The sequence below is a fragment of the Burkholderia sp. BCC0419 genome, from assembly GCF_902830285.1.
Lineage (GTDB): Bacteria > Pseudomonadota > Gammaproteobacteria > Burkholderiales > Burkholderiaceae > Burkholderia.
Genome location: NZ_CADESR010000011.1, coordinates 1 through 56,819, shown reverse-complemented (window position 1 = coordinate 56,819; position 56,819 = coordinate 1). Strand labels below are relative to the sequence as shown.

The 56,819-nt window shown below is 66.1% G+C and carries 52 protein-coding genes (1 of these 52 running past the window's edge); 26 read left to right on the top strand and 26 right to left on the bottom strand.

All coding sequences use genetic code 11. The features are described 5' to 3' along the window. The 3 genes from HWW87_RS32075 to HWW87_RS32065 form a co-directional block, all read right to left on the bottom strand. On the bottom strand, positions 1-233 hold the 5' portion of the coding sequence (locus HWW87_RS32075; protein WP_175823670.1) for a multidrug efflux SMR transporter. The gene continues 106 nt to the left of window position 1, outside the view; the window shows 233 of its 339 coding nt (coding positions 1-233); the start codon lies at positions 231-233; its stop codon lies beyond the left edge, outside the window. A gap of 100 nt (positions 234-333) precedes the next feature. Further along, on the bottom strand, positions 334-630 hold the full coding sequence (locus tag HWW87_RS32070) for a hypothetical protein (protein ID WP_175823669.1): 297 nt from the start codon (positions 628-630) through the stop codon (positions 334-336). Positions 631-754: 124 nt separating this feature from the next. After that, the gene (locus HWW87_RS32065; RefSeq protein WP_175823668.1) at positions 755-1,153 is read right to left on the bottom strand and encodes a nuclear transport factor 2 family protein; all 399 of its coding nucleotides are present in this window, start codon (positions 1,151-1,153) and stop codon (positions 755-757) included. Positions 1,154-1,235: 82 nt separating this feature from the next. Between HWW87_RS32065 and HWW87_RS32060 the strand changes: the two genes are divergently transcribed. Continuing rightward, the gene (locus HWW87_RS32060) at positions 1,236-2,177 is read left to right on the top strand and encodes a LysR substrate-binding domain-containing protein (RefSeq protein WP_175823667.1); all 942 of its coding nucleotides are present in this window, start codon (positions 1,236-1,238) and stop codon (positions 2,175-2,177) included. Between the two features lie 80 nt (positions 2,178-2,257). Here the strand turns inward: HWW87_RS32060 and HWW87_RS32055 are convergent, their stop codons facing one another. The 3 genes from HWW87_RS32055 to glcC form a co-directional block, all read right to left on the bottom strand. Further along, on the bottom strand, positions 2,258-2,641 hold the full coding sequence (locus HWW87_RS32055; protein WP_175823666.1) for an ATP-dependent protease: 384 nt from the start codon (positions 2,639-2,641) through the stop codon (positions 2,258-2,260). Between the two features lie 172 nt (positions 2,642-2,813). Continuing rightward, the gene (locus HWW87_RS32050; protein WP_175823665.1) at positions 2,814-4,268 is read right to left on the bottom strand and encodes a DEAD/DEAH box helicase; all 1,455 of its coding nucleotides are present in this window, start codon (positions 4,266-4,268) and stop codon (positions 2,814-2,816) included. 61 nt (positions 4,269-4,329) lie between these two features. Then, the gene (glcC, locus tag HWW87_RS32045; protein WP_174432547.1) at positions 4,330-5,100 is read right to left on the bottom strand and encodes a transcriptional regulator GlcC; all 771 of its coding nucleotides are present in this window, start codon (positions 5,098-5,100) and stop codon (positions 4,330-4,332) included. A gap of 223 nt (positions 5,101-5,323) precedes the next feature. Between glcC and glcD the strand changes: the two genes are divergently transcribed. The 10 genes from glcD (at position 5,324) to HWW87_RS31995 (ending at position 17,491) form a co-directional block, all read left to right on the top strand. Continuing rightward, positions 5,324-6,823: a glycolate oxidase subunit GlcD gene (gene glcD, locus HWW87_RS32040; RefSeq protein ID WP_175823664.1), complete on the top strand. Its 1,500-nt coding sequence runs from the start codon at positions 5,324-5,326 to the stop codon at positions 6,821-6,823. Further along, positions 6,823-7,899 carry a glycolate oxidase subunit GlcE gene (glcE, locus tag HWW87_RS32035; RefSeq protein WP_175823663.1) on the top strand — a complete coding sequence of 359 codons (1,077 nt, stop codon included), beginning with the start codon at positions 6,823-6,825 and terminating at the stop codon, positions 7,897-7,899. Before glcD ends, glcE begins: the two co-directional genes overlap by 1 nt. 30 nt (positions 7,900-7,929) lie before the next feature. Beyond that, positions 7,930-9,150 carry a glycolate oxidase subunit GlcF gene (glcF, locus tag HWW87_RS32030; protein ID WP_175823662.1) on the top strand — a complete coding sequence of 407 codons (1,221 nt, stop codon included), beginning with the start codon at positions 7,930-7,932 and terminating at the stop codon, positions 9,148-9,150. Positions 9,151-9,172: 22 nt separating this feature from the next. Further along, positions 9,173-9,577, top strand: coding sequence for a heme-binding protein (locus tag HWW87_RS32025; protein WP_175823661.1), 405 nt, complete (start codon positions 9,173-9,175; stop codon positions 9,575-9,577). 44 nt (positions 9,578-9,621) lie between these two features. After that, a complete protein-coding gene (locus HWW87_RS32020) occupies positions 9,622-11,796 on the top strand; it encodes a malate synthase G (RefSeq protein ID WP_175823660.1) in 2,175 nt (724 codons plus the stop codon). A 541-nt stretch (positions 11,797-12,337) separates the two neighbouring features. Further along, positions 12,338-13,903 (top strand): sensor domain-containing diguanylate cyclase, encoded by a 1,566-nt coding sequence (locus HWW87_RS32015; RefSeq protein WP_175823659.1) that lies wholly within the window; start codon positions 12,338-12,340, stop codon positions 13,901-13,903. Between the two features lie 170 nt (positions 13,904-14,073). After that, on the top strand, positions 14,074-15,456 hold the full coding sequence (locus HWW87_RS32010; protein WP_175823658.1) for a cache domain-containing protein: 1,383 nt from the start codon (positions 14,074-14,076) through the stop codon (positions 15,454-15,456). A gap of 31 nt (positions 15,457-15,487) precedes the next feature. Further along, the gene (locus tag HWW87_RS32005) at positions 15,488-16,132 is read left to right on the top strand and encodes a response regulator transcription factor (RefSeq protein WP_006485936.1); all 645 of its coding nucleotides are present in this window, start codon (positions 15,488-15,490) and stop codon (positions 16,130-16,132) included. Positions 16,133-16,334: 202 nt separating this feature from the next. Beyond that, on the top strand, positions 16,335-16,898 hold the full coding sequence (locus HWW87_RS32000) for a PAAR domain-containing protein (RefSeq protein WP_175823657.1): 564 nt from the start codon (positions 16,335-16,337) through the stop codon (positions 16,896-16,898). Next, positions 16,898-17,491, top strand: coding sequence for a type VI secretion system amidase effector protein Tae4 (locus tag HWW87_RS31995; protein WP_175823656.1), 594 nt, complete (start codon positions 16,898-16,900; stop codon positions 17,489-17,491). The genes HWW87_RS32000 and HWW87_RS31995 overlap by 1 nt, the downstream gene beginning before the upstream one ends. 691 nt (positions 17,492-18,182) lie before the next feature. On the opposite strand, the gene HWW87_RS31990 is transcribed toward HWW87_RS31995, so the two are convergent. Then, entirely contained in the window at positions 18,183-18,779 is a 597-nt protein-coding gene (locus HWW87_RS31990; protein ID WP_175823655.1) for an ABC transporter substrate-binding protein, read from the bottom strand. Between the two features lie 326 nt (positions 18,780-19,105). Between HWW87_RS31990 and HWW87_RS31985 the strand changes: the two genes are divergently transcribed. Together HWW87_RS31985 and HWW87_RS31980 are read left to right on the top strand one after the other, a co-directional pair. Beyond that, positions 19,106-21,739 (top strand): MMPL family transporter, encoded by a 2,634-nt coding sequence (locus HWW87_RS31985; protein WP_175823654.1) that lies wholly within the window; start codon positions 19,106-19,108, stop codon positions 21,737-21,739. Beyond that, entirely contained in the window at positions 21,732-22,760 is a 1,029-nt protein-coding gene (locus HWW87_RS31980; RefSeq protein WP_175823653.1) for a VacJ family lipoprotein, read from the top strand. Before HWW87_RS31985 ends, HWW87_RS31980 begins: the two co-directional genes overlap by 8 nt. A gap of 114 nt (positions 22,761-22,874) precedes the next feature. Here the strand turns inward: HWW87_RS31980 and HWW87_RS31975 are convergent, their stop codons facing one another. The 5 genes from HWW87_RS31975 to HWW87_RS31955 form a co-directional block, all read right to left on the bottom strand. Further along, positions 22,875-23,531, bottom strand: coding sequence for a phosphorylase (locus HWW87_RS31975; protein ID WP_244107382.1), 657 nt, complete (start codon positions 23,529-23,531; stop codon positions 22,875-22,877). A gap of 54 nt (positions 23,532-23,585) precedes the next feature. Then, positions 23,586-25,559, bottom strand: coding sequence for a squalene--hopene cyclase (gene shc / locus HWW87_RS31970; protein ID WP_175823651.1), 1,974 nt, complete (start codon positions 25,557-25,559; stop codon positions 23,586-23,588). Between the two features lie 12 nt (positions 25,560-25,571). Continuing rightward, the gene (hpnE, locus tag HWW87_RS31965) at positions 25,572-26,825 is read right to left on the bottom strand and encodes a hydroxysqualene dehydroxylase HpnE (RefSeq protein ID WP_175823650.1); all 1,254 of its coding nucleotides are present in this window, start codon (positions 26,823-26,825) and stop codon (positions 25,572-25,574) included. Between the two features lie 13 nt (positions 26,826-26,838). Continuing rightward, a complete protein-coding gene (gene hpnD / locus HWW87_RS31960) occupies positions 26,839-27,687 on the bottom strand; it encodes a presqualene diphosphate synthase HpnD (protein ID WP_174432532.1) in 849 nt (282 codons plus the stop codon). 256 nt (positions 27,688-27,943) lie between these two features. Further along, positions 27,944-28,276, bottom strand: a complete 333-nt coding sequence (locus tag HWW87_RS31955; RefSeq protein ID WP_069619675.1) for a hypothetical protein — start codon at positions 28,274-28,276, stop codon at positions 27,944-27,946. Positions 28,277-28,467: 191 nt separating this feature from the next. On the opposite strand from HWW87_RS31955, the gene HWW87_RS31950 reads away from it, so the two are divergent. Then, a complete protein-coding gene (locus HWW87_RS31950) occupies positions 28,468-29,352 on the top strand; it encodes an alpha/beta fold hydrolase (RefSeq protein WP_174387325.1) in 885 nt (294 codons plus the stop codon). 15 nt (positions 29,353-29,367) lie between these two features. Here HWW87_RS31950 and HWW87_RS31945 read toward each other — a convergent pair whose 3' ends face one another. Genes HWW87_RS31945 through HWW87_RS31935 form a run of 3 tightly spaced genes read right to left on the bottom strand, consistent with a single transcriptional unit; the run spans position 29,368 to position 31,296 of the window. After that, the gene (locus HWW87_RS31945) at positions 29,368-30,312 is read right to left on the bottom strand and encodes a diguanylate cyclase (protein WP_174387324.1); all 945 of its coding nucleotides are present in this window, start codon (positions 30,310-30,312) and stop codon (positions 29,368-29,370) included. After that, the gene (locus tag HWW87_RS31940) at positions 30,309-30,935 is read right to left on the bottom strand and encodes a chemotaxis protein CheC (RefSeq protein ID WP_174432530.1); all 627 of its coding nucleotides are present in this window, start codon (positions 30,933-30,935) and stop codon (positions 30,309-30,311) included. The genes HWW87_RS31945 and HWW87_RS31940 overlap by 4 nt, the downstream gene beginning before the upstream one ends. Then, positions 30,928-31,296, bottom strand: coding sequence for a response regulator (locus tag HWW87_RS31935; RefSeq protein ID WP_011548759.1), 369 nt, complete (start codon positions 31,294-31,296; stop codon positions 30,928-30,930). Before HWW87_RS31935 ends, HWW87_RS31940 begins: the two co-directional genes overlap by 8 nt. A 471-nt stretch (positions 31,297-31,767) precedes the next feature. On the opposite strand from HWW87_RS31935, the gene HWW87_RS31930 reads away from it, so the two are divergent. Further along, a complete protein-coding gene (locus HWW87_RS31930; RefSeq protein ID WP_175823649.1) occupies positions 31,768-34,017 on the top strand; it encodes a hybrid sensor histidine kinase/response regulator in 2,250 nt (749 codons plus the stop codon). A 65-nt stretch (positions 34,018-34,082) separates the two neighbouring features. Here the strand turns inward: HWW87_RS31930 and HWW87_RS31925 are convergent, their stop codons facing one another. Further along, complete coding sequence (locus HWW87_RS31925) at positions 34,083-34,637, bottom strand: NAD(P)H-dependent oxidoreductase (protein ID WP_175823648.1); 555 nt, start codon at positions 34,635-34,637, stop codon at positions 34,083-34,085. Positions 34,638-35,005: 368 nt separating this feature from the next. Between HWW87_RS31925 and HWW87_RS31920 the strand changes: the two genes are divergently transcribed. Next, entirely contained in the window at positions 35,006-35,605 is a 600-nt protein-coding gene (locus HWW87_RS31920) for an RNA polymerase factor sigma-70 (protein ID WP_175823647.1), read from the top strand. Next, positions 35,583-35,798, top strand: coding sequence for a zf-HC2 domain-containing protein (locus tag HWW87_RS31915; protein WP_175823646.1), 216 nt, complete (start codon positions 35,583-35,585; stop codon positions 35,796-35,798). The genes HWW87_RS31920 and HWW87_RS31915 overlap by 23 nt, the downstream gene beginning before the upstream one ends. Before the next feature lie 131 nt (positions 35,799-35,929). Here the strand turns inward: HWW87_RS31915 and arsC are convergent, their stop codons facing one another. Continuing rightward, complete coding sequence (gene arsC / locus HWW87_RS31910; protein WP_175823645.1) at positions 35,930-36,286, bottom strand: arsenate reductase (glutaredoxin); 357 nt, start codon at positions 36,284-36,286, stop codon at positions 35,930-35,932. A 1,050-nt stretch (positions 36,287-37,336) separates the two neighbouring features. Here arsC and parA point away from each other — a divergent pair. After that, a complete protein-coding gene (parA, locus tag HWW87_RS31905) occupies positions 37,337-37,999 on the top strand; it encodes a ParA family partition ATPase (protein WP_175823644.1) in 663 nt (220 codons plus the stop codon). Positions 38,000-38,022: 23 nt separating this feature from the next. After that, positions 38,023-39,084, top strand: a complete 1,062-nt coding sequence (locus tag HWW87_RS31900; protein WP_175823643.1) for a ParB/RepB/Spo0J family partition protein — start codon at positions 38,023-38,025, stop codon at positions 39,082-39,084. 93 nt (positions 39,085-39,177) lie between these two features. Here HWW87_RS31900 and HWW87_RS31895 read toward each other — a convergent pair whose 3' ends face one another. Further along, on the bottom strand, positions 39,178-40,545 hold the full coding sequence (locus HWW87_RS31895; protein ID WP_175823642.1) for a replication initiation protein: 1,368 nt from the start codon (positions 40,543-40,545) through the stop codon (positions 39,178-39,180). Between the two features lie 1,822 nt (positions 40,546-42,367). On the opposite strand from HWW87_RS31895, the gene HWW87_RS31890 reads away from it, so the two are divergent. Further along, complete coding sequence (locus tag HWW87_RS31890; protein ID WP_175823641.1) at positions 42,368-43,549, top strand: DNA-binding protein; 1,182 nt, start codon at positions 42,368-42,370, stop codon at positions 43,547-43,549. Positions 43,550-43,685: 136 nt separating this feature from the next. Here HWW87_RS31890 and HWW87_RS31885 read toward each other — a convergent pair whose 3' ends face one another. The 3 genes from HWW87_RS31885 to HWW87_RS31875 all read right to left on the bottom strand — a co-directional run bounded on the left by HWW87_RS31885 (position 43,686) and on the right by HWW87_RS31875 (position 45,944). After that, on the bottom strand, positions 43,686-44,711 hold the full coding sequence (locus tag HWW87_RS31885) for a tyrosine-type recombinase/integrase (RefSeq protein ID WP_175823640.1): 1,026 nt from the start codon (positions 44,709-44,711) through the stop codon (positions 43,686-43,688). Positions 44,712-44,813: 102 nt separating this feature from the next. Beyond that, a complete protein-coding gene (locus tag HWW87_RS31880; RefSeq protein ID WP_174387314.1) occupies positions 44,814-45,191 on the bottom strand; it encodes a DUF2471 family protein in 378 nt (125 codons plus the stop codon). Between the two features lie 141 nt (positions 45,192-45,332). Then, the gene (locus tag HWW87_RS31875) at positions 45,333-45,944 is read right to left on the bottom strand and encodes an XRE family transcriptional regulator (RefSeq protein WP_034205807.1); all 612 of its coding nucleotides are present in this window, start codon (positions 45,942-45,944) and stop codon (positions 45,333-45,335) included. Positions 45,945-46,102: 158 nt separating this feature from the next. Between HWW87_RS31875 and HWW87_RS31870 the strand changes: the two genes are divergently transcribed. The 4 genes from HWW87_RS31870 (at position 46,103) to HWW87_RS31855 (ending at position 50,021) form a co-directional block, all read left to right on the top strand. Continuing rightward, entirely contained in the window at positions 46,103-47,302 is a 1,200-nt protein-coding gene (locus HWW87_RS31870; RefSeq protein ID WP_174434836.1) for a glycine C-acetyltransferase, read from the top strand. 13 nt (positions 47,303-47,315) lie between these two features. Continuing rightward, a complete protein-coding gene (gene tdh, locus HWW87_RS31865) occupies positions 47,316-48,344 on the top strand; it encodes an L-threonine 3-dehydrogenase (RefSeq protein ID WP_175823639.1) in 1,029 nt (342 codons plus the stop codon). Positions 48,345-48,871: 527 nt separating this feature from the next. After that, positions 48,872-49,477 (top strand): TetR/AcrR family transcriptional regulator, encoded by a 606-nt coding sequence (locus HWW87_RS31860; RefSeq protein ID WP_174433612.1) that lies wholly within the window; start codon positions 48,872-48,874, stop codon positions 49,475-49,477. A gap of 64 nt (positions 49,478-49,541) precedes the next feature. After that, positions 49,542-50,021 carry a nuclear transport factor 2 family protein gene (locus tag HWW87_RS31855; RefSeq protein WP_175823638.1) on the top strand — a complete coding sequence of 160 codons (480 nt, stop codon included), beginning with the start codon at positions 49,542-49,544 and terminating at the stop codon, positions 50,019-50,021. 473 nt (positions 50,022-50,494) lie between these two features. Here the strand turns inward: HWW87_RS31855 and HWW87_RS31850 are convergent, their stop codons facing one another. Beyond that, the gene (locus HWW87_RS31850; protein ID WP_175823637.1) at positions 50,495-51,580 is read right to left on the bottom strand and encodes a tartrate dehydrogenase; all 1,086 of its coding nucleotides are present in this window, start codon (positions 51,578-51,580) and stop codon (positions 50,495-50,497) included. Positions 51,581-51,695: 115 nt separating this feature from the next. Here HWW87_RS31850 and HWW87_RS31845 point away from each other — a divergent pair, with 115 nt between their 5' ends. Next, a complete protein-coding gene (locus HWW87_RS31845; RefSeq protein ID WP_175823636.1) occupies positions 51,696-52,619 on the top strand; it encodes a LysR substrate-binding domain-containing protein in 924 nt (307 codons plus the stop codon). A gap of 64 nt (positions 52,620-52,683) precedes the next feature. On the opposite strand, the gene argC is transcribed toward HWW87_RS31845, so the two are convergent. Continuing rightward, positions 52,684-53,625, bottom strand: a complete 942-nt coding sequence (argC, locus tag HWW87_RS31840) for an N-acetyl-gamma-glutamyl-phosphate reductase (protein ID WP_175823635.1) — start codon at positions 53,623-53,625, stop codon at positions 52,684-52,686. 121 nt (positions 53,626-53,746) lie between these two features. Between argC and HWW87_RS31835 the strand changes: the two genes are divergently transcribed. Then, positions 53,747-54,631 carry a LysR family transcriptional regulator gene (locus HWW87_RS31835; protein WP_175823634.1) on the top strand — a complete coding sequence of 295 codons (885 nt, stop codon included), beginning with the start codon at positions 53,747-53,749 and terminating at the stop codon, positions 54,629-54,631. A 46-nt stretch (positions 54,632-54,677) separates the two neighbouring features. Here HWW87_RS31835 and HWW87_RS31830 read toward each other — a convergent pair whose 3' ends face one another. The 3 genes from HWW87_RS31830 to HWW87_RS31820 form a co-directional block, all read right to left on the bottom strand. Then, positions 54,678-55,142, bottom strand: coding sequence for a hypothetical protein (locus HWW87_RS31830; RefSeq protein WP_175823633.1), 465 nt, complete (start codon positions 55,140-55,142; stop codon positions 54,678-54,680). 60 nt (positions 55,143-55,202) lie between these two features. Further along, complete coding sequence (locus tag HWW87_RS31825) at positions 55,203-56,420, bottom strand: patatin-like phospholipase family protein (RefSeq protein ID WP_175823632.1); 1,218 nt, start codon at positions 56,418-56,420, stop codon at positions 55,203-55,205. 125 nt (positions 56,421-56,545) lie between these two features. Further along, positions 56,546-56,819 (bottom strand): SDR family oxidoreductase (locus tag HWW87_RS31820; protein WP_143281031.1); only part of this gene is annotated, 274 nt, incomplete at its 5' end.

The window sequence follows — 56,819 nt, the reverse complement described above, 5'->3', positions numbered from 1 at the left end:
AGTCCGGCGGTGATGGCTGTACTGGCGCCAGCCCACGCGGCGTAGGCAAGACCCACCTCGACGTTTAATGTCGTAATGGACATGAGCCAAACGGCACCAGCGTAGCAAACGACGGTGAAGACTGAAGAGGAAAGGTTGGTGAATCCAGACGAGAACTTGAGACCAATGGTGCCGAATACTTCGGCAATCACACTCAGTCCGAGGACAAACCAGGCAAATCGGCTCGAAGTCACGACACACCTCGCCATCTGCGTCGCTTATACCGAACGATGCAGGGGAGGGGTGGATTCAGCGGTACCCGGTAGACGCCAGATTAATACAAGCCTCGATGGTCTACAAGAGGCGGGCAGCCGCCTGAATGAATTGATTGTTTCTATCGATAGCGTCGGCGTAAAAAAGACGACCCATGATTAGAAAGGGTTTTGAAAAACCAGATAACGCCGCCAACGACCGCTGACAGGCAACTTCCGCCACCTGCCATATTGCCTTCACATGTGGACCTGGATCGTCGAGAATGCGGACCGCTTCCGAGAAGCGAGGCAGAATTTCGATAGACAGCACCGCGACACAGACTCGTAGCTTGCCGGGGTCTCGACGCGCTTGGCACTTGCGCGCGACTTTGATTGACATCGCTCGTCGAGATATATTTCGATATACTGAAAAATCATCAGAAGCAGCATCCGCCGCAGTTTTACGTCATGCGGAGCAGCCCTGCGCAAACGCCAGCCTTCGGTATCGAGCGACATCGATTCAGTTACGCGTACTTGTCGCCGACCGTACTGCGAATCGGATGGGTGTCGTAGACGATGATCATCCGTTCGATGAGCCCCGCAATGTCGAACTCGAACACGTCGACGCACTCGAAGCGCGCCACCGAACCGTCTTTCAAGGCCCAGTCGTAGATGAAGTAGCCTGTCGCACGTCGAGCCCCACTCGTGCTGACGCAGATATCGATCGGTGTAATCCTGCTTTCTCCCGACGCGGCAGCGACCTTCGAAAAGAACGGCTCAGGGTGCATCCAGCCGAGAAATGGCGAGAAAATCTGCGCGTCCGGCGTAAATAGCGCGCAGATGGCGCCGACATCGCCTCGCTCCAGTTCCCGAAGGTAAGCGCGAACCTGTTGCGTATATAGTGATCCCGACGTTGAGTCCAAAATTATCCTCCGATCATTCGTTGACCACCCCGTTCATTCGCAAGAACAGGGCATCCGGTAGACGCACGATAGCGACGCACCGATGACCGAACAATCGAAAAATTTGCAACCCGGGTATGCGGCGCATGCATATCCGCTGGCTGACCTGACGCGGCCCCTTCCACCGTTGGCGGCGATTCAGTCATTCGTCGCTGCGGCGCAGCTCGGCAGCGTCAGCAAGGCTGCGGATCATCTATGCCGTACGCAAGGCGCGGTGAGCCGCCAGATACAGCAGTTGGAAACGCATTATCGATGCGCCCTCTTTGTGCGCCATGTATCGGGCCTGACGTTGACAGCAGAAGGAAATGCACTGCTGACGGTCGCGATCAACGTGCTCACGCAATTGGTTCAGCACGCGGACCTCCATGCACGGGCAACCTCGGTTCTCACGTTGAAATTGCCGTCCACGTTCGCCATTCGCTGGTTGCTCCCGCGGCTGCCGGACATTCATCGCGCCATGAGCGGCACGGAGCTTCGTATCTCGACATCCGCGGACGATACGCCGGATTTCACGACGTCCGACGTCGATGCCATCGTCGTGCGAGGCACCGGACAGTGGACCGGTATGGAAGCGGTACCGCTCTTTTCCGAGAGGCTCGCGCCGATGTGCGCGCCCGCACTGGCGACATCACTGCGATCCGTAGCCGACCTTGCGCAAGTCGATTTGCTCCATCCCGGGCCCAGTCACGCGGAGTGGAGATGCTGGCTTGAGCATGTCGGGGCACGCCAGATCGACGCGGAACGTGGACTCGTATTCGATACCCTCGAATTGACGCTCGCGGCATCGATGGAAGGACACGGCATTGCAATCGGCGACCCGCGAATGGCGAGAGACCGACTCCAAGCCGGATCGCTGGTGACACCGTTCGAGAGTGTGGCTCAAGACGGCCTTTCCTACTTCCTCGTCTATCCGCCCCAACGTGCGGCACAACCGAAAATTCGAGCCCTCGCCGATATCTTGCTACGCCTTGCGCGAGAAGATTGATGGATAGGCGAGCGTCCGGTCCGTGGGTGGGGCCGACCTTCAAATGGCGCGCCCACCGTACCGGCGAATGACAGGCCCGGTCAGAGATCTCCGCGCACTTCACCGGTTCCCAGCGCATTCCGCTGCCGGTTGACTTCCGCCCAGAGCGCATCGCTGTCGTCGTCGCGCAGCACGACCATCCAGTCCAGTTGATCGTCGGTCACGCCGAAGTACTCCAGAATTTCCCGCCGAACCGCATCGACGAACTGCGCGTATTCCGGGGTTGCCTGGGCCCGCGCGTGCAAGGCGTCGTATTCTGCATCGTCCGCGCCGCCGCCGTGCTCGTCGATATAGCGCGAGATCCACTGGTCTCGTTCGTGGTCGTAATCGGCCTCGGCGCGCATTGCTTGCACGGCCGTGTAGAAATCCAGTTGGGCAAACGCGGCGATCGCCGCCGTTGTCGCCTCGTCGAATGTCGTCGTCATTCCATCTCTCACTTCAGTCATTGCACATCATCGGTCACGCCGCGAAGCCCCTATCGCGGGCGGTTTCAGGTCGTTAGCGAGAAAACCGGCGGTCCTGTTCCGAACCACCCGTATTCGTTCACTGCATCGGACGGGTCAATCGTATCGGGCACGTTGAAAGGGAAGGATTCAGCTACCTGGACGGTTTGCCAGGCTTGCCACGACCACCAGCAGATTTGCCAGCAGCCTTCCCCGCAGCCGGCTTGCCGGCCGGTTTGCTGCGCGGCTTCTGCGCGCTGAATGGGCTACCGATGGTGTAGTCCGGGCCTTTACCGGCACCCGTGGCCGCCGCATGCTGCGCCCCAGGCTTGCGCTTGCCTTCGCCACCTTGCGTATGCGGCTTCTTGCCCGGCGCCTGCTTGCCGACCGGCGCAGCTTGCGGCACCTTCGGCTTCTTCGGCTTTTTCGGTTTCTTGATGATCTGTCCCGTCGCGCTGGTTTCCGGCACGCGGTGTTCGGCTTCGAAACCCGGCTCTTCTTCACGCCGCAGCGTCTGCCGGATCAGCGCTTCGATCGCGGCCAGTTGCGGCGCTTCATCGGCGCACACGAGGGACACCGCCACACCGCTGGCGCCCGCGCGGCCGGTACGGCCGATACGGTGCACGTAGTCTTGCGCGACGATCGGCAGATCGACGTTGATCACCAGCGGCAGATCGTCGATATCCAGCCCGCGCGCCGCGACGTCGGTGGCGACCAGCATCTGTACTTCACCCGTCTTGAAGCGCTCCAGCGCACGCAGGCGCGCGGGTTGCGGCTTGTCGCCGTGGATCGTATCGACCGCATAGCCGGCTTTCTCCAGCATGACCGCCAGATAATCGACGCCATTGCGGGTCTTGACGAATACCAGCGCGTGCTCCCACTTGTTTTGGGCCACCAGGTGCATGAAGAGGTCGGGCTTGTTCCGCTTGTCGACCGGCACCACCCATTGCTTGATCTTGCTCGCCGTGGCGTTGGGTGGGCTGACGCTGATATCGACCGGGCTGCGCAGAATGCCGGCCGCCATCGTGCGGATTTCGTCGGAGAACGTGGCCGAGAACAGCAGCGTCTGGCGCTTGGCGGGCAACGCGGCAAAGACCGCGTCGAGTTCGCGCGCGAAGCCGAGATCGAGCATGCGGTCGGCTTCATCCAGCACCAGCGTCTGGACCTGATCGAACTGCACGGCGTTCTGGCGATTGAGGTCGAGCAAGCGGCCCGGCGTGGCAACGAGCACGTCGACGCCCTTGCGCAACTTCATCATCTGAGGATTGATGCTCACCCCGCCGTAGGCGGCCAGAAATCGCAGATCGAGGCCTTTGCCGTATTCGACGAAGCTTTGCAGCACCTGTTCGGCCAGTTCGCGCGTGGGCACCAGCACCAGTACGCGCGCACGGTTGCTGGACACCGCCGGGCCGTGCTGCACGAGCCGTTGCAACAGCGGCAGCGCAAAGCCGGCCGTCTTGCCGGTGCCGGTCTGTGCGGCGGCCATGACGTCCTTGCCGCCGAGCACGACGGGAATCGCCTTGGCCTGCACCGGCGTGGGGGTCTGGTAATTGAGGCCCTGCAGATTACGCAGCAACGGCTCGATCAGGCCAAGCGAGGCAAAAGACATGGATGTATTCCGGGCGAAAACCGCAATTCTAGCGGTTACTGCGCCGGCCAAGCCCGCCCGCTCACGTCCACCCTTCGAGCCGCAACGTCGAACGCACGAGCCGCTGTTCCTCCTGCTCGATCTCGCGCAGATAGTCTACGCACTGACGGATATGTTCGCTCGCGGCCTTGCGCGCCTGATCGGGCAGTCGTCCCGTGACCGCGTTGTAGAGCCGCGCATGCTGGCGATCGATCTGCTTCTTCAGCGGTTCGCGGTGATAGAGGTTGTTCACCGACGCGAACACCGAACTGAGCAGCAGGTCGGTCAGCGACTGCAGCGTATTGACGAGCACGGGGTTGTGCGACGCCTCGCAGATCGCGAGATGAAACGCGTGGTCGAGCTTCGCGCGCGCGGCGGGGTCGAGATCCTGCGCGTCGGCCGCCGTCATTTCCTCATAGCGGCGCCGGATCAGGATGAAATCGGCCGGCGTGCCGCGCAGCGCCGCGAGCCGGGCGGCCTCGGCCTCGAGCATCCCGCGCACCTCGAACAGGTCGTACAGCGTGCGCGGCTGCGAGCCGAGCAGATGCATCATCGGCGTGATTGCGCGCTGCGGGGTCAGGCTCGCGACGAACGACCCCTTGCCGTGCGCGGTGTCGATGATCCCGCGCGCGTGCAGCAGCTTCATGCCTTCGCGCACGGCCGTGCGCGACACGCCGAGCTTCTCGGTCAGCCGCCGTTCCGACGGCAGCGCCTGCCCGGCCTTCAGCACGCCGTCGACGATCAACTGCTCGATCCGCTCGGCGACGACGTCGGCCACGCGCCGCGCCGGCCTTTCTCGATCCTGCATTTCCATACTGGTATGACCACTTTGGACGGATGACGTCGATTTTCGCACAAAGGCTTGTTGCTATTGGGTTTTATCGATCTGCAAAGAAAGCAGTATCAATGGCGTCACAAAAACTGGTATGACCACCTTCGACACGTCTGGACAGGCCCGCACGACCCGCCAAGAATGCCTTCCATCCGGCGTGCCGCGCGTCGCGCGGCCGCCCGCATGGTGGAGACGGAGACACACAATGAGTTTCACCTACGACGAACGGATCGACGGCCCGCTGGCGACCGTCGACCGCGCCACACTCGTCGCCGCGCTGCGTGCGGCGGCGCCCGGCCTCGACGTGCTGCACGAACGCGAGGCGCTCAAGCCGTTCGAATGCGACGGGCTGGCCGCGTACCGCACGGTGCCGCTCGCGGTCGTGCTGCCCAACACGGTCGACCAGGTGCGCGCGGTGCTTCGGGTCGCGGCCGCGCACGGCGTGCCGGTCGTCGCGCGCGGCGCGGGCACCGGGCTGTCGGGCGGCGCGATGCCGCTCGAAAAAGGCATCCTGCTGGTAATGGCGAAGTTCAACCGGATTCTCGATATCGACCCCGATGCCGGCATCGCGCGCGTGCAGCCCGGCGTGCGCAACCTCGCGATCTCGCAGGCCGCCGCACCGCACGGCCTCTACTACGCGCCCGATCCGTCGTCGCAGATCGCGTGCTCGATCGGCGGCAACGTCGCCGAGAACGCGGGCGGCGTGCACTGCCTGAAATACGGGCTCACGGTGCACAACATCCTGAAGGTCGAGATCCTGACGATCGACGGCGACACGCTCACGCTCGGCGCCGATGCGCTCGATGCACCGGGCTTCGACCTGCTCGCGCTGTTCACCGGCTCCGAAGGCATGCTCGGCATCGTCACCGAAGTGACCGTGAAGCTGCTGCCGAAGCCGCCGTGCGTGAAGGTGTTGATGGCAAGCTTCGACGACGTCGCCGAGGCCGGCGTCGCGGTCGCGCGGATCATCGGCGCGGGCGTGATTCCCGGCGGCCTCGAGATGATGGACAACCTCGCGATCCGCGCGGCCGAGGACTTCATCCACGCGGGCTATCCGGTCGACGCGCAGGCGATCCTGCTGTGCGAGCTCGACGGCGCGGCCAGCGACGTCGACGAGGACGCCGAACGCGTCGCCGCGCTGCTGCGCGACGCGGGCGCAAGCGAGATTCGCGTCGCGCGCGATGAGGCCGAGCGCCAGCGCTTCTGGGCCGGCCGCAAGAACGCGTTCCCGGCGGTCGGCCGCATGTCGCCCGACTACTACTGCATGGACGGCACGATCCCGCGCCGCGAACTGCCGCGCGTGCTCGAAGGGATCGCCGCGCTGTCCGCCGAATACGGGCTGCCGGTCGCGAACGTGTTCCACGCGGGCGACGGCAACATGCATCCGCTGATCCTGTTCGATGCGAACCGGCCCGGCGAGCTCGACCGCGCGGAGGCGCTCGGCGGCAAGATCCTCGAGCTGTGCGTCGCGGCGGGCGGCAGCATCACCGGCGAGCACGGCGTCGGGCGCGAGAAGATCAACCAGATGTGCGTGCAGTTCAACGCCGACGAAATCACGTTCTTCCACGCGGTGAAGGCCGCGTTCGATCCGCAGCGCCTGCTCAATCCCGGCAAGAACATCCCGACGCTGCACCGCTGCGCCGAATTCGGCGCGATGCACGTCCATCACGGCAAGCTGCCGTTTCCCGAACTGGAGCGCTTCTGATGCGACGCGACATCGAATCGATCGACGACAGCGCGGCGCTCGTCGCGCAGGTCGACGCGGCGATCCGCGATCGCCAGCCGCTGCACATCCGCGGCGCCGGCACGAAGGCGTTCGTCGGCCGCCCGGTCGAAGGCCGCACGCTCGACGTGCGCACGCATCGCGGCGTCGTGTCGTACGACCCGACCGAACTCGTGATCACCGCGCGCGCGGGCACGCCGCTCGCCGATCTCGACGCGATGCTCGACGCGGCCGGCCAGATGCTGCCGTGCGAGCCGCCGTCGTTCGGCGGCGCGGCGACGGTCGGCGGCATGGTCGCGGCCGCGCTGTCGGGGCCGCGCCGCCCATGGGCCGGCGCGGTGCGCGACTTCGTGCTCGGCTGCCGCGTGATCACCGGCCACGCGAAACACCTGCGCTTCGGCGGCGAGGTGATGAAGAACGTCGCGGGCTACGACGTGTCGCGGCTGCTCGCGGGCAGTTTCGGGTGCCTCGGCATCGTGACCGAGGTGTCGCTGAAGGTGCTGCCGAAGCCGCGCGCGACCGGCGAGCTCGCGTTGACGCTGACGGCAAGCGAAGCCGTGCAGCGCGTCGCCGCGTGGCGTCGCGCGGGGCTGCCGCTCGCGGGCGCGTGCCACGCGGACGGCGTGCTGCGCGTGCGGATCGAAGGCGGCGAAGGCTCGGTGAAGGCTGCGCGCGACACGATCGGCGGCGACCGGATGGACGACCGCGACGATGGCTTCTGGACGCGGCTGCGCGACCTCGCGCTGCCGTTCTTCGACGATCTGCGCCCGCTGTGGCGCGTGTCGGTGCCGGCCGCCGCGCCGCTCGACGCACTCGCGGGCGCGCAGCTCGTCGACTGGGGCGGCGCGCAGCGCTGGCTGAAGACCGACGCCGCGCCGGCCGACGTGCAGCGCTTCGCCGCGCAGTGCGGCGGCCACGCGACCTGCTTCACGCCCGGTACGACGCCCGAGCCGTTCCAGCCGCTGCCGCCCGCGCTGCTGCGCGTGCATCGACAGCTCAAGGCACAGCTCGACCCGCACGCGATTTTCAATCCCGGCCGGCTCTACGCCGACTTCTGACGCGAACCCGAACCCGATCCCGATCCGCCGATGCAAACCAATCTCAGCGAAGCAAGCAAGGCCCTCGCCCGGGCCGACGAAGCGGAAGCGATCCTGCGCGCGTGCGTGCATTGCGGCTTCTGCAATGCGACCTGCCCGACCTATCAGGTGCTCGGCAACGAGCTCGACGGGCCGCGCGGCCGTATCTACCTGATCAAGCAACTGCTCGAAGGCGAACCGTGCGGCGGACGCACGCAGCAACATCTCGACCGCTGCCTGACGTGCCGCAACTGCGAGACGACCTGCCCGTCCGGCGTGCGCTATCACACGCTGCTCGACATCGGCCGCGCGGAAGCCGAGAAGCGCGTGCGACGGCCGGCGCGCGAGCGCCTGCTGCGTGCGGGGTTGCGTCATGTGGTGCCGCGCCCGGCGACGTTCGCCGCGCTGCTGAAGGCCGGCCGCGCGCTGCGCCCGCTGCTGCCCGGCACGCTGCAGGACAAGATCCCGGCCGCCGTTCCCGCGGCCGCGCCGCGCCCGGCGGTTCGCCATGCGCGGCGCGTGCTGATGCTCGAGGGCTGCGTACAGCCGTCGCTGTCGCCGAACACCAATGCGGCCGCCGCGCGCGTGCTCGACCGGCTCGGCATCAGCGTGACCCCGGCGCGCGAAGCCGGCTGCTGCGGCGCGACCGAATATCACCTGAACGCGCAGGAAGCAGGCCTCGGCCGCGCACGCCGCAACATCGACGCGTGGTGGCCCGCGATCGAGGCCGGCGCGGAAGCGATCGTGCTGACCGCGAGCGGCTGCGGCGCGTTCGTGAAGGAATACGGCGACCTGTTGCGCTCCGACCCCGTCTATGCGGAGAAGGCGCGGCGCGTCAGCGCGCTCGCGCGCGATCTGGCCGAAGTGATCGCGGCCGAGCCGCTCGACGCGCTCGCCGATGCGACGCCACGGCGCGTCGCGGTCCATTGCCCGTGCACGCTGCAGCACGCGCAGCGCCTCGGCGGCGCGGTCGAAAGCATCCTGACGCGGCTCGGCTTCGATCTGACGAATGTCGCCGACGGCCATCTGTGCTGCGGCTCGGCCGGCACCTACTCGCTGACGCAGCCCGAACTCGCGACGACATTACGCGACAACAAGCTCGATGCGCTGGAAGCCGCGCAGCCGGACCTGATTGTCACCGCCAACGTCGGCTGCCAGACTCATCTGAACGGCGCGGGTCGCACGCCCGTGCGTCACTGGATCGAGCTCGTCGACAACCGGCTGGTCAACTGACCGCCGCTTCCGGAGGAAAGCCATGCAAACGAAACCCGAACTCGAACTGGCCGATGCCGAGCGCATGCTCGCCGCGGCCCGCGCGGAAGCGGAACGCCACGGCTGGGCCGTGTCGATCGCCGTCGTCGACGATGGCGGCCACCTGCTCGCGTTCGCGCGGCTGGACGGCGCATCGCCGGCCAGCAACTACATTGCGCAGGACAAGGCGCGCGCGGCGGCGCTCGGCCGTCGCGAGACGAAGGCCTATGAGGATATGATCAACGGTGGCCGCACCGCATTTCTGAGCGCGCCGCTGACGGGGTTGCTCGAAGGCGGCGTGCCGGTCACGGTCGGCGGCCGGATCGCAGGCGCGATCGGCGTGTCTGGCGTAAAGTCCGAACAGGACGCGCAGATCGCCCGCGCTGGTACACAAAGCGTCGCGGAATAACCAGCCAAGCCGCGCGCGTTTTTTATTCCCCGGGAGGATTCACGATGATCGACCAAGCAGGACTGCAAGTCGCGCCAGCGCTGAGCCAGTTCATTGAAAACGAAGCGCTGCCGGGCACCGGCATCGACAAGGCCGCGTTCTGGAGCGGTTTCTCGGCTCTGGTGCACGACCTCGCGCCGCGCAACCGCGAGCTGCTCGCCGAACGCGACCGCCTGCAGCTGGAGCTCGACGCGTGGCATCGCGCGCACCCCGGCCCGGTACGCGACCACGCCGCGTATCGCGCATTCCTCGAACAAATCGGCTACCTCGTGCCGGTCCCGTCGAACGTCACGGCAGCCACCGCGAACGTCGACAGCGAGATCGCCACGCAGGCCGGCCCGCAGCTCGTCGTGCCGCTGTCGAACGCCCGCTATGCGCTGAACGCCGCAAACGCGCGCTGGGGCAGCCTGTACGACGCGCTGTACGGCACCGATGCGCTGCCGGAAGACGGCGGCGCCGAACGTACCGCGGCCTACAACCCGACGCGCGGCCAGCGCGTGATCGACTACGCGCGCAACGTGCTCGACAACGCGGCGCCGCTCGCGAGCGGCTCGCACCGCGATGCGCTGCGCTACCGTGTGGAGAACGGCCAGCTCGCCGTCGAAACCGGCAAGGGCGTCACGCAGCTCGCGCAGCCGGCGCAGTTCGTCGGCTACCAGGGCGCGGCCGGCGCACCGTCCGCGATCCTGCTGAAGCACAACGGCCTGCACCTCGAGATCCAGATCGATGCGTCGACGCCGATCGGCCGCGCCGATCTCGCGAACGTGAAGGACGTCGTGCTCGAAGCCGCGGTCAGCACGATCATCGACTGCGAGGATTCGGTCGCGGCGGTCGACGCCGACGACAAGGTCCAGCTCTACCGCAACTGGCTCGGCCTGATGCAGGGCACGCTGGTCGAGGAAGTCGCGAAGGGCGGCAAGAGCTTCACGCGCCGCCTGAACGCCGATCGCGAATACACGACGCCGGCCGGCGGCACGCTGTCGCTGCACGGCCGCTCGCTGCTGTTCGTGCGCAACGTCGGCCACCTGATGACCAACGGCGCGGTACTCGACCGCGACGGCAACGAGATTCCGGAAGGGATCCTCGACGGCGTCGTCACGACGCTGTGCGCGCTGCACGACCTGAAGGCCAAGCGCAATTCGCGCACGGGCTCGATCTACATCGTGAAGCCAAAGATGCACGGCCCGGTCGAAGTCGCGTTCGCCGACACGCTGTTCGCACGCATCGAGGATCTGTACAACCTGCCGCGCAACACGCTGAAGATGGGCATCATGGACGAGGAGCGCCGCACCAGCGTGAACCTCGCCTCCTGTATCGCGGCCGCCGCCGCGCGCGTCGCGTTCATCAACACTGGCTTCCTCGACCGCACCGGCGACGAGATGCACACCGCGATGGAAGCGGGCCCGATGATCCGCAAGGGCGACATGAAATCGTCCGCGTGGATCCAGTCGTACGAGCGCAACAACGTGCTCGCGGGCCTGTCGGCCGGCCTGCGCGGCCGCGCACAGATCGGCAAGGGCATGTGGGCGATGCCGGACCTGATGCACGCGATGCTCGAGCAGAAGATCGCGCATCCGCGCGCCGGCGCGAACACCGCATGGGTGCCGTCGCCGACCGCCGCGACGCTGCACGCGCTGCACTACCACCTCGTCGACGTGCAGGCCGTCCAGCAGGAACTCGAGAAGACGCCGTACGCGAGCGAGCGCGACGCGCTGCTCGAAGGGCTGCTGACCGTGCCGGTCGTCGAGCGCGCCGCGTGGAGCGAGGCCGAGATCCTGAGCGAGGTCGAGAACAACGCGCAGGGCATCCTCGGCTACGTCGTGCGCTGGGTCGAACAGGGCGTCGGCTGCTCGAAGGTGCCGGACATCCACGACGTCGGCCTGATGGAAGATCGCGCGACGCTGCGCATTTCGAGCCAGCACATCGCGAACTGGCTGCGCCACGGCGTGATCACCGAGGCGTTCGTGCTCGACGTGTTCAAGCGGATGGCCCGCGTCGTCGACCAGCAGAACGCCGGCGATCCGAACTATCGCCCGATGGCGCCCGACTACGACCAGTCGACCGCGTTCAAGGCCGCGTGCGCGCTCACGCTGCAAGGCACGTCGCAGCCGAGCGGCTATACCGAGCCGCTGCTGCATCGGTTCCGGCTCGCGTTCAAGGCGCAACAGCACGGCGCATAGACCTGCGCATGCGGGGCCCCCGCATGCCGTGAAACGGGCAGCCCTCGCGGCTGCCCGTTTTCATATGCACGTTGATCCAGCCGTTGAAACCGATAATCGGTGCATATCGCGCGCTTTCGTGTGCGACGCCCGCCCACCGTTAATCCCGGCGGCATCCGCGGCCGTACGCCGCGCAACCTTTCCCACCGCACCGCAAAGCCTTGCGCCGCAACGCTCTGCCCGATATTCGCAAGCCCGGGATGACGCCATAATTTGATCCCGATCAACGGGACGCAACATTTTCCGCGCACGCAAACACGCGCGTTATACTCCGTTGAATTCACGTCGCGATTCATCAGATGGTCGAATTGCAGCAGACATTTACCTGTGAATACAGGATTTATCGGTTTATCTGGCCGCGATTGTCGATAATCGTTGCCCGTTTTGCCCGCTGAACGGAAGGCAGGCACGGGAAGGGCTGCGCACCGGTCGCCACCGGTAGTCATACGAACAATCGCATCGGCCCGCCGCCCGGCGACGATGCCCCCCCGATCCACGGACCATGGCAGAAACCGACTACGCAATGCCCAGCGAATCCGGCCTGACGAGCCGTGTCGCCGCTCATCTGCGCCGGTTCCTGCTGCCGCACCTGATCTTCTATACGGGGCTGCTGATCGCGCTGATCCTGCTGCTCCTGTGCGGGATCGTGCTGTACGAAGGCCGCATCGACGCGCGCGACCGCTCGCGCAGCATGCAGCAGAACCTCGCACTGATGGCGTCGTGGGACATCGAGCGCAACATCGAGATCTATTCGCTGTCGCTGCAGGCGGTCGTCGAAGGCGAGAACGACCCCGAGGTGACCCGGCTGCCGATGCCGCTGCGCCGCCAGGTGCTGTTCGACCGCGCGACGACGGCCAAGTACCTCGGCGGCATCTACGTGCTCGACGCGAAGGGCGACATCTCGGTCGACGGCAAGAGCGACGCGCCGCGCAAGGCCAACTTCGGCAACGAACCGTACTTCACCGTGCACCGCGACCGCCCCGACGTCGGCCTGTACGTCAGCCCCCCGTATCATTCACGGCTGCGCGGCGGCTCGCCGAGCATCGCGCTCAGCCGGCGGATCACGCGGCCCGACGGGTCGTTCGGCGGCGTCGCGGTGATGTCGATCCGGCTCGAATATTTCCAGGACCTGTTCTCGCGCCTGTCGCTCGGCGATCGCGGCTCGATCGCGCTGATCAACACGGACGGCAGGATGGTCGCGCGCGAGCCGTACGACCCCAAGATCGTCGGCCGCGACATCAGCCGCGCGAGCACGTTCCGGCAATTCATGACCGCCAGCGAAGGCAGCTTCGCCGATACCGCATCGATCGACGGTGTGCGGCGCCTGTACGTGTTCCGGCACCTCGACGGCCTGCCGCTCATCGTCATGGTCGCGCGGTCGGAAGCGGACACCTACGCCGCGTGGTACGACCGCGCGATCCCGATCGGCTCCGCGATGGCCGTGCTCGCGATCGGCTTCGTCGGCCTGTCGCTGCTGCTCGACGTGCAACTGCGCAAGCGCCATCGCGCGGAAACCGAGCTGCAGGCGCTCGCGCGCACCGACGGCCTGACGGGCCTCGACAACCGCCGGATGCTCGACGTCACGCTCGCGCGCGAATGGCGCCGCGCCTCGCGCTCGCAACATGCGCTGTCGCTGCTGTTCATCGACGTCGACGACTTCAAGCGCTACAACGACACGCAGGGCCACCAGGCCGGCGACGACGCGCTCGCCGCGGTCGGCCGCTGCATCGCCGGCTGCCTGCGCCGCCCGGCCGACTATGCGGCGCGCTACGGCGGCGAGGAATTCGTCGTGGTGCTGCCGGACATCGACACGGACGGCGCGGTGACGATCGCCGAAACGATCCGCGCGGGCATCCTCGATCTCGGCATCCGGCACGACGCCGGCTCGGTCGGCCGCCTGACGGTGAGCATCGGCGTGACGACCAGCTATCCCGAGCGCGACGACAACATCCAGGCCGCGCTGAAGCGGGCCGACGATGCGCTGTATCGGGCGAAGGAAGGCGGGCGCAACTGCGTCGTCGTGCAGGCGGCCGCGTCGCCCGACGATCTCGAATCGCGGCGGGCCTGAGCGTACGGGCAGCGGCGGGGCGGCCACCGGGTCGCCGCCGTCCGCATGCAAAATCACCGACAATATCGGCTCGATACGCCGCCGCGCGGCCGATGCGCCCGACCGGTCCGCGCCCGACCGGTCCGCGCCTGGCCGGCCGCGCCTGGCCGGCCGCGCCGCTTCGCACCACCATGAGACTCAAGGCAAAGATCTTCCTTCTGGCCATCGTGCCGTTCCTGCTCGCGATCGCCGGCATCGGCTTCGGCGTGCGCCAGCAGGCGACGTCGCTCGCGCGCACGCAGCACGCGACGATCCAGGCCGCGTACCTGTCGAGCAAGGAAGTCGAGCTGAAACACTACGTCGAGCTCGCGACGAGCGCGATCATGCCGCTCTACGACGCGAGCGGCCGCAATGCGCGCGACGACGCGCTGCTGCGCACGCAGGCGCTCGCGATGCTGCAGAAGATGGATTTCGGCCCCGACGGCTATTTCTTCGTCTACGACCTGCACGGCAATTCGCTGATGCATCCGCGCGAGCCCGAGCGCGTCGGCCACAACTTCTGGTCGATGCGCGATCCGCAAGGCGCGCTGACGATCCAGAAGCTGATCGGCGCGGCGTCGCAGGGCGGCGGCTACGTGCGCTACGCATGGCAGCGGCCGTCGACGGGCCGCGTCGCGCCGAAGCTCGGCTACGTCGTCGCGCTCGAGCGCTGGGGCTGGATGGTCGGCACCGGCATCTATCTCGACGACGTCGACACCGTGCTGCAGCGCATCGACGCGCGCGCGTCCGCGAACATCGAGCGCACGATGAGCTGGCTCACCGCGATCGCGCTCACCGGCGCGGCGGCGATCGCCGTGTGCGCGCTGGTGCTGAACGTCAGCGAGTCGCGCAGCGCCGACGCGAAGCTCAAGCTGCTCGCGCAGCGCGTCGTCGAATCGCAGGAGCAGGAGCGCGCGCGGCTGTCGCGCGAACTGCACGACGGGATCAGCCAGATGATGGTGTCCGCGAAGCTGATGCTCGAATCCGCGCTCGCGCGCTTCGAGCGCGGCACGTCGCGCGTGCCCGAAGCCGAGCAGGCACTCGCGTCCGGCGTCGGGCGGCTCGGCGACACGCTGCGCGAAGTCCGGCGCATCTCGCATGCGCTGCGGCCGTCGATGCTCGACGATCTCGGCCTCGCGGCCGCGCTCGAGCAACTCGTGCGCGAGCTCGGCGCCGAAAGCGGCATCGACATCGGCTATACGCAGGTTGCGCACAGCGGCACGCGGCCGCTGCCCGAAGCCGTCAACACCGCGCTGTTCCGGATCGCGCAGGAAGCGCTGAGCAACATCGTGCATCATGCGCGGGCGTCGCGCGCGGCCGTCACGCTCGACGTCGGCGCGCAATCCGTCACGCTGACGATCGCCGACAACGGCTGCGGCTTCGACGCCGAACGCTCGCAGGCCGACGCACGCCGCGGCATCGGCCTGCGCAACATGCGCGAGCGCCTCGACGCGCTCGGCGGCACGCTGTCGATCGCGTCGCAGGTCGGCCACACGATCGTCGCCGCGAGCGTGCCGCTGCCCAGCGCGGCGTGACGACGCGCCCCATCACAGGAGACTTTCACGCATGAGCGCCCCCGATACCGCCCGGCCCGCCGCCCGACTGCTGCTCGTCGACGATCACCCGCTCGTGCGCGACGGCTTGCGGATGCGGCTCGAAGCGGCCGACCTGTCGGTGGTCGGCGAGGCCGGCAACGCGGACGAGGCGCTCGCGCTCGCCGCCTCGCTCGAACCCGATCTCGCGCTGATGGACGTCGGCATGAACGGAATGAACGGCATCACGCTCGCCGGCGTGTTCCACGAGCGGTTTCCGGGCATCCGCGTGCTGATGCTGTCGATGCACGACAACATCGAATACGTGACGCAGGCGGTGCGCGCCGGCGCGAGCGGCTACCTGCTGAAGGATTCGCCCGCGAGCGAGATCGTCCGCGCGATCGGCGCGGTGCTGGCCGGGCAGACGTTCTTCAGCGAAGGGCTGGCCGCGCGGATGATCCAGGCCAGCGCGACCGCGTCGCCGCTGGACCGGTTGACGCCGCGCGAACGCGACATCCTCGATGCGCTGGCCGAAGGGCTGTCGAGCAAGCAGATCGCGCAACAGACGGGGCTGTCGGTGCGCACGGTCGAGACGCACCGGCTCAACCTGAAGCGCAAGCTGGAGATCGAGGGGCAGGCCGAGCTGATCAAGTTCGCGGTCGAGCATCGGCGGCGGTAGGTCGGTACGTCAACGGCGTCCCTCTCACGATTCGCCGTCCAATTTCATACTCGTCCAATCGACCGCTCCCCGGGTCGATGGAATCCTTTCGCTTGCCGGAGGGGCGATGCCCTCACGAGCCGCGCCTTCGAGTGCGCGACGTCGTCACGCGGCACACGGCATCGCCGACATGGGTTGGCGACCGGAATCGGGGAGAGAAATCATGATGCGCCGTATCGCGGTTGTCGGCGACGCGCTGGAGACCGGGGGAAGCATTCTCGCCTATGCGGGACCGGCATTCAAATTCGGCCGTTCCGGCCACCAGGTCGCGCTGATCGGCGGGCTCGCATTCTGCGATGCATGTCAAAGCACTGGGCCGATAGCCAAGGCTGGCGGGCCACGGCGCCTCAAATTCATGGGTGAAACGGCCGCCGACGGAGACATCGTCTTGTGCGGCTGCCCGACGCCGCCAAGCATCAAGGCAACGCTCGCTGGCGAATCATGGTGTGACGACATGGCGGAAACAGCCGGCGTAGTTGCCTCCGGAAAAAATCGGGAAGGGGGCGTTGTGTCCGTAATCGCAGGCACTTACGACGAATCCGTTCACGCGGTTGGGAGTGGCGCGTCGGCGGGCTATCCGTACGTTATCGAAACGTCGGATGGCCGCATCCATCCGGGTCAACTGGACGACAGCGGGTATCTGCCTCGCATTCACACCGCAGACGAGGATGAATATGTTGTCTACTGGGGCGACGAAGCCCTCGCAAGATTGAGCGGGGACGCGTAATGCCGAACGGAAAGACAACCGTCAAGACGACCGCCGTGCCGAAATCGCACAAGGAAGTCGAGTTGGAGTCCGTGACTTTTTCCGAGCTCTGGAACAACTACGCGCACGGAAACCCGTACGACGATCCGAACGGACTGTACAGGAACCAGTGTGCGATCCGGATGAGCGTGACGCTGCACAAGGTCGGCATTGCAATGAAGTCGTTTTCGCAGAAGCGGGTTCGGCCGATGCCGGGCAAACCGACGCTGGGCCGCCTTCTGATCGACGGCAAGCCGACCGCGACTCGCGCATACGAGTTCGCGGAGTGGTTGAAGCTGCGGCCAATCGCGGGAGTACTGGCTCCCGAGAACATCACGGGACCGAATTGGGCAAGTAAGGTATCCGGTCGGACCGGAATCATATTCTTCGACGGCTATTGGCTGCAGGATGGCGACTCACCAGACAACTTGAGTGGCGGTCACGTCGACCTCTGGAACGGGAGCAAACTCACCAGCTTCGGATCAGGCGTGCGGATTTCATGGAATATAGTCCTACCGGGCATCTGGTCGGATTTCCGAAATTCGAAAACCATCTTGTTTTTTCCCGTCAAATGAAACTCGTGAATGTGGTAGCAGGCGCACTTGTCGGTGGAGCGCTCGCGACAATGATCTGCTGGGGAACGCTCTACCTTTACGGGGCATTCGTCCTGCGTGGCAAGGGAAGTCTCTTCGACACGAACCCCGAGATCGCGAATCTATTTTTCGTCACATGGGGCGGATTGATTTTAATTTTCGCAATAGCCGGTGCAATTGTCGTGACTCGCAGGAAATCCCGTTAACCATCCTACCGACGGGCAACGCAACATGAGACGCGTCGGATACTCGCTTCTGTACTGGATCGCCGGCCTGATCACTACTTGGCTCGCATGCTGGATCGGAAGCCGGATCAACTGGCGAATTCATATCGGCTTGCGACTGCCTTCGGGCCGGGACGGTTGCCATGAGATCGACCTGTGCTCACCGCCGTGGCCGCTTGTCGCTCTACTTGTCGGGTTTCTGATTGGGCCATCGCTTGGGTTTGCCTTCGCGGGCTGGAGAGTAGGGAGGCGACGGGCGACACCGCAAAAGGTACTGTGCTCCTTGGCCACATTGATTCCCCCTAGGATGCTGTTTTTTCTCGCTTCGTATGTGATTCGCTGAGTCAGCATCGCACAGTAGTCGTCCCCTCTCTACCGCTCGACTGACCTACGAATAGAAAAGGCGCCCGAAGGCGCCTTCCATGCATCCGAACTACGCGCAGCGGCGCTCAGTTCGTCCGCGAATTATGTTTCTGCAGATACGCGATCAGCCCGTCGATCCCACCCGTCGCGAGCTGGCTCTTGAATTGACCCTGGTAGACCTGGATCAGCCACGCACCCGACATGTCGATGTCGTAGATCTTCCAGTCGTTGCCGACCTTGCCGAGACGATAGCCGACCGACTGGCTGTCGCCCGGCGTCGTCACCGTCGACTGCACGAGCGCGTCGGCGCCCGATGCGCCGCCGGGCTTGAACGAGAACTTCGCGTCCTGGTTGCCGAGCTGCGCGAGCGACGCGGCGTAGGTGCGCGTCATCAGCAAGCGGAACTGCTTGTACAACTCCTGCTGCTGTTGCGGCGTGGCCTGCTTCCACGCGTCGCCGACCGCGATGCGGGTGGTGCGCTCGAAATTGGTCACGGGCAGGAAGCGCTGCTCGACGACCTGCGTGATCTTCGCCATGTCGCCGCCGCGCGCGGCCGGATCGGCCTTCATCGCATTGACGGTACCCTCGACCGCCGTGCGGACGATATCGACCGGCGCGCTCTGCGCGAAAGCGGAAATCGACACGGCGGCCGCCGCGACGAAAGCAAACAGATGACGTTTCATACGAATTTCGCACTCGATGGGAAAAAACGGCCGGCTCTTTGCATCGGCCGGTGGAGCAAAGTATACCGGGCCTGACGCCGCGTTGCCGCCCGGTGACCGACTGTTACCTTTCAGTCGCGTTTGTCACAGGCGCGCATCGGCGTGTCGACGCAGCGCCGCGCCGATTATGTAAATATCCCCATACAAATGAACCGGCCGCGCGATCCGATTGCAACGCCGGGAGCAAATATCCTTCCCGCCCCGAATCTCCCCACCGTCACGACCGTCGCCGCGCCGCGCCGGTATACTTGGCTACTTTGCCCTAGCCAGCCGCTCCCCACCGCCACATGGTGACTTCTCTCATCGTCCGACTCGTTGCGTGGTCGGTGCGCCGCCCCGTCTGGGTCGTCGTCCTGTCGCTCGCCATCGCCGCCTTCAGCGGCGTCTACGTCGCGCAGCATTTCAAGATCAACACCGACATCAGCAAGCTCGTCGATGCGGAACCGCAATGGGCCGCGCTCGGCCAGGCCGTCGACAAGGCGTTCCCGCAACGCAACGGCACGATCCTCGCGGTCGTCGAGGCGCCCGCGCCCGAATTCGCGACGGCCGCCGCGCACGCGCTGACCGAAGCCCTGCAGAAGGACGCCGACGCCGGTCGCATCGGCCCGGTTGCCGAACCGGGCGGCGGGCCGTTCTTCGAGCACAACGGGCTGCTGTTCCTGTCGCCGCAGGACGTCTCCGATACGACCGCGCAGCTCGCGAGCGCGCGCCCGCTCGTCAACGAACTCGCGAAGAACCCGAGCCTCACCGGGCTCGCCACCACGCTGTCCACCACGCTCGGCCAGCCGCTCCTGACCGGCCAGGTGAAGCTGCCCGCGATGGCGAAGCTGCTCGCGCGTAGCGCGGCGACGGTCGACGACGTGCTGGCCGGCAAGCCGGCCGCGTTCTCGTGGCGCGCGCTGGTCGACAACGATGCCGCGCGGCAGCCCGCGCGCGCGTTCGTCACCGTGCAGCCGGTGGTCAACTACGGCGCGCTGAAGGCCGGCGCGGCGACGAGCCAGGTGATCCGCGACGCGGCCCGTTCGCTCGATCTCGACAAGCGCTACGGCGCGGCCGTGCGCCTGACCGGCGAACAGCCGCTCGCCGACGACGAATTCGCGTCGGTCGAAGACGGCGCCGCGCTCAACGGCGCACTCACGCTGCTCGCCGTACTCGTGATCCTGTGGCTGGCGCTGCGCTCGAAGCGGATGATCGGCTCGGTGCTCGTCACGCTGTTCGTCGGCCTCGTCGTGACGGCCGCGCTCGGCCTCGCGATGGTCGGCTCGCTGAACATGATCTCGGTCGCGTTCATGGTGCTGTTCGTCGGCCTCGGCGTCGACTTCTCGATCCAGTACGGCGTGAAGTACCGCGAGGAACGCTTCCGCGATGAGCGCATCGATCACGCGCTGATCGGTGCCGCGCACTCGATGGGCATGCCGCTCGCGCTCGCCACCGCGGCCGTCGCGGCGAGCTTCTTCTCGTTCATCCCCACCGCGTATCGCGGCGTATCCGAGCTCGGCCTGATCGCGGGCGTCGGGATGTTCGTCGCACTGCTGACCACGCTCACGCTGCTGCCCGCGCTGCTGCGCCTGTTCGCGCCGCCGGGCGAATCGAAGACGCCGGGCTTTCCGTGGCTCGCGCCGGTCGACGATTACCTCGATCGCCATCGCAAGCCGATCCTGATCGGCACGCTCGCGGTCGTGATCGGCGCGCTGCCGCTGCTCGCGTTCCTGCATTTCGACTTCAACCCGCTGCACCTGAAGGACCCGAACAGCGAATCGATGGCGACGCTGCTCGCGCTGAAGGATTCGCCGGAAGCCGCCGTCAACGACGTCACGCTGCTCGCGCCGTCGCTCGCGCAAGCCGATGCGGCCGCGAAGCGCCTCGACGCGCTGCCCGAAGTCGGCCGCACGACCACGCTGTCGACCTTCATCCCCGCCGACCAGCCGGCCAAGCGCGCGGCGATCGCCGCGGCCGCGAGCGAGCTGCTGCCCGCGCTGACGCAGCCGGCCGCGCCGCCCGCGACCGACGCGCAACGCGTGGCCGCGCTCAAGCGCGTGTCGGATCTCCTGAGCTATGCGGCCGAAGATCACCCGGGCCCGGGCGCAGCGGCCGCGCAGCACCTGTCCGCGTCGCTCGCGAAGCTCGCCGCCGCCGACAGCGCGACGCGCGACCGTGCCGAACGTGCGTTCTCCGATACGCTGCGCATCGCGCTCAACCAGCTCGCCTCGCTGCTGCAGCCGCAGGACATCACGCGCGAATCGCTGCCGCCGCAGGTGGTGCGCGACTGGGTCGCGCCGGACGGCCACGCGCTCGTGCAGATCTCGCCGAAAGTGCCGAAGGGCGTCGACCCGAACGACGACACGATGCTGCGCCGTTTCGCCAAGGCCGTGAAGGCCGCGGAACCGGGCGCGACCGGCGGGCCGATCTCGATCCTGCATTCGGCCGACACGATCATCAACGCGTTCCTGCATGCGGGGCTGTGGTCGATCATCTCGATCACGATCCTGCTGTGGGTCACGCTGCGCCGCTTCGGCGACGTACTGCGGACGCTGGTGCCGCTGCTCGTGTCGGGCATCGTGACGCTCGAGATGTGCGTCGTGCTCGGCATGTCGCTGAACTTCGCGAACATCATCGCGCTGCCGCTGATGCTCGGCGTCGGCGTCGCGTTCAAGGTGTATTTCGTGATGGCGTGGCGCGCGGGGCAGACGGGGCTGCTGCATTCGAGCCTCACGCACGCCGTGCTGTTCAGCGCCGCGACGACGGCGACCGCATTCGGCAGCCTGTGGCTATCGCACCATCCGGGCACGTCGAGCATGGGCAAGCTGCTCGCGCTGGCCCTGACCTGTACGCTGATCGGCGCCGTGGTGTTCCAGCCCGTCCTGATGGGCAAACCGCGCGTCAACCGCGCCAAGAACCAATCGCAAGGAATCAATGAATAAGGTGCGAATCATTGCGGCGACCGTCGCCGCCAGCGCGATGCTGACCGGCTGCGCGACGGGACCGAACCGCAATCCCAACGACCCGCTCGAGCCGATGAACCGGGCGATGTACAAGTTCAACGACACGGTCGACACGAACATCGCCCAGCCGATCGCGAAGGGCTACCAGAAAGTCACGCCGACCCCGGTGCGCACCGCGATCAGCAACTTCTTCTCGAACCTCGGCGATCTCGGCAACATGGCGAACAACCTGCTGCAGTTGCGCATCACCGATGCGACGCAGGATCTGATGCGCGTGGCGATGAACTCGGTGTTCGGCGTCGCCGGCCTGATCGACATCGCGACGCCGGCCGGGCTGCCGAAGCATCACCAGGATTTCGGGCTGACGATGGCGCGCTGGGGCATGCCGTCCGGCCCGTACCTCGTGCTGCCCGTGTTCGGGCCGAGCACGATCCGCGACGGCGTCGGCCGCGCGGTGGACGTGCGCTTCAACCTGCTGAACTATATCGAGCCGGCCGCGCGCAATCCGATGTACATCGCGCAGTTCATCAGCGCGCGTTCGGACCTGCTCGGCGCGACCGACCTGCTGAAGCAGGCCGCGCTCGATCCGTATTCGTTCGTGCGCGATGCGTATCTGCAACAGCGCAAGTCGCTGACGTACCGGAGCCAGTCGTCGTCGGCCGCGCTGCCGAGCTACAACGAACCGGGTGAAGCGGGCGCCGTGCCGGCCGCGACACCCGCCATGCCGGGGCTGCCGAACTACGAGGATCCGGGCGACGCGGGTGGCGCATCGGGCGCGGCGCCGAACAACGCACCGGCCGCGCCGGGATTGCCGCAGTACGACGACCCGGGTGCGGACAATGCGATGCCGGCGAGTGCGCCTGCTGCTGCGCCGGTCGCTGCGTCGGCGGCTGCACCGGCGGCCGCTTCGGCTGGTGCGACGACAGTGCCGGCCGCCAATGGCGCGCCGATCGCGCCGGCGATGCCGACGCTGCCCGCGAGCGGTCCGGCCGTGCAGTAACGTCGCAACGGCGGCCGCGCAAAAGCAAAGAGCGCTGCATGATGCAGCGCTCTTTTTTTGTCCGCGCGAAACGGCAAACCGGAAAGCGGGGAAGAGGGCAGCGGCGCGTGCCGCTCAGACGATCCGCATCGCGCCCGCCCGCTCGAACGCGTGCCGCGCCTGGATCAGCGTCGTACGCGCCGCGCGCGCGTCGCTGGCGACCTGCAGCAGCGGGCCGAGCTGCGACGGCTGCTTCAGCAGTTCGCGCAGGATCGGCAGGATCGCCGTGCTGCCGTCGTCGCGCAGGCCTGCCGTTGCCGCACGCGGCAGCGTGCGCCACGCCGGATCGACGATCGCGCGGCACACCGCGAACGGCACGCCGCGCGCGGCCGCGAAGGCCGCGGCGATGTGCGACTCCATGTCGACGGCCAGCGCGCCCTTCGCGTGATGCAGCGACGCCTTGTCCTGTTCGCTGACGACCGGCGCGCCGACGGCCGCGATCGTGCCGCGCGTGACGCGCGCCCACACCGGCGTGTCGTGCAGCGCGGCGACGAGCCGCGTGCTCCAGCCCGCATCGGTCTCCACGCGGCCGAACGGCCCGTCGATCGCGTTCGCGATCACGAGCGCGCCGGGCGCCAGATCCGGCGCGAGGCCGCCCGCCGTGCCGAAGCTGACGATGCCCGCGCAACCGCGCGCGGTCGCATCGGTCAGCGCGCGTTCGAGCCGGTCGGCCCGCGCGGCGAACACGGCCTCGACGCCGTCGCCGCGCGCGATGCGCGCCTCGAACGCCATCCCCGTGACCGCGATGACGGGCAATGCGCCGTTGTGCCGTGACACGCCCACGCGTTACATCCCCACCGTGACGCGGGTCGCGTTGTCGCGCTTCAGGTTGCGGTAGCGCGCCAGCGCCCACAGCGGGAAGAACTTGCGATAGCCGTGGTAGCGCAGGTAGAACACGCGCGGGAAGCCGGTCGCCGTGAAGCGCGTCTCGTCCCACAGGCCTTCTTCGTTCTGCTGGGCGACCAGGTAGTCGACGCCGCGCGCCACGGCCGGGTTGTTCACTTCGCCGGCCGCCATCAGGCCGAGCAGCGCCCAGGCCGTCTGCGACGCCGTGCTCGGCGCCTGCTCGAAACCGCGGTAGTTCAGCTTGTAGCTGTCGCCGTCCTCGCCCCAGCCGCCGTCCTTGTTCTGGATCGACAGCAGCCACTGCGCACCGCGCTTCATGCGCGGATCGTCCGGCGTCAGGCCGGCCGCGTTCAGCGAGCACAGCGCGGTCCACGTGCCGTACACGTAGTTCATCCCCCAGCGGCCGTACCAGCTGCCGTCCGGCTCCTGTTCCCTCAGCATGTAGTCGAGCGCGCGGCGGGCCGGCTCGCTGTTCAGCGGCGTCTCGCCGAGCTGCGACAGCATCGACAGGCAGCGGCCCGACACGTCGGCCGTCGGCGGATCGAGCAGCGCGCCGTGATCGGAGAACGGGATGTTGTTCAGGTAGTACTGCGTGTTTTCCGGTTCGAACGCGCCCCAGCCGCCGTCGCTGCTCTGCATGCCGACGACCCATTCGCGCGCACGCGCCATCGATTCGCGATACGTATCCGACTGCTCGAGCTTCTGCGCGCGATCCATCGCAATCACGACCACGGCCGTATCGTCGACGTCCGGGTAGTGCGCGTTCGCGTACTGGAACGCCCAGCCGCCGGGCCGCACGTTCGGGCGGCGCGAGATCCAGTCGCCGCGCACGTCGAGAATCTGCAGCGGGCGCAGCCATTCGAGGCCGCGCAGCACGGCTGCCTGCGCGCGCGCATCGCCGGTTTCCAGCAGCGCATGCGCGACGAGCGACGTATCCCACACGGGCGACAGGCACGGCTGGCAATACGCTTCGTCCTCCTGCACGACGAGCAGCTTCTCGAGCGCCTTGCGCGCGATCGCGCGGTTCGGATGATCTTCCGCGTAGCCGAGCACGTCGTACATCATCACCGCGTTGGCCATCGCCGGATAGATCGCGCCGAGGCCGTCCTCGCCGTTCAGGCGCTCGTCGACGAACGACACGGCCTGACGGATCGCGCGTTCGCGCGTATAGCTCGGGAACAGGCCGTCGACCGCGCGCAGCGCATGGTCGACCACGCGGAAGAACGCGAACCAGCCGGCGCTCTGATGGCCCTGGCGCGGCAGCAGCCCGGCGTTGACGGGCGGATCGATGAACAGCTCGTCGATGCGCACGCCGCGCGGGTTCTTCGCGAGCGGACGCTTCGCGTTCAGCACCAGCAGCGGCACGATCACGGTGCGCGCCCAGTACGACACCTTCGACAGGTGGAACGGGAACCACTGCGGCAGCAGCATGATCTCGACCGGCATCATCGGCACCGCGCGCCACGGAATCGCACCGTACAGCGCGAGCTGGATGCGCGTGAACACGTTCGACATCTCGGCGCCGCCCATCGCGTGGATCGCGCGGCGCGCACGCTGCATGTGCTCGGCGTTCTCGTCGTCGCCGATCACCTTCAGCGCGAAGTACGCCTTCACGCTCGCACTGATGTTCGGCGCGCCGTCGGTAAACAGCGGCCAGCCGCCGTCGGCCTGCTGGATGCGGCGCAGATACTTGCCGATCTTCTGTTCGAGCTCGAGGTTCGGCGTCTCGCCCAGATAGTGAACGAGCAGCACGTATTCGGCGGGAATCGTCGAATCGGCTTCGAGTTCGTAGACCCAGTGTCCGTCCGGTTGCTGCGCGGCCAGCAGTGCGTCGGTCGCACGCGCGACAGCCGCGTCGACGTCGGCCGGCACGGCGCCGGCGGACAAGCTAGCCATTTCGGTGAGATCGTTCATCGGTCCCTCTCTTTATTGCGTCTGGAGCACGTCCGCGGCCAACTGGCCGGAACGGATCGCGCCCTCGATCGTGGCGGGCAAGCCGGTGGCAATCCAGTCGCCCGCGAGTACAAGATTGGTCCAGCGCGTACGCACGGCCGGACGTTTCATTTCCTGCGACGGCACCGCCGCAAAGCCCGCGCGCGGCTCGACGACGAGCTGCCACGCAGGGATGGTTTCCGGGTTCGCGCCGGTCACGCGCGCGACGTCTTCCCAGATGCGCCGCGCGAGCGTGTCGCGCGGCATGTCGAGCCAGCGGCCCGCATCGCGGATCGTCGCCGCGAGCTGGCCGTCGCCGGTCCGCACCGCATCGACGACACCGTTGACGACGGTCGTCTGCAGCGGATTGCCGGCCGGCTTGTCGACCGCGAAATACGCGGTCACGACCGCGCTGAACGTGTCGGGCGCGGTGAGTTCGGGCACGAGCGGCTGCGCAACCTCGGGCGGCACGGCCAGCACGACCGCGTCGCCGGGCGCGAGATCGATGCGCTCGCCGCCGACCGACACCGCATCGACCGCATTGCCGTGCGCGCCGAATTCGAACGCGTCGAGCCGCGAATTCAGGCGGATCTGTGCGCCGCCGTACTGCAGCATCCGCAGCGCCGGTTCGACGAACGCGCTGCCGAGCCCGCGGCGCGCGACGAGCGGACGGCAGCCGAGGCCGCCCGCGGCAAACGTGCTGCGCAGCGCGGCGCGCGCGAGCTCGGCGCTCGCGTGGCGCGGCTCGATATTCAGCACCCCGAGGAAAAACGGTCGCAGCCAGCGATCCCACAGCACGCCGTCGCATCGCATCGTCTGCGCGAGCGAGCGGCCCGTGCGCGCGAACGCGAGCGGGGCCAGCGCGAGGTAGTCGAGCGGCGTCGTGCCCGGCGCGCGCGACGCGGCATCGAACAGCCACGACGGCCAGCGGCCGTTGCCGAAACGCAGCGTCCAGCGCTGCTGCGAAGCGATGTCCATGACCGGGAATTCAGCCAGCGCGGGCCCCGCGAGCTGATCGGCCGCGCCGATCGCGCGCAGGTAGCGCTGCGTCGCGGGCTGTCCCGCGAAAACCGTATGCAGCCCGCTGTCGAGCGTCGTGTTCAGCGTCCCGTCGAACCACGAGCGGCAACGGCCGCCCGCGTGTGCGTGCGCGTCGTGCAGCACGATGCGCCGCCCGCGGCGTTGCAACTCGACCGCGGCCGACAGGCCCGCGAGTCCTGCGCCGATCACGTGGACGGTTCTGGGCATCGCGTCGGTCGACTCAGAACAGCGCGTAGCGCGCGGCGATCATCAGCATGCGCGCCTTCGGCTTGCGCAGCGGCGCGCGCGGCGCGGCAAAGCCGCGTGCGATCGCGGCCTCGAGAATGCAGCGATACGCGCCCGACATGATGCGCGGCGCCTTCACCTGCGCACGCGGGCAGGTGTCCATCACCGCGTCGGCCTGGCGGAAGTGCTCGAGCGCGCGCTCGACGAGCGTCGCGCACACGCGCGGCAGCGCCGGATCGCGCACGATCGTCGCCGGATCGGTGATCGCGATGCCTTCGCGCGCGAGCAGCTCGCGCGGCAGGTAGCACCGGTTGATCGCCGCGTCGTCGTCGATGTCGCGCAGGATGTTCGTCAGTTGCAGCGCGCGGCCGAGGTGGTGCGACAGCGTGATCCCTTCGGCTTCCGGCATCCCGAAGATCCTCACCGACAGCCGGCCGGCCGCGCTCGCCACGCGATCGCAGAAGAGGTCGAGCGTCGGCTCGTCGGGCGCGCAGATGTCTTCCACCGCGTCCATCGCCATCCCGTCGATCATCGCGTGGAAATCGTCGCGCTGCAGGTTGAACGCGCGGATCTCGCGATCGAGCGCGGCCAGGTGGCGCGGCGGGCGGCCGGCGAAGCATGCGTCGATGTCCGCGCGCCAGCGATCGAGGCCCGCGTTGCGCTCGGCGCGCGGCAGGTCGCTGTCGGCGATGTCGTCGACCGCGCGGCAAAACGCGTAGACCTGGAACATCGCATCGCGCTGCACGGCCGGCAGGATGCGCATCGCCAGATAGAAGGAGCTGCCCGATGTGACGGCAGCGGCGTCGGTTTCTTGTTCGTCCACGACGGAATGGGAAACGGCCAAGACGAGCTCCACGGAGACACCCACGCGGGGCGATTGAAGAAGCCATGCCCGGCTGGGATGGTCAGGACGTCAATGCGTGCGAGATATGCGAACGATCGACGCAGACAGGCACAAATTACCGGCCGGAAGCCGGAATTGGCCGAAAGTATAGCAATCTTTGAAGTTCGATGGCGGACACGCGCCATGTGTGGCGGGGCATCGAGCGCCACCGGCAGGCCTCTGCGGCCGCCTCCGCGAACGGGCGTCGCGCGGCGCGTCAGCCGTAAACGATGTCGCGCTGCAGGTCGAGCGCGATGAGCCCCATTTCGCGCGTGAGCTGCAGCATCGAGCGGCGCTCGAGGCGCGAGCCCATGAAGCTCGTCACGCGGCCGTCAGGCTCGGCGGTGAACTGGAAAACCGCGCCGCCCGTACCGAACCACGCGCCCGGCACGTCGGGCGATTCCTGCCAGTCGATCTGCTCGAACACGCGCGCGATGCCCTCGCGCACCAGGGCGCCCGGGCCGATCGGCGGCGCGATGTCGCCCAGATCGTCGAGCGAATAGGGGCCGGGTTTGTTCGGCTTCCGGTAGAAGAGATAGTCGACGTTCATGGGGAGCAATCGCAAGCAAAACAACAAATTAGCGCGCTTCGGCACAAATTCAAATCGGATCCGGACGAAATGTGGCCTGCGCGACACAAAGGGACGGATCGTTGCCCGATCAGGAAACGCGCCGCGCGATCGCGTCTCGATGCCGGCGGGTTCGTCTAAGATGACACCTTTCTCGAAAAAATACGGACACCATGGAGACGAACGACACCGCCACCCCGCAGTCCGATCATCCCGTTTTCGTGCTCGTGCACGGCGCGTGGCATGGCGCGTGGTGCTACGCGCACGTGGCGGACGCGCTCGCTGCGCGCGGCTACCTGTCGATCGCGCGCGACCTGCCCGCGCACGGCATCCATGCGCGCTTTCCCGCGTCGTATCTCGCACGGCCGCTCGACAAGGACGCGTTCGGCGCCGAGCCGTCGCCGGTCGCGAACACGACGCTCGACGACTACGCGACGCAGGTGATGCAGGCCGTCGACGACGCGTACGCGCTCGGCCGCGGCAAGGTCGTGCTGGTCGGGCACAGCATGGGCGGCCTCGCGATCACGGCGGCTGCCGAACGCGCGCCGGAGAAGATCGCGAAGCTCGTCTATCTCGCGGCCTTCATGCCCGCGTCGGGCGTGCCGGGCCTCGACTACGTGCGCGCGCCGGAAAACAAGGGCGAGCTGCTCGGCCCGCTGATGCTCGCGAGCCCGCGCGTGGCCGGTGCGCTGCGCATCGATCCGCACAGCGGCGACGCCGCGTATCGCGACTCGATGAAGCGCGCGTTGTACGAAGACGTGCCGCAGGCCGACTTCGACGCGGTCACGAACCTGATGAGCTGCGACGTGCCGGCCACGCCGTTCGCGACCGCGATCCCGACGACCGCCGCACGCTGGGGGGCGATCGACCGTCACTACATCAAGTGCCTGCAGGATCGCGTGATCCTGCCCGCGCTGCAGCAGCGCTTCATCGACGAAGCCGACGCGTTCGCGCCCGGCAACCCGACCCACGTGCATCAGCTCGACAGCAGCCACTCGCCGTTCGTGTCGGAGCCGGCCGTGCTGGCCGGCGTGCTCGCCGACATCGCGAAAAGCTGAGCGGGGCGGGTGCGGTCAGTCAGGCGTATACGCGACCGACCGATCGCGCCCGAGCCGCTTCGCACGATAGAGCGCGGCGTCGGCCTCGCTGACGAGCACGTCGCAGGTCAGCGCGCCGGCTTTCGCGCACGCGCCGCCGACGCTCGCCGTGACCGGCACGCTGACGCCCTCGGCATCGACCGGCGTGCTGCCGATCGCCTCGCGCACCTTGTCGGCCACCCGCATCGCCTCGTCGAGATTCGTGCACGGCAGCAGCAGCGCGAATTCCTCGCCGCCGAAACGGCCGAACGTATCCTGCGCGCGCACGATCGACGCGACGCGGCGCGCCGTCTCGCGCAGCACGGCGTCGCCGGCCGCATGCCCGAAGCGGTCGTTGATCGTCTTGAAGTGGTCGAGGTCGAACAGCAGCACCGACAGGTCGCTGCCGTAGCGCTGCCAGCGCGCGAATTCGTCGCCGAGCCGCGCCTCGAAGAAGCGCCGGTTCGCGATGCCGGTCAGCCCGTCGCGATTCGCGTGCTCGCGCAGCTTCGCGACCGCTTCCTCGCGCTCTCTTTGCATCACGCTCACATGCGTGACGTCCGAGATCGTCACGCACACGGCCTCGACGTCGCGGCCGCGCGTGAGCGGCATGAACGTGCAGTCCTGCTGCATGTAGTCGACGCCGCCCGTGATCGGCCGGTCGTGCTCGAAGCGGAACAGGTAGGGCCGCTGCTCCCACGAGCTGAAGGCGAAGCTGCCGAGCTGGAACACGCTCTCGAGCTTGCGCGACAACCACGCGCGCGGCAGGTCGGGAAAGCGGTCGAACAGGTTGCGGCCGATCACGTCGGCCGCCGGGATGCCGCTGTGGTCCTGCATGAAGCGATTCCACATCAGGACGGTCATCGAACGGTCGAGCACGAACAGGCCGAAGCCGACCCGCTCGATCACGAGGTCGCTCAGCGACGGGGCGGCGGCCGTCATAGCGCGGACAGCAACGCGTCGAGCGCGTCGCCCATCAGCCGCATCGAATCCTCGGCCATCAGCATCACGAAATGTGCGCGGAACGTGTGATCCTCGAGCCCGAAGTTCACCTCGAGCAGCAGCGCGACGCTCCACGCGAGATCGTTCGGCTGGAAGACATCGTCGAACGACACGTTCGCGCCGAGCAGCCCCGGCGGAAAGAACACGGGCTTGCGGCCGAGTTCGTCGAGAATCGACGCGACGCAGGCGCCCATCAGCACGTTCGCGACGTCGAACACGACCTCGTCCGGCGTCGCCATCCCGCCGTACACGCCGTCGCCGAACGTGCGGTCGACGACCGACATGAGCCGCGCGACGCCCGCCGTGCGGCACAGCACGATCGCCTCGCCCTTGATGTCGGAACGGAAGCCCTGGCGCACGGCGGTCACGTTGTCGTGGATACCCGTCATCTCGCGCAGCGCGTCGCCCGCGTCGGCCGCTTTCACGACGCGCACGCGCGGCACCGACAGCTCGATGAAGCGCCCGAGCAGCAACGCAAGCCGCGCAGCGGCGCGGCCCATTGCAAGGTTGGCGATTTCCTGCAACGCGTCGCGTTGCTCCGCCGTGAACACCGATTCAGGCATACAACCCATACTCCTTGAGAATGGGCAGCAATGCCTCCGACGTCACGGGCTTGGCAACGAATGCGATCGCGCCCAATTCACGCACGCGTGCTTGCGCTTGCGGCTGGATATCGGCGGATACCACGATCACGAACGTGTTCAGATCTTCGTGGCGCAGTGTTTCCAGGACCTGATATCCGCTCATGTCGGGCATCGTCAGGTCCAGAAACATCACGGAAGCTTTGCCGTCACGATAGAGCGCCAAGGCCTCGCGACCATTCGCTGCATACGCGACGTCAACGTCCCAATCTCCCGGCAGCGCCTTTGTCAGCAGTTTGCGAGCAAGCAGCGAATCGTCGGCAATTACAATCGGCAAAGGCATGGGGCGATGCTGTATACGGAATGGTCTCTCTCGCGTTAACGACCGCGCGGCCCATTTCTTTAGTGCCATGCGTTTCGGGCGCGGGCAACCGCCTTGCGGCCGCGCACGGGCGCCGCGACGCGGGTGCGCGCGACGCACCGCGCGGCAATCGCCGGCGGGCGCATGTATCTGTCATAGGGAAAGCAAGGCGCGATTCTCGGAGTAAACCGGAGGCGATGCAACTCGCCATTTTCACCATTTCGAACAGAATCGATCCGATCGCGCGCCATTCCGAAAACAGCCGCGACCATTTTCGAGATAAGTACGCAAAATTTTTCCTTGTGTACGTTTGCGCTGCCGGATTCGTCGCGTTTTCAATCTGACGGTTTACCTCTGTCATATGCGACAGGATCGCGTCCGTACGGCGCCGCACGGCGGGCTGCCGCAACTCGTTTATGATGGCAGGCACCGCTGCTTCACCCGCTTTCCTCGATGACGTCCGAACGGCCTGCCGCCCCCCACGCCCCCGCCCCCCCTCCCGCCGACGACTGGCAGGACGACGGCAGCTACGCGTCCGGCGCACCCGAGCACGATTTCGCGGTGCGCCGCGTGACGCTGATCGTGCTGCTCGTCGCGGCGATCGTGCTGCCGTGCATCTACGTGGTGGTGATGGCGTACAACGACCTGAACGCGCGCGAGGCCGCCGCGAGCGACGTGACGATGCGCACGGTGCGCGTCGCCGAGGAGCACGCGCTCAAGGTGTTCGACCTGAGCGAAACGCTCGATGCGCGCATCGTCGACCTCGTGCAGGACATGGACGACGCGACCGTGCGCAACAGGGAATCCGACATCCACGAAGCGCTGAACACGATCGGCGGCGGCTATCCGCAGGTGGCCGCCGTATCGATCTTCGGCGCGAGCGGGATGCTGCTCGCCAACAGCCTCTACTATCCGGCGCCGTATGCGTCGATCGCGAATCGCGACGACTTCGCCGGCATCCGCGACGGCAAGGTCATCGAACACATCTCGCGGCTGATGATGGGGCCGCTCAAGCTCGAGAACATTCCCGTCTTCAACACGGGCGTCGCGCGACGCCATAGCGACGGTTCGTTCGCCGGCATGGTGTCGATCGCGCTGAAGTCGTCGTATTTCAACGCGTTCTACCGCGACCTGCTCGGCGGCGCGAGCACGCCGATGACGATGGCGCTCGCGCGCTCGGACGGCGCGGTGATCGCGTCGTATCCGCCGCCGCCGTCGCTGGCGCACACCGATCGCTCGGTCACGTTCGGCAATGCGCGCAACGATCCGCGCGCGGGCGTCGTGCGCGTGCGCCACGACGGCGCGACCAGCGAGATCGTCGCGTATCGCCAGGTCGGCAGCTATCCCGTCTACGTGAGCTGCGCGTACCGCACGTCGGCGATCTGGCATGAATGGTACGAACACCTGAGCGTGCTGTTCATCTCGATGTTCGCGCCGTCGGTCGCGCTGTGGTCGGTGATCTGGCTGTCGCTCAAGCGGCTGAAGGCGGAAGAGGAGGCGTGGGACCGCTGGCAGGCCGAAGCGTCGATGCGGCGCTCGATCGAATCGGCGTACCGGCAGTCGCGCAAGATGCAGGCGCTCGGCAATCTCGTCGGCAGCGTCGCGCACGACTTCAACAACCTGCTGATGATCATCTCGAGCAATGTGCAGATCGCGCGGCGGCGCGGCGTCGAGCAACTCGACAAGGAGCTCGGCGCGATCGAACGCGCGCTGAAGAACGGGCAGTCGCTCACGCGGCAGTTGCTCGGCGTCGCGCGCAAGCAGCCGCTGCACAACGAGACGATCGACATCGGGCAGTGGGTCGGCACGTGCCGCGAACTGCTGAAGACGTCGCTCGGGTCGAAGTCGTCGCTGGTCATCGCGATCGAGCCGGGCGTCTGGCCGATTCGCGTCGACGTCGCGGAGCTCGAGCTCGCGGTGATCAACCTCGCGGTCAACGCGCGCGACGCGATGGCGACCGGCGGACGCTTCACGGTCGGCGCGCGCAACGTCACGCTGCGCCGCGAGGACGGCTTTCCGCTGACCGGCGATTTCGTGCAGATCTCGCTCGACGACACGGGTTCGGGCATGGCGCCCGACGTGCTCGCGCGCGCATTCGAACCGCTGTTCACGACGAAGGCGCAGGGGATGGGGACGGGGCTCGGCCTGCCGCAAGTATTCGCGTTCTGCGAACGCTCGGGCGGCCTCGCGACGATCGACAGCGCGGTCGGCGCGGGGACGTCGGTGCGTCTGTACCTGCCGCGCGCACGCGCCGAGGATGTCGTCGCGCGGCCGGCGGCCGGCGCGCACGACGCGGGGAGCGGCGCGCTCGCCGGCCTGCACGTGCTGCTCGTCGAGGACAACGGCGAAGTCGCGGCCGGCACGGAAGCGCTGCTGTCATTGCTCGGTCATCGCGTGACCTATGCGCCCACCGCCGACGACGCGTTGCGCCTGATCGAAGGCGCCACCGCGAACGACGCGTTCGATCTCGTGATTTCGGACATCCACATGCCGGGCCGCCTGAACGGTATCGACCTGGCCGAAGCGGTCGAAAAGCGGCCGGGGAAGCTGCCCGTGATTCTCGTCACGGGTTATGCGGAGGAGCTCGACCGGACGCGCACCGTCAACGTCCGCGTGCTGTCGAAGCCGTTCGACATCGCGCTGCTCGACGAGATCCTGCTGGGCATCCGCGAAGCGCGCGACGCACGACACGCCGGCGCGTGACCCGCGGTATGCGGGCCGGCGCCGACGCGACGGCGTGAACGGGCTCGGCGATCAGGCCGACGACGTCAGGCCGATTTCAGCAGGCGCACCCAGCCCGCGTAGCGATCGACGAAGCCCTGCAGGAACTTGCGGGTGTCCTCGCTGACGATCTGCCCCTGGTCGTCGATGCGTGCCGGGTCGTGCTTGATGAACATCTCGGGCTGGCCGAGCGTCTTCACGTCGAGGTACGCGAGCACGTTGCGCAGGTGCTGCTGCGCGAGCGCGGTGCCCGTCGCGCCCGGCGACGTGCCGAGCACCGCGCCCGGCTTGCCCGACCACGAGTTGGAACCCCACGGGCGCGAGCCCCAGTCGAGCGCATTCTTCAGCACGCCCGGAATCGAGCGGTTGTACTCGGGCGTGACGAACAGCAGCGCGTCGGCGGCTTCGATCGACTGCTTGAAGCGCTTCGCGACTTCCGGGAGATCCGCGTCGTAGTCCTGGCTGTACAGCGGCAGCTCGCCGATCTCGACGAACTCGAACGAAAAATCGGCGGGGGCGAGCGAGATCACGGCGTGCGCGAGCGCACGGTTCGTCGAAGCGCGACGCAGGCTGCCGACGACGACCGCAATACGATAGGACATGGCATTCTCCTTCCGGTGAGTGAGGAATCGGATCGATTGCTTCCGAATGGGCGACAAAGGTCTGTTTATAGGCAAGCCAGCCCGCGAGCCGTCCCACGGGGCCGTCCGGCCGACTTTCCACAAGGTTTTCCACAGAAATTGTGGATAACTCGACCGTTATGTTCTGACGTTACAGATTGCCCGTCGCGCGGCGGCATCGACGCGCGAAACGGGGTTCGGCAAGCATAGCGCAGCGCGGCAGCCGGTTTCGTGAATTCGTGACGGAACATTGCGTTGCAGGCCGGCACCGCGCCCAGTAAGCTGCTCGCACCGCGACGCGCCCGCTCCGTGACGCACGCGCGATCGCTTCGAGACACTGCCACCCAGACATGCCGTCCGCCCACGACGATTCCGCCTATCTCGCGCAACTGCGGCGCGACCTGCTGCGCTTCGCGCGACTCCAGCTCCGCGATGCCGACGCGGCCGAAGACGCCGTGCAGGAAGCGCTGACCGCCGCGTGGTCGCATGCCGGCGAGTTCGCCGGGCTGTCGGCCCACAAGACCTGGGTGTTCGGCATCCTGCGCAACAAGCTGATCGACGTGCTGCGCGTACGGCAGCGGATGGTGAGCCTGAGCGCGCTCGATGCGGAGCTCGACGGCGAATCCGTGCTCGATCGCGAACTGTTCAAGGACAATGGACACTGGGCCGCGCATGCGAAACCGCGACCGTGGCCGAAGCCCGAAACGCTGTTGCAGCAACAGCAGTTCTGGACGCTGTTCCAGGTCTGCCTCGACCATCTGCCGGAGCAGATCGGGCGCGTGTTCATGATGCGCGAATTCCTCGACGTCGAGATTGCGGACATCTGCAGCGAGTTGACGCTGACGACGAATCATTGCAGCGTGCTGCTGTATCGGGCGCGCACGCGTCTGCGAACCTGTCTTAGCGAAAAAGGACTGACGACCGAAGATGCTGCCGGGGAAATGTACTGACGTGACACGACTGCTGTCGGAGGCGCTCGACCGGCATCTGACGCTGCACGAGCGCCTGCGGGTGCGCGTGCATTTGCCGACTTGCAGCGGATGCCGCGCCTATCGCGGACAGATCGCGCTGTTGCGGACGGCCGCGAAAGCGGCGGCGGGGCGGGACCCGGACGATGATGGTGGGTCGTCCGGTGGAGGCTAGACGCCGCGGTGTCGACGTATCGGTGGCGGGTAGCAGGTTGCCCGGCGATTGCGTCGGCCTGGATTGCCGTTGCGTGTGCCGGGCTGGGCTGGGTCACGTTGATGCAATAAGAAAAATACGCCGGGCAAGAATTATTCGAACAGCGCCTTCACCGACTCAGGCGGACGACCGATGACCGCCTTGCCGCGATACACGACGATGGGGCGTTGCAGCAGAATCGGATGAGCGGCGATCGCCGCGTAGGCTTCAGCGTCGGTCAGATCTGCGCGAGCCAGATTCAGCGCCTTGTACGGCTCCTCGCCGTCGCGCAGCATGTCGCGGACCGGGTGGCCGAGCTGCTTGTGCAGCGTTTCCAGTTCCTCGGCTGATGGCGGCGTCTTCAGGTACTCGACGACGTTCAGCGGCGCGCCGGCGGTATTCAGCGACTCGACCAACGCAAGCGTCTCGCGGGACTTCGAGCATCGGGGGTTGTGGTAGATCGTGATCATCATTCAAGCCTGGATGGTGGAGCCCAGTATTGTAGCCAGTCTGCATTGAGGGGCTCGGTGGGGTCGTTCAACCGAGATCGGGGCGGCTTTCCTTTCGACAGGTTGCTGAGGCGGTTCGGTTTAACGCGCGCCGTGACGGAAGAGGGGCGTGTCTGGTGTCTGGGGAGACGCCTTAAAGAGTGATTGTGTTTATGCGCATAAAGTCGGGCGGCGGGCTTCGCGGGACCAAGGAACTGCGGTTAGCCCAGCCAATGCCTCGTGAGGATTCTTGCCTCGTGAGGATTCTTGCCTCGTGAGGATTCTTGCCTCGTGAGGGTTCCTGCCTCGTGAGGGCTGCCTCGGGTGGCGAAAGCGGGCGCGTAATTGCCAGCGTCGGTTAGGTTTATGCGCATAAAGCCTCTGAGTGTGGAACGAGGGCGGCGCGGCTCGGGGCGAGAACGTATGTCGATACGAGACGGCACCACGAGATCACTGTATCGATAGCCATCCCGGCACGACCTCATCGCGCGCTGCCGCAGGCGAGGTCTCTGCCTGCGGCCCTGCATCGCGGGCCATCGTTGCATCCGGTTTATGCGCATAAACGCTGCGGGCCAACAGGGCGTTGCCTCGATACATGCCCGTTCAACGACCAACTCATGGGCGCGCATCTGACTCCGGCCCGCAGATTACTCCTCTCGCTCGCGAATGCCCTGCGCGCTCCTAACGAAGTTGATCGCGTCGACCTCTGCGGAGTTTATGCGCACAAACTCCCCGGCTCGCAGGCCAACGCAGTCCGTCCAGAGAAAGGGCAGCGCACCGAGACACCTCTGCGACGAACAGTCCTCCGACGCGGTAGCACGTGAAGACCCGACCATCGATCAGCCCATCGCCTCCTCGGCATCAGCCTCGCCATCTCCAACACACCGTCCAAACGCGCCACCTATCTCCGCCACCTCGTTTATGCGCATAAACCGATAGTCCGAATGGCCAATGCGTAGTTGTCGAACGACAATTTCATTGAAATTCAAATATCGTCCTGTAGAATTCCAACGACCAAAACAGGAGTGAAAATTGGCCGCGGAAATCATTGCAGTCACTCAACAAAAAGGGGGCGTCGGCAAAAGCACGATTGCCATGCATCTCGGCGCCGCGTTCCACGAAAAAGGGAAGCGCGTCCTCGTCATTGACGCAGACCGTCAAAACACGCTGATTCACTGGTCGAGCGCATCCGGCGACAGCGACAACGGCATCCCGTTTCCGGTCGTCAACCTTGCCGAAGCCGACGGCCAGATCCATCGCGAGATCAAGAAGTTCATCAACGACTACGACATCATCGTCGTGGACTGCCCGCCGTCGATCACCGAGAAAGTCTCCGGCGTCGTCCTGCTGGCCGCATCGATTGCCGTGATCCCGACATCGTCGTCGCCGGCCGATTACTGGTCGAGCGTCGGCCTGGTCAAACTGATTCAGCAGGCGCAGGTGATGAACGAAGACCTCCGCGCGGTCTTCCTGCTGAACAAGACCGAAGAGAAGCGCATGCTGACCCGCGAGCTCAAGCGTGCACTCGAGGAACTCGGCTTCCCGCTGCTGAAGACGCAGATTCCGACTCGGGAAGCGTACAAGCAGGCGATGGCGCTCGGTCAGACCGTACTGCAAATGAACGATCGCGGCGGCAAGCTGGCCGCCGCCGAAATTCGCGCATGTGCCGACGAAATCGTCGCCATGCTGCCCTGACTTTATGCGCATAAAGGAGTCACATGAAACCTTCCCAATTTGCCAAAGGATTCCAAGCGCGCCCGGATATCACGACGAGCGAGAAGCGCACGGCGCTTGATCGGCTCAATGCGATCGACGGTATCGTCAAGTCCGAGACGCCCACCCCGGCGTCGACCAAATCCGCGAAGAAAGACATCGCACCGCCGCCTGCGCCGGAATTCACGATCGATCCGTCGATCGACGAATCGCAGCCATATCGCGCGTGGCGCCTCGAAAATCGCTATGCGCCGGGGCAGGTGATCGAGCTGCCGCTGAAGGCGATCAAGCACAGCCCGTTCAACCCGCGGCACTTCTATCTGAAATCGTCGATTGCCGAACTCGCGGTCAACCTCGCGAAGCAGGGGCAGCAGCAGGCGATTCACGTGATTCCGGATTACGACAATCCGGGCACGTATTTCGTCAGCGACGGTGGCCGCCGCGTGCGGGCGCTGAAGGAAGCGAACAAGGAGTCGGTCAAGGCGATCGTGATCGACGTGCCGATCGGCATCCAGAGCTACAAGCTCGGCTACGACCTCAACGTTCAGCGCGATTCGCAGACGGTGTTCGACAATGCCGTCGTGTGGCGCCGCTTCCTCGACGACAAGCATTTCCAGAGCCAGAAAGAACTCTCCGAGCATCTCGGCCTCGACGAGTCGACGGTGGCCGTCGCGCTGTCGATCGGCAAGCTGCCGGAAGCGATCATGCAGGAAATGGTCGCGCGCCCCGATCGCTTCGGGTCGAACATGGCGTATCAGGTCGGCCGCTATCACAATGCGCGCGGCACCGAGGCGACGCTGCGGCTGATCAACAAGATCGTGTCGGACGATCTCAGCACGCGCCAGGTGTCGGACATCGTCAAGGGCCGCGTCGCGGCGCAGGAGACGCCGAAGGCCGCAGGCCGACAGCGCTATGCGCAGCGTCTCGAGATCAAGCTCGGCGGCAAGTCGGTCGGCGACCTGAAGTCTTATGGCGAAGACCGCATCGAACTGCGCCTGCGCGGCCTCCCGAAGGACAAGCGCGACGCGATCCTCGAGCAGCTCGAGCGGATGCTGTTGTCGGAGTGAGGGAAGCGGCCGGCAGGGCCTGGTGAGGACGCCGGTCCCACCCGACCAGGGGGTGGGGACCGGCGGCGGCCCGTCAGCGGGCCTGAGCGGGTCTCAAGCGGCCCGCGACTGGTTCAGCGTGAACGACAGCAGGTCGCCGTCCGTCGGCTCGCCCCAGGTCTTCTGGGCCAGCCAGTCGAAAAAGGCCGTCTCGGCCAGCTTGGAATCGAGGCCGCGCTTGCGCCAGTCGTCGCGCAGATGCGAGCCCATCGTCGGCAATGCCTCCGACTCGAACGACTCGCGCGCCACTTCGCGCTCCGCGTCGCCCTGCTCCTCGTACAGCACCTTCGCTTCCTTGCGACGGAACGCGGAGAACTCGCTCAGCAGGCGAGCCTTCAGATCGTCCGGCTGCGCAGCCGCGACCTTCGCAGCCGGCGTGCCGGCCGGCAGCGCGTCGACCGACTCGACCGGCGGCGCATACCCCTTCTTCAGCGCATCCTTGAACAACGCCGGCGCGCTGCGCACCGGCGGCAGCGTCGTACTGCGCATCCGCTGCTCGGTCATCTGCAATGCGGCGCGAATTCGGTTTTCCTCGCTGTCCGCATAGAGCGTCTGCGCTTCCTTCAGCGGGATCCCGAGCTTCACCATCCGGTCGACCAGCGTGCTGTCGAATACGTTCGGGTGTTCGTCGAGCGCGAGCATCGGTTGCTTGCGCTCGGTCACGCGGAACTGGATCTCGGCAACCCGACGCCCTTCGCGATGCTCGATCAGCTCGACGAAGATGTTGGTGACCGCGTTGACTTCCGCGATCGCGGGGCGCAGGTAGTCGCGCTTGAAGTACTTGTACTCGCGCTTCGCTTCGTCGCCGGCTTCCGTGTCGGGTGTGCCCGACAAGATCGGCCGCCACCATTCCCACGGCTCGCGCATCGTCAGGTGGCTCGGGTTCGTCAGGTAGCGCACGCAGATCTCGTACAGCGCGAGACCGGCGCTGCTGCGCAGCTGGCTCTGGAACTGCAGGCTCAGGCGCGCATACTGGACCGGGTCGAGCAGTTTCTTCTTGATCTTCGGTGCGAACGAGAATTCGACCCACACGCGGCGGGTGGCCGGATCCTCGAGAATTTCCGCATCGGCGATCAGCGTGGAGATGCCCCACTTGCGGCCGGGCTTCTGGCTCGACGTCCCCGTGCTCCATTCGACCTGCACCGACACCATGCGGCGCAGGTGTTCCTTCACCAACGCGGTGTCGTTCGAATCGAAAGCGGAGTTGGCGACGATGTCCGACAGCAGCGCGCGATACGTATCGCCCGAATCGTCGGCCTGCTGCGCGACGGCGAGCAGGACATTGAACAGCTTGCGAGTGAGGAGCGTGATCTTGCCGCTCTTCGGCTGAATGGCGATCGCCTCGACGGCCTTTCGCAATTCGGCTGAACTGGCACTCACCACATCCACATCGGTTTTCTTGGCGCGCTTCGTCGTGGCCATACGTCGGGTCGGAGGAGAAGTTTCCGGAAGGATAGCGCCTGCGGTGATGTGCGTCCAGAACGACATGCTCACCATAGCCGGTGAAGCGCGCCGGCGAAACGGCACTCACCCGAACCGCTCCCGAAAACGCTCACCGGTCCGCCCGTGCGGCGTTCCGGACTCTTCCAGACGTGCCGCGGCATGCGCCGATTCACAGAATTTCACCTGTGCACGACACGTGCGAAATTGGCTCCCGTATCGGCTCACCTTTCGATTTGTCGTAATTTTGCGACTGCGCAGCCGTGAGTTCGACACAGGGTCGCGATTGCACCTCACCGTCCCTCCCCCCACTGCCGCACATCGGCCTGTATGCATGTACAGGCGCGGCTCACCAGAAGATCGGTTCGGCTTCGACACGTGGAAAACCGCCGTCGAAACCGGCACGCGCGGCCCGATCAGCGGGTGCTTGGCCAGCCCGGGCGCGCATTGTACAGCGCGCGAATCGTGTCCGGTCCTGAAAATACTCACCTCAGGCACAGCATGTTGATTCGTCCGGATGCCGACGAAGGGCCGACACACGCGGGACTGGCTGCCAATGACTCCCGAAAACGCTCACCTTACCGAAAAAATGCGGCACAGCAGCGGGCACGGAAATGGCTCCCGAAAAACCTCACCGTAACCGGCGCGGTATCAAAAATCCCAATCTCTTCCGATACTTATGCACAGAAGGCATTTGGCTGTGCAGCCCCGGGATCCCCCGAAAAATCTCACCTTTCGACCGGCATCCCTCATACGACAACCGTATGTCGGCCCCCGAAAAATCTCACCTGTGCCAAAAGGTGGCACAGTAAAAACGAGATTTCTTCCAGTCCTGGCGGGCTCTTCGGCGAATTCGGCCGGTTACAGGCCCCGAAAAACCTCACCTTTGACCATTTTTTCAGCAAATACCGCTCCCGGAAAGCCTCACCTGTGAGCCAGGTCACGGCCTGTGATCCGTGCCCCGAAAAAGCTCACCTTAGGGGGATCGGGGCAGGAAAACCCGGATTTCCCTCCCGAAAAACCTCACCTTTGGGGCATCACAGGCCCCGGAGAGCACTTTTGCTGTGCAAAATGGCGTTCGCTTCCCGGAAATCCTCACAGCAAATTCCCGTGGAGTCCCGTGAAACCTCACCTTTCGCCAAATCTGCCCAAAAGATGGGCAGAATCGGGGCGCAAAGCAGGTCCTGCAAATTCTCACCTATGTCTGCACAGGCAGAAAACTGTGCAGTCAGGCACCGCGCGGGTTCCGTGGCTGTGCGGCCCCGAAAACCCTCACCTGTGGGAAAACGCGTGTTTTACTGTGATCCCGAATCCGCTCACGACCCTTCCTGCAACGGCTCACGCAGCTCCCTGAACCCCATCACTTCAGCTCCCGCAGAAGATCACCTTGGCTCCCGTAAAACTTCACCTTGTCGGTCGGAAAGCCTTGCACCATAAGGCTGTGCCGTGGCGTTAACGTTTTTAACTAAGGGTTCAAGGGTGTTTACTTCTAATACTCTCAAGACATGGGCTGACGAGTTTTCCACAGACACCCCAACCCCTGAACACCCACAGGCAACCGGATCAGTCGTTATGTGAAACAAATGCCCAAATTCGGGGTTCGCCGGAAATTGCTTGCAGTACAAGGACTTGGCTGACTTTCTTCGCTTTGTTTCACGGAATTCCAGGCCACCTTCAGCAGGATCGGCTCACAGAGGCGATTTCTGTGCAAAGCGACGTAAATTCGCAACGAACCCTCGAAACAAGTATCAATAAATACGTATTTCGTTATGATTGCCACACTTCATTGTCTGTGAGTGTTGCCATGACCCTGGACGAAATGCGTCAAGTCATTCGGGAAGAACTGGAATCGCTGCGCGCAAGCGGTGCACGGCGTCAGGAATTGTCGCTGCATGCGTGCAAGCGCTTGTTCTTCGATCTGGGTATCCGGCCGTCGGCCGCCAACGTCCGTGATCTGACCCAGACCGGCAGCGCCAGTGACATCCCGAAAGACATCGATCATTTCTGGGAACGCATCCGTTCCGCCTCCAAGATCCGGCTCGACGGCGCGGCGATCCCGAAAGCCGTCGAGGAAAAGGCCGGCGCGTTGCTCGGCGCACTCTATGAAGAGGCATTGAAAGCCGCGCGCGACAGCCTCGATGGTGACCGCGAGCAGGTTCGCGCCGACATGGCCGACGCCGAACAGCGGTTGCGCGACGCAACCGTCCGCCAGGAAACGCTTGAAGGGGCGCTCGCACGCGGCGAAGCGAGAAACGAGCAATTGCAGGCGCGGGTGACCGAACTCGAGGTTCAGCTCGCGTCGCAGACCACCCACGGTTCGGCGAGCGAAGCTACATTGCTCACCACAGTCGCCCGACTGGAAAAGGAACTGGCCGCGGCTGCCGGCCGCATCGATGCCGAACAGGCCCAGAACGCCGCGCTGCGCGACCGCATCGATGCGCTGCAAGCCGAATTGCAGCAGCGCACCGAGCACTACGCGCAGCAAATCAAGGATGCGGTGGCCGAAGCCGAACGCCGCGTCAAGCCGATGCTGGTCGAACTGGACTCGTTGCGCAGCATGGCGTCGACCTACCAGAGCGGGTTACGCGACGTTCAGCGCAAGGAGTTCGATTTCCTGCAGCAATTGAGTTCGGCCAAGGCGCGCGCCGACCGGCTCGAAGAACAGTTGCGTACCCAGAGCGACGAACTGGACCGCGCAACGCGCGACGCGAGTTCGTTGCGCGCGAACCGCGGGATGAATCCGGAAATCGCCGCGCTGCTTCGGCGTCTGGCCGATGCCGGACAACTGGATGCGGACGCGTATGCCGCAATCGGCACCTCGCTGGATCACGAAATCCCGGCGCCGGCCCGGTGCCCGCATTGCGACGGCGAACCGGAACTGTCACATGGCGACGAGGGTTTTGAAGTCGCGTGCCCCGAGTGCGAGCACGCTTCGGGCGCATGGCCGTCCCGCTTCGAAGCCGTCGCGCGTTTTGCGCAACCCTGACCCGGAAGTCGGCGGCACCGCACAGGTGAGAGGGTCCGGGAAGCTTGAGGTGAGGTTTTTCGGGAGCTGTGAAACGGTGAGGCTGCGCCACGCAAGGCTGCTCACGGATCGTTTCGCGTGAGCAGCCATTTCCCGATCAGTGAGTTTCGTCGCGGTCGGACGCGTCACCGTCACCGTTGCTGTCGGCCAGCCCGTCGCGCCAGTTTTTCCAGGCGCGATGCAGGCGATTCGACGAGATCGGCCGCATGAAGCCCAGCCATTTGCCGACGCGCTCGGGCGGCACATCGTGCTCGAACAGTTCGGCCGCGTAGGTATTGCGCAATGTTTGTGGGCTTGCACGCGCGGTGCGTGACGACGTGAGCCCGGCCGATTCGACGATCGCGTCGATCGCGCGCAGCATCGTCGCCTTGTGCATCGGCCGCCCGGCGTGCGATGCGGGGAAGACGAGCTCTCCCGGAATCTCCTGGCGTTTGCGTTCGGTGAGCCAGGCTTCGAGCAAGGCGATCGCGAACGAGGCCAGATGGGTTTCGCGCGCGTAATCCGGATGCGTCGACTCGATCCGCAGCGACGTGCCGCTCGTATTGATGCAACTAATCGTGAGTGCGCGCGCTTCGCCGGTTTTGATGCCGGCACCGAGAAACGCGGCGACGAGCGCGCGGTCGCGACGCTCCTTCCAGTACGCGGAACCCGATACGCCGATCGGCGAAAACAGATACGCGAGCAACGTCGCGCGCTCCGCCGGCGTGAGGAAACCGGTCGGTTCGTTGTCGCGGGCATTGCGCCAGTTCGCTTCGCCATCCTGAGCAATGAAGCGGGCCGGATTGGTCGATGCGTACTCGGTGCGGCGGATATGATCGAGTACGCGCTCGATCAGCCGGAGATAGCGCATTCGCTGCGTTTTCTTGATCGGCAACTCGCCGACGAAGTTCGCGATGGTCGGCGTATCGACCGTCGCCAGGTTCTTTTGATGTGTACGCATCCACGCGAGAAACGCACCCCATTGCGCGCGATAGACATCGGCCGACGAGCGGCGATAGTCCTGCATCGCCAGCCACGCGTCGAACGCGGCTTCGGGCGAGACGACCCAGTCGGATGCATCGCGGTCGAACAGATCCTTTTCTTCCGGCGGGGCGGTGGTGTCGGGAGAGGCGGGAAGGGACATGGTATTAATTCCGTTAGTTGCGTATATGGTAGCCCTTTCCGCAACGTATCGGGCAGCAAGCGGGTGAACCGGCCGCCATGCGCCGCGGCCGGGGCTGGGCCATCAGTCGCCCCACGCCTTGGGCTGGCGGTGAGCGCGCACGGGACGCGCGGTATCGTGCGTCGTTGCCGCAGCTTCGTACGCGAGAACGGCGAATGAAAAGACCGCGGGCAGCGCATTCGAGCGCCCGAAGTCGATCGGATCGTCCGTTTCAGGAAACGTCATGTCCGACGGCCGTTCGAACAGTTGACGCATGCCGGCGTCATGCCGGCTGGCAAAGCCGAGATCGGCGAGCGCTTCGGCTTCGATCGCGTGCAGCAGGCGCCACGTCAGCGGCACGCGCTGACGGATGTAGCGCCCGGCGATATGGCGAACGATCAATTCGAGGTCGTGCGCGGCAGCCTTGAAGCTGAGCGCGGCCAAATCTTGTTCTTCTGTCATTGCAGGCTCCTGTCGACCGGGGCGAGCGCCTCGGTGCGCCGGCTCCGGCCCGTGCATGGCGGAATGTCCGTATACTGTACAAACATACAGTATTTTCCGCAACTGGCCTGCGATTGACCTTTTGGCTAGCTATACGCGCCGTCAGCGATGTATCACGATCAACAAGGCCCGCGCTTCGGTCTTGCCGGGATTGCGGATCGCATGCGGCTCGTCGGCCGGGTAGCGCGCGGTGTCGCCCGCTTTCAGGCGCCGGCTGGCCGCGGCGGCTTCGATTTCCATCGCGCCCTGCAGCACGGTGAGGTGCTCGCGCGTGCCGGGTTCGTGCGCGTTCGATACCAGTGCGCCGCCGCCCGGCAGCGTCAGTTCGTACCACTCGAACTTGCCGGCGAGGTCGATCGGGCCCCATACGCGCAACTGGTACCGGCCGTCGTGGCCGGCGAGCGTCGGAATGTCGTGCGGGCCGTCCACGCGGATCGTCTCGGGCGCCTTCGGCTGCGAGAACAGTTCGTCGAGCGTGATGCCGAGCGCGTTCGTCAGCCGCCACGCGACGGCGATCGTCGGGTTGGCCTTGTCGCGTTCGATCTCGGAGAGCATCGATTTCGATACACCGGCTGCGCGCGACAGGTCGTCGAGCGTCAGCTTGCGCTCGTTGCGCAGCCGCTGGATCTGCTCGCCCACGCGCGGCGGGGTCGCGGCCGGCGGCTGCGGGGCGGCGTCGGCACGCGTGCGCCGCGATCCGGAGGAACTTGCCATTTGGATTCCGTTCGCTTAGAGTTGTTCGATATTTCGAATTCTAGTTCGGAATATCGGATAAATGCGGTCAACCGAACGACCGACTATAACAGTAGCAGGCCGTTGCGCCGCCACGAGCCGTGCGCCGCGGAATGCGAATCCCTGTCAGGAGCTTTGCGATGCGTGATGCCTTTCTCGCCCAGGTGCGCGGGACGCTCGACCAGATCCGCGCGGACGGTTTTTACAAGACCGAGCGCGAGATCGCGAGTCCCCAGGCGGCAGCCGTGCGGCTCGCCGGCGGTGCCGGCGTGCTCAATTTCTGCGCGAACAACTATCTGGGTCTGGCGAACGATCCGCGCCTGATCGACGCGGCGAAGGCCGGCCTCGACCAGGACGGCTTCGGCATGGCATCGGTGCGCTTCATCTGCGGCACGCAAACCGTCCACAAGCAACTGGAAAGCGCGCTGGCCGCGTTTCTCGGCACCGAGGACAGCATCCTTTATTCGAGCTGCTTCGACGCGAACGGCGGGCTGTTCGAGACGCTGCTCGACGAGAACGACGCGGTGATCAGCGACGAGCTGAATCACGCGAGCATCATCGACGGCATTCGCCTGTGCAAGGCGAAGCGTTTGCGCTACAAGAACAACGATCTGTCCGACCTCGAGGCGAAGCTCAAGGAAGCCGACGCCGCGGGCGCGCGCCACAAGCTGATCGCGACCGACGGCGTGTTCTCGATGGACGGCATCATCGCCGACCTCAAAGGCATCTGCGATCTCGCCGATCGCTACGGTGCGCTCGTGATGGTCGACGATTCGCATGCGGTCGGCTTCATCGGCACGCACGGCCGCGGCACGCCCGAGCACTGCGGCGTCGAAGGCCGCGTCGACATCATCACGGGCACGCTCGGCAAGGCGCTCGGCGGCGCCTCGGGCGGCTATGTCGCCGCGCGTCGCGAGGTGATCGAGCTGCTACGCCAGCGCTCGCGTCCGTACCTGTTCTCGAACACGCTCACGCCGAGCATCGCCGCGGCATCGCTGAAGGTGCTGGAACTGCTCGGCAGCGACGAAGGCGCGAAGCTGCGCGAGCGCGTGCGCGAGAACGGCGCGCGGTTCCGCCAGCAGATGACCGAAGCCGGCTTCACGCTCGTGCCCGGCGCGCATCCGATCATCCCGGTGATGCTCGGCGACGCGCAGCTCGCGACGAACATGGCCGACAAGCTGCTCGGCGAAGGCGTGTACGTGATCGGCTTCTCGTTCCCCGTCGTGCCGCGTGGCCGGGCGCGCATCCGCACGCAGATGAGCGCCGCGCATACGCCCGAACAGATCGACCAGACGGTCGCCGCGTTCGTGCGCGTCGGCAAGTCGCTCGGCATCATCTGACGGAGGCGTGACCATGAAAGCACTGGCAAAGCTCGAACGCAGCCCCGGCCTCACGCTCACGCGCGTGAAGCGTCCCGAAGTCGGCCACAACGACGTGCTAATCAAGATCCGCCGCACGGCGATCTGCGGCACCGACATCCATATCTGGAAGTGGGACGACTGGGCGCAGAAGACGATTCCGGTGCCGATGCACGTCGGCCACGAATACGTCGGCGAAATCGTCGAGATGGGGCAGGAAGTGCGCGGCTTCGCGATCGGCGATCGCGTGTCCGGCGAAGGCCACATCACGTGCGGTTTCTGCCGCAACTGTCGCGCCGGGCGCCGGCATCTGTGCCGCAACACGGTGGGCGTCGGCGTGAACCGCGAAGGCGCGTTCGCCGAATACCTGGCGATTCCGGCGTTCAACGCGTTCAAGATTCCGCCGGAGATCTCCGACGATCTCGCGTCGATCTTCGATCCGTTCGGCAACGCGACGCACACGGCGCTGTCGTTCAATCTCGTCGGCGAAGACGTGCTGATCACCGGCGCGGGCCCGATCGGCGTCATGGCCGTCGCGATCGCGAAGCACGTCGGCGCGCGCAACGTCGTCATCACCGACATCAACGACTATCGGCTGGAGCTCGCGCGCAAGATGGGCGCGACGCGCGCGGTCAACGTCGCGCGCGACTCGCTGCGCGACGTGATGGCCGACCTGCATATGACCGAAGGCTTCGACGTCGGTCTCGAGATGTCGGGCGTGCCGAGCGCGTTCACGAGCCTGCTCGAGGCGATGAACCACGGCGGCAAGGTTGCACTGCTCGGCATCCCGCCCGGGCAGACGGCGATCGACTGGAACCAGGTGATCTTCAAGGGGCTCGAGATCAAGGGCATCTACGGCCGCGAGATGTTCGAGACCTGGTACAAGATGGTCGCGATGCTGCAGAGCGGCCTCGACCTGTCGCCGATCATCACGCATCGCTTCGCAGCCGACGACTACGAGCAAGGCTTCGCCGCGATGCTGTCCGGCGAAAGCGGCAAGGTGATTCTCGACTGGACGGTCTGAGTCGGGTGTCGAGACGGGGCAGTGCGGCGCGTTCGCCGACTGCCCCGCTTTCGTTTGCACGCGCAACGTCGCGCGTCGGAACGCGCGATTCAACGCTTGAGGTGAGAATATTCGGGAGCTGTGTTTGCGCGCCGAATTGCCACACGATCCCGCGTCGGTGACGTGCAGTTGCATGGTCGCTTCACCTGTCGACAGACGCATCGCTTCTCCTCGTCACGCCATTCGGCGCCTGTTTCTCCTCTTCCATGCACTTCCCCGCTTCGCTTGGCGTGCGACATCGTGCCGAACTGGAACATCAACCGTGAGCCGCACACAGCGTTGCGACTCACTGATGCGCGATGCGATCGACACCGATCGGCCTTGATCGGTGCGTAGACCACTACTTGATCCGTTCACCCTTCGATCCGCGCGGGTCGAGCTGAAGGCTCAACACGACGCGCCGGCGCTGGGGCACTTCAGCCCTCCCACCGGCAGGGCCTCTTCATCCGGGTATTGACGACGGAGAACGATCGTTCTACCGTAAACCCATGAACACACTTCTCGACTCCTCCGGCGAACCGGGCGTTCGCGACCGGCTACTCGACGCGGCCGAAGCGCTGATCTATTCGGGCGGCATCCATGCGACCGGCGTCGATGCGATCGTCAAGCGATCCGGCGCGGCGCGAAAGAGCTTTTATTCGCATTTCGAATCGAAAGAGGCGCTGGTGGTCGCCGCGCTCGAACGTCGCGACGAACGCTGGATGCGCTGGTTCGTCGACGCCACGCTGGCGCGCGGCAAGGCGCCGCGCGCGCAACTGCTCGGCATGTTCGACGTGCTGCGCGACTGGTTCGGGCAGCCCGACTTTCACGGCTGCGCGTTCCTGAATGCGTCGGGCGAGATACCCGACGCCGACGATCCGGTGCGCATCGTTGCCCGCATGCACAAGGCACGCCTGCTGGCGTTCGTGCGCGAGCGCTTCGACGCCTATGCCGACGAAACCGGCATCGAGCGCCGCGGGCTCGCGCGCATCGCGCGTCAGTGGCTCGTGTTGATCGACGGCGCGATCGGCGTGGCGCTCGTCAGCGGCGATGCAAACGCCGCGCGCGATGCGCGCGCGACGGCTGAACTGCTGCTCGATACCGTATCGCGGTAGCCGACGCAGCGAATCCGAACCGGCTGCGTGCGTTCGCAGCCAGAACCCTGAACAGGAGCAACCCATGTCCGCTTCCCCCGAAGTTCGTCCGCCCGTTCCGCCCTTCACGCTCGACACGGCGCGCCAGAAGGTGCGCGCCGCCGAGGACGCGTGGAACACGCGCGACCCGCAACGCGTATCGCTCGCCTATACGCCGCAAAGCCGCTGGCGCAATCGCGCGGAATTCGTGACGGGCCGCGACGAGATCGTCGGGCTGTTGCAGCGGAAGTGGGTGCGCGAACTCGACTACCGGCTGATCAAGGAGCTGTGGGCGTTCGGCGGCAATCGCATCGCGGTGCGCTTTGCATACGAGTGGCACGACGATGCGGGCAACTGGTTCCGTTCGTACGGCAACGAGAACTGGGAGTTCGACGAAAACGGCCTGATGGCGCATCGTCACGCGAGCATCAATGATCTGCCGATTCGCGAAGCGGACCGTCTTTATCACTGGCCGCTCGGCCGTCGTCCGGACGATCATCCGGGGCTGTCCGACCTCGGGCTGTGATGCTCGCATGCGTTCGACGGATCGGCGAACGTATCACCCGGGTTCAATGGTGAGGAAATTCGGGAGCCGTCCGCTGAAGGTGAGATTTTTCGGGACGAGGTGAAATATCGCGTCGAGCTGTGTGCGTTGAACAGATCGACGCGACATCGCGCGGGTAAAGCGGTGCATGCGTCGAAGTGCTGCGGTGTGCTTCACCGCGTGATGCATCTCACCGATCGCGTTTAAGCGATCGTGCATTGACGATCGGTGTGTGCGAGCGCGACGTGCAACTCACCGATCGGATCATCTTTCGACGCTCAACGAAAGACCGCACAAGCAGTGCGCGTCGCGACGTGTCGTTGCTCACCGCTCGACTTCACCGCCGACGCATCGGCGGAGTCCGCACACGTGCGCAACCGCATCATGCGTCGCTCACCGCAGACCGTTTCACGAAGGTCATGCCCGGCGCGAGCGCCGGGCATGACCTTCAACCCTCAACCCGCAATCCGTGCGGCGATCGCTTCACCCACTTCCTGCGTGCCCGCGTTGCCGCCGAGATCGCGCGTACGCGGCCCCGTGCGCAGCACGTCCTCGATCGCGGCGACGATCGCATCGTGCGCGTCGCGTTCGCGGCCCGTGCCGTTACCGAGGAAGTCGAGCATCATCGCCGCCGACCAGATCATCGCGACTGGATTCGCGATGTATTGCCCCGCGATGTCGGGCGCCGAACCGTGCACGGGTTCGAACAGCGACGGGAACGTGCGGTCGGGGTTCAGGTTCGCCGACGGCGCGATGCCGATCGTGCCCGTACAGGCCGGCCCGAGATCCGACAGGATGTCGCCGAACAGGTTCGACGCGACGACGACGTCGAAGCGGTCCGGCTGCAGCACGAAGCGCGCGCACAGGATGTCGATGTGCTGCTTGTCGACCGCGATCTCCGGATAGCGTTCGGCCATTTCGGCCGCGCGCGCGTCCCACCACGGCATGCTGATCGCGATGCCGTTGCTCTTCGTCGCGACGGTGACGCGCTTCGCACGCCGCTGCGCGAGTTCGAACGCGAATTTCAGCACGCGTTCGGTGCCGTGCCGCGTGAAGATCGACTGCTGCATCACGACTTCGCGCTCGGTGCCTTCGAACATCGTGCCGCCGACCGACGAATATTCGCCCTCGGTGTTCTCGCGCACGATCATGAAATCGATGTCGCCCGGGCGGCGGCCGGCGAGCGGCGACGGCACGCCGTCGAACAGGCGCGCGGGCCGCAGGTTGATGTACTGGTCGAATTCGCGGCGGAATTTCAGCAGCGAACCCCACAGCGAAATGTGATCGGGCACCGTCGCCGGCCAGCCGACCGCGCCGAACAGGATCGCGTCCATGCCCGACAGCTGCGCTTTCCAGTCGTCCGGCATCATCGTGCCGTGCTGCGCGTAGTAGTCGCAGCTCGCCCAGTCGATCTCGACGAAGTCGAAGCGCACGCCGAAGCGCGCGGTCACGGCGTCGAGCACGCGCAGGCCCTCGGGCATCACTTCGCGGCCGATGCCGTCGCCGGGGATCACGGCAATCCTGTAAGTCCTGTCGGTCATGCAAATCTCCTTGGCTGGGTGGCCGGCTGCCGGGAAGGCAGCGGCCCGTCACGTCATTCTATTTATTTCCATATGGATTAAAATCGCTCAAAAGTTAATCGACTTTCCACGAATCGTGAATAAATCGCCGAACCTCGACGACCTGCGCGTGTTCAGTCTGGTCGTCCGCCTCGCGAGCTTCAGCGCCGCCGCCGAGCAGCTCGCGGTGTCGCCCGCGTATGTCAGCAAGCGCGTCGCGATGCTCGAGGCGCAGCTCGGCACGCGCCTGCTGCATCGCTCGACGCGCCGCATGACGGTCACCGAAGCCGGCGAGCGCGTGTTCGCGCGCGCCGAAAAGATTCTCGACGATGTCGATCATCTCGTCGAGGACGTGTCGACCACGCGCACGGTGCCGCGCGGCACGCTGCGCATGTCGAGCAGCTTCGGCTTCGGCCGGCACGTCGTCGCGCCGGCGCTGCTCGACTTCAGCGCGCGCTATCCGCAACTGAACGTGCGGCTCGATCTGTTCGACCGGCTCGTCGATGTGGCCGGCGAGGGCTACGACCTCGACGTGCGCATCGGCGACGAGATCGCCGATCACCTGATCGCGCGCCGCCTTGCCACGAACCATCGCGTGCTGTGCGCGTCGCCCGACTATCTCGCCCGCCGCGGGACGCCACGCTCGCTCGCGGATCTGGCCTCGCACGATTGTCTCGCGATCAAGGAGCGCGATCATCCGTTCGGCGTATGGCGGCTGAACGTGCGCGGCGAACCGGCCACGGTGAAGGTCGGCGGCGCGCTGTCGACGAACCATGGCGAGGTGGCCGTGCAATGGGCGCTGGCCGGGCGCGGCATCGTGCTGCGCTCGATCTGGGAGGCCGGGCCGCTGATCGAGCGCGGCGCATTGTGCCGCGTGCTGCCGGACGCGATCCAGCCCGCGAACATCTGGGCCGTGTATCCGGAGCGCGTCGCGGCGTCGGCGAAGGTGCGCGTGTGCGTGGATTTTCTGGTGGAGACGCTGGCCGGCCTGAATGCCGCCGCGGGTGACGATACGGCCTGAAACCGGCTAAAGGTGAGCTTTTACGGGGGCGTGCGCAGGCACCGCCGACGATGCCTGCGGAGCGTCACGCCGCGTGTAGCGCGCCGAGCATCAAGTCGAGATTTTGCACGGCCGCGCCGGATGCCCCTTTGCCGAGATTGTCGAACACGGCGGACAGCAGCACCTGACCGCCGTCTGCGTTGACGAACACGCCGAGCCGCAGATCATTGGTGCCGTTCAGCGCTTGCGGATCGAGATGCGTTGCCGCGGCGGCGTCCGCGAGCGGCATCACGTCGACGTGACGCGCATCCGCGTAGTGGTGCGCGAGACACGCATGCAACCGCTCACCGGTCACCTCGGCCGGAAGCAGGCGCAGCTCGATCGGTATGGTGAGCACGATGCCTTGCCGATAGGCACCGTAGGCCGGCACGAAGAACGGGCGGTGCGCGAGCCCCGCATGCTGCCGGATCTCGGGCACGTGCTTGTGTTCGAGCGCGAGGCCGTAGACCTGTAGCGGCAACGCGCGTGCGGCGGCGTCGCCCGATTCGAATGCGTCGACGGCAGCCCTCCCGCCGCCCGAATAACCGGACACCGCGTGGATGCTCACCGGGTAGTCGCGCGGCAGCAGCCCGGCCTGCAGCAGCGGGCGAAGCAGGCCGATCGCGCCCGTCGGGTAGCAGCCCGGATTGGTCACGCGCTTCGCCTGCGCAATGTGTTGCGCATGTCCGTCGGCCATCTCGGGAAAGCCGTAGACCCATTCGGGCTGCGTGCGATGGGCCGAACTCGCGTCGATCACGCGTACCGCCGGGTTCCGGATGAAGCCGACCGCTTCGCGCGCGGCCGCGTCGGGCAGGCACAGGATGGCGATATCGCACGCGTTGAGTGCGTCGGCGCGCCGCGCGGGGTCCTTGCGTTCGGCGGCGGGAAGCGTGAGCAGCCGCACGTCGGTGCGGTCGCGCAGACGCGCGTGAATCTGCAACCCGGTCGTGCCCTGGTCGCCGTCGATGAAGACAGTGGGGAAGCTCATGATGGTCGTGTTCGTCGCGTTCGGTCGTCGGGGGAAGCCGTATCGTCCACCGAACGCCTAGAATAGGAAAAGTTGAATTTGCTGACCGTCCGATTCAGCTTTCCTGAACGAGAGGTGTGTGATGCGCGAGATCAGTCTGGACCGCCTGCGTACGCTGGTCGCGATCGCGGACCAGGGATCCTTCGTGGCGGCGGCGCAATGGCTTCATCTCGCGCCGCCGACCGTCAGTCTGCATGTCGCCGAGCTGGAAAGCCGCGTCGGCGCGCCGCTGCTGTCCCGCACCCGCGGCAACGTGCGCCCCTCGGTGATCGGCGAAGTGCTGGTGGAGCGGGCGCGGCGTCTGCTGGCGGAAGTCGAAGCCACGCTGGACGACGTGCAGCGACAGGTGCAGGGGTTGACCGGGCGCGTTCGTCTCGGCGCATCGACCGGTGCGATCGCACACCTGTTGCCGCAGGCGGTGGCCGGATTGCGCGCGCAGCATCCGGATATCGACGTGCAGATCGCGGTGCTCACGTCGCAGGACACGCTGGCGCGCATTGCACAAGGCACGCTCGATGTCGGGCTGGTCGCGCTGCCGCAAGCACCGGTCGCGGGGCTGTCGATCCGCCCTTGGCGTCGAGACCCGGTGATGGCTTTCCTGCCCGCGGACTGGCCGCTTCCGGCCCGGGTGACGCCGGCGTATCTGGCTGCGCGGCCGCTGATTCTCAACGATGCGACGACGCGTCTGTCGCGGCTCACGACGGAATGGTTCGCGCTCGGCGGCCACCGGCCCGAGCCGCGGATCGAACTCAACTACAACGATGCGATCAAGAGCCTGGTCGCCGCAGGGTACGGCGCGACGCTGCTGCCGCACGAGGCCGGGGCCCCGCTGCCGGATGCGCGCATCGTCATGCGGCCGCTACGCCCGGCGTTGTGGCGCGAGTTGGGGATTGCCCATCGGGCCGGCCCGGTCGAACGGACGACGCAGCACGTGCTCGATGCGCTGCGGGCGCTCGGCGCGCGATAGCGGGCCGTCGTGCGGCTGGCCCGTGCGGGCCGAACGCGCGTTCAGTTCAGAGCCGGTTGTCCTTCGCGAGCATCAGCACGCGCGCCCAGCGCTGCGCATCGTGCTTGTCCATCATCGGCAGCTTCCATTCGCCGCGCACGGCGTCGCGCACGCGCACGACGAGATGCCAGCGGCCGTCGATCGGCGCGGCCTCGCAGCCGTCGAGCTGCGACAGCGTATAGCGGCCGTCCGCGCCGTCATGCGACAGCCACAGCAGCCCTTGCGTCGCGGACACGCGCAACTCGCCCCACGCGCGATGCACGATATGCGTCCAGCCTTCTTCCTTCGTGTTCGGTGCGATGTCGCGACGGCGCTTGAGCCACCACGCGACCAGTGCGATCAGGATCGCGGCGGCCAGCACGGCGGCCGCGATCGCGACCGGCTGGCCGAACTGCGCGGCGATGACGTGAAACAGGTGAACCGCGCCCCAGCCCAGGGCGATGAGCGCGAATAGCGCAATGAAAATCGGCATGTCGAATCGGAAAGGAGGACGGGCCGGCGCATGCGGCGCACCGACCCGTTGCACACGGCATTACCGGCGGCGGTGAATGTCGTGCGTGACGAAGCCCGCGTCGTTGACGGGCAGCGCGAGGCCGTCCTTCACCGCGAGCGTCTTGCGGATGTCGTCGAGACCCGCGGCCCAGTGGTCGCGCATCGTAGACAGACCGAACTGATAGTCCTTGTAGTGATGCTCGTACGCTTTCTGCTGATAGATCAGGTGCTGGATGTTGTACTTCTTCCCGCTCGACATCGCGTCGGCCTCGACGCACCACGGGTCGTTCTTGCGCTGCTCTTCCGGCACCTGGTCGAGCACGTGGCGCAGCACGTTGCGGTAGCGCTGTTCGCGCTGCAGCGTATCGGTGACGAAACGCGTGCGGCTCGAATACTGCACGTCCTTCGTGCGCTCGGCGACGTCGGCCATCGTGCGCGGCAGCGGCCCGCGCGCGCTCCACAGATCGACCTGGAACGCGAGCGTGTCGCGGCGCGGCCGGGCGCGGAGCACTTCCATCAGCGGCGTGTTCGACACGACGCCGCCGTCCCAGTAATACTCGCCCTCGATCTCGACGGGCGGGAACGCGGGCGGCAACGCACCGGACGCCATGAAATGCTCGGGCGCGAGACGGATGCGCGAGTTGTCGAAGTACACGAAGTTGCCGGTGCCGACGTTGACCGCGCCGACCGACACGCGCGTCTCGCCCGAATTGATCCGGTCGAAATCGCACAGTTTCAGCAGCGTCGCGCGCAGCGCCGACGTGTCGTACCAGCTGACTTTTTCGGGATGATCGGATACGCCCGGCAGCGGCGGCGGGAAGCGCGGCACGAAGAAGCCCTGCTGGCCCTGCATCATCGCGCTCGCGGCCTGCGATGCCGTGAAGAACGTGCGGATCTGGTCGATGCTGTTGAACAGCGCGAACTCGAACGCGGCCGGCACTGCGGGAAAGAACGCCGGCTGGCAGATCGTTTCCCAGAATTCGCGCAGGCGCTCGACGCGATGCTCGGGCGCATTGCCGGCGATCAGCGCGGTGTTGAGCGCGCCGATCGAGATGCCCGCGATCCAGTCGAGCGGAATGCCTGCTTCATGCAGCCCTTCGAACACGCCGGCCTGGTATGCGCCGAGCGCGCCGCCGCCCTGCAGGACGAGCGCGATCGTTTCGTACGGCAGCGACCGCGCAGCAGCCGGCGCGCCGGCTTCGTGCTGCAGGTCCGCCGCATCGACGGCCTGCTTTTCTGTACGCGCGTGCGGTTTCATCAGTTGCTCCGAGAAATCCCGCCGTGGACGGCGGAGGCGAACGGAATGACGTCGACAGACGGCATCCCATCGTGAGAATAAGCGGTGCTGCGGGGAATCGCCTCCCGTTCGGGAGGCGAGGGACCTTACTGCATGAACCAGCCGTGGCTGACGATGAACGACTGGCCCGTGAGCGCGGCGCTCGGGAATGCCGACAGGAACAGCACCGTCTGCGCGACGTCCTGCACCGTCGTGAACACGCCGTCGACCGTGTTGCCGAGCATCACCTTCTTGATCACTTCCTCTTCGCTGATGCCGAGCTCCTTCGCCTGCTCCGGAATCTGCTTGTCGACCAGCGGCGTGCGCACGAAGCCCGGACACACGACGTGCGAGCGCACGTTGTGCTTCGCGCCTTCCTTC

Excerpts from the sequence above, each read along its gene's own strand:
- HWW87_RS31895 (WP_175823642.1), bottom strand. The coding sequence starts at position 40,545 with ATGGCCACGACGAAGCGCGCCAAGAAAACCGATGTGGATGTGGTGAGT.
- HWW87_RS31915 (WP_175823646.1), top strand. The coding sequence starts at position 35,583 with ATGCTGCCGGGGAAATGTACTGACGTGACACGACTGCTGTCGGAGGCG.
- HWW87_RS31870 (WP_174434836.1), top strand. The coding sequence starts at position 46,103 with ATGCGTGATGCCTTTCTCGCCCAGGTGCGCGGGACGCTCGACCAGATC.
- HWW87_RS31885 (WP_175823640.1), bottom strand. The coding sequence starts at position 44,711 with ATGTCCCTTCCCGCCTCTCCCGACACCACCGCCCCGCCGGAAGAAAAG.
- HWW87_RS31985 (WP_175823654.1), top strand. The coding sequence starts at position 19,106 with ATGGTGACTTCTCTCATCGTCCGACTCGTTGCGTGGTCGGTGCGCCGC.
- HWW87_RS31925 (WP_175823648.1), bottom strand. The coding sequence starts at position 34,637 with ATGTCCTATCGTATTGCGGTCGTCGTCGGCAGCCTGCGTCGCGCTTCG.
- HWW87_RS32055 (WP_175823666.1), bottom strand. The coding sequence starts at position 2,641 with ATGACGACGACATTCGACGAGGCGACAACGGCGGCGATCGCCGCGTTT.
- HWW87_RS31935 (WP_011548759.1), bottom strand. The coding sequence starts at position 31,296 with ATGCCTTTGCCGATTGTAATTGCCGACGATTCGCTGCTTGCTCGCAAA.
- HWW87_RS31955 (WP_069619675.1), bottom strand. The coding sequence starts at position 28,276 with ATGAACGTCGACTATCTCTTCTACCGGAAGCCGAACAAACCCGGCCCC.
- HWW87_RS31855 (WP_175823638.1), top strand. The coding sequence starts at position 49,542 with ATGTCCGCTTCCCCCGAAGTTCGTCCGCCCGTTCCGCCCTTCACGCTC.
- HWW87_RS31920 (WP_175823647.1), top strand. The coding sequence starts at position 35,006 with ATGCCGTCCGCCCACGACGATTCCGCCTATCTCGCGCAACTGCGGCGC.
- HWW87_RS32060 (WP_175823667.1), top strand. The coding sequence starts at position 1,236 with ATGACCGAACAATCGAAAAATTTGCAACCCGGGTATGCGGCGCATGCA.
- arsC (WP_175823645.1), bottom strand. The coding sequence starts at position 36,286 with ATGATCACGATCTACCACAACCCCCGATGCTCGAAGTCCCGCGAGACG.
- HWW87_RS31930 (WP_175823649.1), top strand. The coding sequence starts at position 31,768 with ATGACGTCCGAACGGCCTGCCGCCCCCCACGCCCCCGCCCCCCCTCCC.
- glcE (WP_175823663.1), top strand. The coding sequence starts at position 6,823 with ATGCGACGCGACATCGAATCGATCGACGACAGCGCGGCGCTCGTCGCG.
- HWW87_RS32010 (WP_175823658.1), top strand. The coding sequence starts at position 14,074 with ATGAGACTCAAGGCAAAGATCTTCCTTCTGGCCATCGTGCCGTTCCTG.
- HWW87_RS32000 (WP_175823657.1), top strand. The coding sequence starts at position 16,335 with ATGATGCGCCGTATCGCGGTTGTCGGCGACGCGCTGGAGACCGGGGGA.
- HWW87_RS32020 (WP_175823660.1), top strand. The coding sequence starts at position 9,622 with ATGATCGACCAAGCAGGACTGCAAGTCGCGCCAGCGCTGAGCCAGTTC.
- HWW87_RS31950 (WP_174387325.1), top strand. The coding sequence starts at position 28,468 with ATGGAGACGAACGACACCGCCACCCCGCAGTCCGATCATCCCGTTTTC.
- HWW87_RS31945 (WP_174387324.1), bottom strand. The coding sequence starts at position 30,312 with ATGACGGCCGCCGCCCCGTCGCTGAGCGACCTCGTGATCGAGCGGGTC.
- HWW87_RS31860 (WP_174433612.1), top strand. The coding sequence starts at position 48,872 with ATGAACACACTTCTCGACTCCTCCGGCGAACCGGGCGTTCGCGACCGG.
- glcF (WP_175823662.1), top strand. The coding sequence starts at position 7,930 with ATGCAAACCAATCTCAGCGAAGCAAGCAAGGCCCTCGCCCGGGCCGAC.
- HWW87_RS31890 (WP_175823641.1), top strand. The coding sequence starts at position 42,368 with ATGACCCTGGACGAAATGCGTCAAGTCATTCGGGAAGAACTGGAATCG.
- HWW87_RS31880 (WP_174387314.1), bottom strand. The coding sequence starts at position 45,191 with ATGACAGAAGAACAAGATTTGGCCGCGCTCAGCTTCAAGGCTGCCGCG.
- argC (WP_175823635.1), bottom strand. The coding sequence starts at position 53,625 with ATGAGCTTCCCCACTGTCTTCATCGACGGCGACCAGGGCACGACCGGG.
- glcD (WP_175823664.1), top strand. The coding sequence starts at position 5,324 with ATGAGTTTCACCTACGACGAACGGATCGACGGCCCGCTGGCGACCGTC.
- HWW87_RS31975 (WP_244107382.1), bottom strand. The coding sequence starts at position 23,531 with ATGGCGTTCGAGGCGCGCATCGCGCGCGGCGACGGCGTCGAGGCCGTG.
- HWW87_RS31900 (WP_175823643.1), top strand. The coding sequence starts at position 38,023 with ATGAAACCTTCCCAATTTGCCAAAGGATTCCAAGCGCGCCCGGATATC.
- hpnE (WP_175823650.1), bottom strand. The coding sequence starts at position 26,825 with ATGCCCAGAACCGTCCACGTGATCGGCGCAGGACTCGCGGGCCTGTCG.
- HWW87_RS32050 (WP_175823665.1), bottom strand. The coding sequence starts at position 4,268 with ATGTCTTTTGCCTCGCTTGGCCTGATCGAGCCGTTGCTGCGTAATCTG.
- HWW87_RS32015 (WP_175823659.1), top strand. The coding sequence starts at position 12,338 with ATGGCAGAAACCGACTACGCAATGCCCAGCGAATCCGGCCTGACGAGC.
- HWW87_RS31835 (WP_175823634.1), top strand. The coding sequence starts at position 53,747 with ATGCGCGAGATCAGTCTGGACCGCCTGCGTACGCTGGTCGCGATCGCG.
- HWW87_RS31850 (WP_175823637.1), bottom strand. The coding sequence starts at position 51,580 with ATGACCGACAGGACTTACAGGATTGCCGTGATCCCCGGCGACGGCATC.
- HWW87_RS31875 (WP_034205807.1), bottom strand. The coding sequence starts at position 45,944 with ATGGCAAGTTCCTCCGGATCGCGGCGCACGCGTGCCGACGCCGCCCCG.
- HWW87_RS31940 (WP_174432530.1), bottom strand. The coding sequence starts at position 30,935 with ATGCCTGAATCGGTGTTCACGGCGGAGCAACGCGACGCGTTGCAGGAA.
- glcC (WP_174432547.1), bottom strand. The coding sequence starts at position 5,100 with ATGGAAATGCAGGATCGAGAAAGGCCGGCGCGGCGCGTGGCCGACGTC.
- HWW87_RS31980 (WP_175823653.1), top strand. The coding sequence starts at position 21,732 with ATGAATAAGGTGCGAATCATTGCGGCGACCGTCGCCGCCAGCGCGATG.
- HWW87_RS32005 (WP_006485936.1), top strand. The coding sequence starts at position 15,488 with ATGAGCGCCCCCGATACCGCCCGGCCCGCCGCCCGACTGCTGCTCGTC.
- HWW87_RS31995 (WP_175823656.1), top strand. The coding sequence starts at position 16,898 with ATGCCGAACGGAAAGACAACCGTCAAGACGACCGCCGTGCCGAAATCG.
- HWW87_RS32070 (WP_175823669.1), bottom strand. The coding sequence starts at position 630 with ATGTCAATCAAAGTCGCGCGCAAGTGCCAAGCGCGTCGAGACCCCGGC.
- HWW87_RS32025 (WP_175823661.1), top strand. The coding sequence starts at position 9,173 with ATGCAAACGAAACCCGAACTCGAACTGGCCGATGCCGAGCGCATGCTC.
- shc (WP_175823651.1), bottom strand. The coding sequence starts at position 25,559 with ATGAACGATCTCACCGAAATGGCTAGCTTGTCCGCCGGCGCCGTGCCG.
- HWW87_RS31990 (WP_175823655.1), bottom strand. The coding sequence starts at position 18,779 with ATGAAACGTCATCTGTTTGCTTTCGTCGCGGCGGCCGCCGTGTCGATT.
- HWW87_RS31830 (WP_175823633.1), bottom strand. The coding sequence starts at position 55,142 with ATGCCGATTTTCATTGCGCTATTCGCGCTCATCGCCCTGGGCTGGGGC.
- tdh (WP_175823639.1), top strand. The coding sequence starts at position 47,316 with ATGAAAGCACTGGCAAAGCTCGAACGCAGCCCCGGCCTCACGCTCACG.
- HWW87_RS31825 (WP_175823632.1), bottom strand. The coding sequence starts at position 56,420 with ATGAAACCGCACGCGCGTACAGAAAAGCAGGCCGTCGATGCGGCGGAC.